Genomic DNA, 57,671 nt, shown 5'->3' on the forward strand with positions numbered 1-57,671 from the left:
ACGTACATTCATGAAGGAAATGCACAAGTGTTAGATCATATTTTAGTAACAAATAATATCGCACCACACACAATTGTAGATCCAGTGCACTTAAACTCAAATATAATGAAAGAGCACGGACGTGTAAGCGACCATGACCCAGTACTTGCTCAAATTGATTTGAAGAAAGCTTCTTAAAGAAAGGAACGCTTAGGTAACTAAGCGTTCTTTGTTTGCATCGTTATAGAATAGTATAAAGAGATGATTCCTTTTTTTGTAATCTAATGATAAAATTGATTGAATATTTAGTTTTTAATAAGGAGGACAACAATGCAGTTACAAATAAATGGAAAGGTAATGAATCAGTTTGCAATTTTTTTTAGTACGATCGTCATGCTTCAGTTTGTAGCTGATATAACAGGACTTACAAGCAATCTAGATATTACGTATAACTTAATACATACAGCAGCTTCTTATATAACATTTAGTTTGGCGGTTATTTTCACTTTAATAGGTGCAAGAAGAGAATTAAGTAAATATGCAATTGTTTCATTATGTTTAGTAATAGCGATTAAAGCGATTTATTTTGTAGCGGTTGTTATTTTATGGGGATTGGCAGGTACACCGTAAGTGAATAGTAAATAAAACCCTAATTTCCAATATAGTAAGGAAATTAGGGTTTTATTATACTTGAAACGCTTTTCTGCACCGCTCTCTTTTTTGCAACCTTCTTCTATATTTTTTTCTATCACGTTTTACTCCTTGTATATACATGATTAAGCTAACGAGGAGGAAGAAGGCACATTGTATTGTCAAAATATATGGTGACATGCCATGCAGCGGCTGCCTTGGATCATATAAATGAATAGGTGCTCCGCCTATTGTAGGGAGTACCGTATTTAGCAGGACGTAAGGAATAGAGGTAGTTGCAAATGGAAATAGAAGCGCCATATAGTCCTTTTGGGACCATGCAGATGCAGCAAGTCCTAAAAGAGCCATCAAACCTGCAAATAAAAAATTAATTCCGATATATACAGCAATGTAAGTGATGGGAGAAGTTTCATATAAGTTTGCGAACATCCCGTTATCATTTATAATGCCTGAACCAGCCGTTGGTACTCCGTCTGGAATGGTTAATTTGCAAAATAATAACGATAAGATGAATGGAAATGTATAAAGAAGTCCGCCGCAAAAAAATGTAACGATATATTTCGTTACTGAATAAGAAAATAAAGAAATTTCTTTACTGACAAACGGTTTAAAACCATCGGACTTATCCGAGTTATAACTTGTACTAAAGGGAAGACTTGCAATAACTGGCATTAATAATAAATAAACATCCATTTCATTTCCACGAAATCCAATCCATTTAATATCCGTCGATATAGGTCCATTCGCAGCGTCTCCTAAATAACGAATTACATAATAATAATGATAAATACAAATAAGAACAAATCCACTAAACATAATAATTAAAGAAACACGATTACAAAAAGCTTGCTTTATATTTAAACGAAGCGCACGCATCATGACTGAAAAAGCCTCCACTATTTTGATAAACTTGTCTATTTTCTATATTACTATTAATTGTAAAGATTTTCTTGTTTTTTTATTTGATTATTTGAAAAAGAGGAATTTTGTTGTTGTGAAGTAAGGTTTAGCTGAAATTAATTTTTCTAAAATATGGTTGACAATTAAGTATTACATTTGTAATCTTAATTATAGATTACAAATGTAATACTTAGGAGTGAAACATACGATGACAAATCAATTACCTAAAATATCTGAAGCGGAATTAGAAATTATGAAAGTACTTTGGTCGAGTTCTCCGCAAACAGCGAATGAAATTATAGAAGAACTGGAAGATGCAATGGACTGGAAACCGAAAACAATCCGCACATTAATTAATCGATTAGTACAAAAGGAAGCCGTTTCTTACCATCAAGATAAAGGTCGTATGTACGCTTATTATCCGTTAGTATCACAACATAATTATTTGCAAGTGGAAACGAAATCTTTACTAAAACGTTTTTGCGGTGCAGCGTTTAAGCCATTACTTGTTAATTTCTTAAAAGAGGAGAAATTATCTTCAGAAGATATTAATGAATTAAAACGCATTTTAGATGAGAAGACAGAGGAGAATAAGAGGAAGGATCGATAAAAATGATAAACACGCTTATAAATGTATACCTTCCTCATTTTTTTGATTGGCTTATAGAAACGTCACTTATGGCTAGCATATTAGTCGGATTTATTTTATGTATAAAAGTTCTATTTAGAAATAAATTAACCCCCCGGTGGCAATATATGCTGTGGATCGTATTAATGATAAGACTCCTTTTACCGTGGTCGCCAGATAGCTCTTATAGCATTTACTCATTACTTTCTTATAGTTCTAGCGTATCGGAAGTTATTCCAAAAAATATGCCGGCTACTGAGAATATAGTAAACATAGAAAGCGACCGTAAAGTGGAATTGGAATCAAATTCTAAAATGGTGACAAAAACTAGCGAACCGGAAGTAAAAGTCAGTTCGGAAAAACAGACTACATTTTCTTTATACCAACTTGCTTTGTATGTTTGGCTAGCTGGGGTAATCGTATTAGCAGTCATAACGTTTCTTACAAATAGACGTTTATATTCGTACATAAAGAAACAACCGGATATTACGGATGAACAGGTCGCTACAGTGTTTAATCGCTGTAAGCAATCTATGAAAATGAAGAAGGCAGTTTCGTTACGTCTAGCGGGAAAGATTGCAAGTCCAACGGTTTTTAGTTTCTTTCGCCCGAAAGTATTACTATCAAAAAAACATATGAAAGTATTAAATGAACAACAATTACAATATGTCTTTTACCATGAGTTAGCTCATATTAAGAGAAACGATGTAGCTGTAAATTGGATTATGTACAGTTTAATCCTATTAAATTGGTTCAATCCGATTCTTTGGTACGCCTATTTTTGTATGCGAGAAGATCAAGAATTAGCCTGTGATGCATATGCACTTACTTTTATAGATAAAGAGGAACAAATTGCATACGGTCATACAATTATTACCCTTCTACAACACTATTCCTATCAAGTACCAAGCCTAGCAAATTTAAGTAGAAATAAACGAACGCTAAAAAGGAGAATCGTTATGATTAAAAAGTTTCAAAAGAAATCGTATCGTCTTTCTTTACTTGGGATTATTGCTATAGTTGCTATAGCATCCCTTTCTTTATTCAACGCACGTACAACGGAAGGAAAAGAAAAGCAAGAGGATAAAGTAGAGCAGTCAAAGGATGCTTTCCAAAATGCTGTAGATACATTATTTGGTACAGAGGAAAAGGCGAGAAAAGAGTGGGGAATGTCAAACTGGCAATATGAAAACCGAACAGCCTTTTTATATCATGCTGAAAAAGCTTTAACAAAGGAAGAGTTTGAGAATTATGTGCAGTTATATAAAGAGGTATTACAGATCGAGAAAAAAGGATTAGTTAGATTAAACTTACCCGAAAATTTCCAAGGGGATATAAAAGAGGTGAAAGAAGAGCGCTTAAGTACAGAAAATCGTGAAAAATTAAAAGAAATTCGTAATAAAACAACTCCTTATGAGGATAAGGTAGGGAAGTATTTAACATATACAGTTGAAGAAGTGCAGCAACATGTTGATTTCCAAATTAAGAGGCCAACTTATACAATTAAAGGATATACCCAAAAAGACGAAAGGGTGAATTATTATCTTAAGATAAAGCCGGAATTCACTATTGAATTAGAATATACGAACGGAAAAGGAAATTATACAATTTCTCAATCGCAAGTTTTTGGGGAAAGCAAAGACCCATTTAGCCACCAGTTTGTAGTGCCTGAAAATATAGAACAGTACGAACTAGAAGGGAATCAAATATTCTACGCTACTCATCACTCGGATAGTAATTTACAAGGTATGAAGATGATTGTTCCAGCAAAAGGGAAAAATAGTGCATACCAAATCGTTATTATTAATCATAGTTTAGAGAACCCAGGAGAAGCAGTATTCGATAAGAATGTAAATAAAGAAGAACTAGAGAAAATTATGCTTTCTATGTTGAAATAGCAAAAAGGTGTTCTTAAGATGTATATCTCTAGAACATCTTTTCCTTTTCTCTTTTCTTCTGATAAACTATGGAAAGTATGATATAACTTGACTGAAATTTTTTTATACTGGAAATAATAAAAAGAGAACTTGTATAGAATGTAAGCGTGTGGTAATATCAAAGATGTACTGATTGACTATATTATCCAATTGGTCATTTTTGGAGGTGACAATGTGGCGATAGATCGAAAACGTTCTATTATTGAAGCTGCAACAAAGTCTTTTTCAGCGTTCGGTTATAAAGCAACAACGATGGATCAAGTAGCGAAGTTAGCGAATGTAGGAAAAGGAACGATTTATACTTTTTTCAAAAATAAAGAAGAGCTATTTGGTGAAATTATTTCTAATTTAATTACAGAAATGAAGCAAGTTGCAGAAAGTGCAATTCGTTCAGATGTTTCATTTTTTGAAAATGTACATAGAGCATTATATAGCATCTTGGAATTTAGAAAAGAACATCAGCTCATGATTAAATTAATTCAAGAAGAGCGCGATATGGGAACGAAAGAAGTACAAGAAGTTATGCAGCAAGTTGATGTGGAAATCGTTTCTGTTATTCAATCGTATTTAAAGATTGCGATTGAAAAAGGTGAAATTAGCAAATGTGATCCAGAAATTACAGCATTTATTATGCTGCGTCTATATGTATCGCTTATTTTTGATTGGGAAAAAAATCACGAACCGCTAGAAAAAGAAAAAATTGCAGAGTTATTTGAACTTTATTTATTAAAAGGATTGTCAAACTAAGATAATCCTTTTAATTTTATAAAAAATGACCAAATGAACAATGTGGTCATATATTTAAGTTAAGGGGGGATATAGAAAAATTATAATCATAATAAGAAAAAGTTGCATAGTAATAAATTCAGGGATAAGGCATATGTATGAACAAGTATAGCCTTTTTGTTTGGGTAAAAATGACTATATGAACATTTTGGTCATTTTATAAAAAGGGGGAGAAATTATGAAAGGGAATCAGTTACTTCGGAAAGAGTTTACGGAAATTATAAAAAGTAAAAAAATATTAATTCCAATTATTGCGGTCTTATTCGTACCGATTTTATATGCAGGGATGTTTTTGTGGGCCTTTTGGGATCCGTATAAACAGTTAGATGACCTACCAGTTGCAGTAGTCAATTTAGATAAAGGCGCAGTATTTGATGGGAAACCAATTGAGGTCGGAAAAGGGCTCGTTGATAATTTAAAAGATAATAAAAGTTTTAAATGGGAGTTCGTAAGTGAAAAAGAAGCGAAGAAAGGAATGGAAGGTAGAAAGTATTACATGTTAGTGCGCATTCCAGATGACTTCTCAAGTAACGCTACAACGTTACTAAAAGACAATCCAAAGCCATTAAACTTAGAGTACATTCCAAATGAAAGTTTAAACTTCTTATCTTCACAAATTGGAGGAACAGCCATTGAAAAGATTAAAACTGAAGTATCAAGCACGTTAACGAAAACATATGCAGAGAAAATGTTCGATTCTATTAAAGACGTCTCAAAAGGATTAGCAGATGGGGCGGAAGGGGCAAGTAAACTACACGACGGATCAAGTGAGTTGCATGATGGTTCAAGTAAAGTGACGGATGGCCTTCATACACTTCAAGGGAAGTCTGGGGAGATACAGACAGGTGTAGGGAAACTATTTGATGGATCTGGGAAAGTAACAGCAGGTTTAAATACGTTAAATAGCAAAACCGGTGAAATGCAAATAGGTATTGGAAAATTAGTAGACGGATCAGGAAAAGTAACGAACGGTTTAAATACGTTAAATAGTAAAACAAGTGAGATGCAAGCAGGTATCGGAAAATTAGTAGATGGATCAGGAAAAGTAACAGACGGTTTAAATACGTTAAATAGCAAAACGGGTGAAATGCAAAAAGGAATTGGTGAATTGCATGATGGATCTGAGAAAGTGACCGGTGGTTTGAACAAATTAGTAAGTAAATCCGGTGAATTAAAAACAGGAACAACGGATCTATCAAATGGTATGGAACAACTGGTTGGGGGACAAAACCAATTAGAGGTAGCTTCTCAAAAAATTGAAAAGGGTTTGCAAGATTTAAATAGTAAAGTGAAAAGTTCTGCTGCAGGTTTAGAGGAAATACAGTCGAAAGGCCCTTCTATATTGAATACAGTAAATGAGAAAATAGATGGAGCTGGGGCGAATGTAAATCAGTTAAATGAACTTACACAATCAACAGCAGGAGATGCCAAAAATGCAGCACAAGAGGTAGCGAATTTACAAAAGCAAATTGAAAGTTTACCGAAAGAATATCAAGAGCAGTTACAACCATTCATAACAAGTGCTGTAAAAAGTACAGCGACAGTTCAGCAAAAAGCTGCCGGAGTAGCAGGTGGAACAAATAAATTAAATGAAGAAGTAAAACAATTAAAAAGCGAAATAAATCAAAAAACAGGTGATGGACAAAGCAAACTGCCGAATGCAGCGGAATTACAATCCTTAACTGCTGGTATTGAGCAATTATCCAGTGCACAAAAAGGATTTGTTGAAAAATTCCAAGGGTTTGGTGCGAAGTTAAATACTGCTAAAGAAGGCGCAAATAAATTTAAAAACGAGTCTGGTCAATTAATAGATGCGATAAATCAATTAGCAGATGGCTCTGGTCAAGTAACAACAGGCTTAGACACATTATCTGCAGGAGCAAATCAAATGGCAGGTGGTGTCAATCAATTAGCAGATGGATCAAGCCAAGTAACAGGCGGCCTAGGTCAATTATCTGCAGGAGCAAACCAAATGGCAGGTGGAGTAAATCAATTAGCAGATGGATCAAACCAAGTAACAGGCGGTTTAGGTACATTATCTGTAGGAGCAAATCAAATGGCAGGTGGAGTAAATCAATTAGCAGATGGCTCCGGTCAAGTAACAACAGGCTTAGGCACATTATCAAATGGCTCAACCCAGCTAATCGACGGAGTAAATAAACTAGCAGACGGATCAGGAAAAGTAACTGATGGACTAGTGAAAGTAAACGATGGTTCAAGTGAACTTGCTGAGAAACTTGGCGAAGGGGCAGAGAAAACTGGTGAAGTGAAAGGAACAGATAAAACGTATGATATGTTTGCAAGTCCTGTAAAAGTGAAGACGGAGAAAATGGCGGAAGTTCCTAACTATGGAACTGGATTTACGCCGTATTTCCTATCACTCGGTTTATTCGTTGGGGCATTACTATTATCAATCGTATATCCATTACGTGATACAGTAGGAGTTCCAAAATCAGGATTTAGTTGGTTTATTAGTAAGTTCGGTGTTTTACTATCAGTTGGTATTATTCAAGCGATAGTAGCAGATGTTATATTACTGTTCGGATTGGGTGTAGAAGTACAAAGCATTCCATACTTCATACTCTTTAGTATCATTACAAGTTTAGCATTTATCGCATTAATTCAATGTTTAGTAACAGCATTCGGTGATGCAGGCCGTTTTATTGCCATTATCACATTAATTATGCAGCTTACAACGAGTGCCGGAACATTCCCGCTAGAATTGATTCCGAAGTTTTTACAACCATTCAATGCTTGGTTACCGATGACATACTCTGTATCAGGATTGAAAGCAGTCGTATCAAGCGGAGACTTTGACTTCATGTGGCAAAACGTAGGGGTGCTCATGATTTTCATTGTTGTATTATCACTTGGAACAATTGCATCCTTAACTTTGATGCACAAACGACAATTTAAAAATGTTGCTGAAAATCAATCGGTTGAAGCGTAGATAAAAGCACCTTTTTGGTGCTTTTTTATTTTAATAGAGGGCACATCTTTTCCTTAGTTCATCTATAAATCTTTCTAAAAGCTATAGAAACGAAAGAAAAGGAATTACAACAATTTACAGAGAAACATAGGGTAGAGGAGTTGATATGATGAAAGGCAATCTTACTTATTATTTTATCGTAAATCCGCTAATAATCTTTCTTGTTTATGCCCTTTCACCTATATTGTTTGATAAAGAAGTATATACAAGTATGAAAGATGCATTTGGAATACTTACGTTCTATTATGTGTTAATGGGTGGATATTACTTTATTGATATTTTAAGTGAAAAGATAAAGAAAAAAAGTGAGGGAGGATAACAAAATGACTGAAAGTGAAATGAAATTTAGGGATACGACCATTCGTAACTTTTTTGATAAAGAGGACCGTCTAAAATCGATTCCAGGTCAAAAGAAGAAAAAACTAGTATTGTTAGAGCATTTAATCAGCAAATTAAATCCAGAAAATCAGTATACGGAAAAAGAAATGAATACATTCATAAAACAATATTACGATGATTTTTGTACGATTAGACGTGAGTTTATTGTGCACGGGTTTATGGATCGAGAGGATAATATGTACCGTATAAACGGGAGAGAAGTTTGGACGAAGTGGGAGGAGTTAAAATAATGAATCAGCGAGGGGAACCCCGCTGATTATAAGCCTGTGCTAGTCTTGCTGTTTCTTTGTAGTAAGTCTATGAACGCTTCAACATTCGAACTTGTAATGTATCCAAGCGTTATATGTTCATCTTCATAGTAAAATATTATTTTTTTGTCAAAGATTCTTCTCTTCGTTTCTATGGATAGAATTTTTTCATAATCAAATTCGGCAATGAATGTGTTTTTATATTGGCTAAAAAAGAGAAGTCTTTGATTAGTAGCAAGTAACATGCCAGGATACGGGACTTTATGCGTAATCATATAGCCAGTAAGTGAACATTTTAAAGTAGATAAAATTTTTTCTTCTTTATGTAATAGTTGTTTTGCAGCTGTTAAGATTGGATTCATTGTATACATTCCTTTTATTTTGATATATGAATATTGTATCAAGAGTAAAAAGATTCTCAATATGTAATATTGCATATTGGCCGTTTTATAGTTGTAATATTATTTTTAAAAAGAAAAAGTACGAGGTGATTCAATGATACGGTTAGTAAAAGAGACTGATGCAGAAGCAATTATGAATATTAGAAAAGAAATTATATTATCGGAAACTACTACAAAATTTTTCATAGTATCCCCAAAGAAGTTACCGAATGATATGAATGCAGAAAGAGAAAAGATACGGAAAAGTAATGAGAAAGGTAATCTTTATATCGTGTATGAAGTAGATGGGAAGGTAGTTGGCTTTTTAATTTTCAACCGATATGAACTAGAACGGTTACAACACGCAGGCACAATGGGAATGGGGATTAAAGAGGCGTATTGTAATCAAGGCATAGGCACGAAATTAATTGAATTTCTTATTAGTTGGGCGAAAGGGCAGAAAGGTTTAGAGAAAATTTGTTTAGGTGTAGTTTCTGTTAATGATAGGGCAATTAAAGTGTACAAACGTATGGGCTTTGTAGAAGAAGGCAGACAACGAAAGCAAATTAAATATGAAGATGGATCATATGGAGATGACGTATTGATGGGGTTTTATATTGAATAAAGGATATATGGTATTAAGAAAAGGAATGTACATAACGTAAACTTCTAAAAGCAGTATAAATTCCCCTGCATTAACAGACTTTTACCTATGTATAATATTAATATAGTAAAATCATAACAACCGATATTGCAGTTTCCAATAATATACTATATAATCAATTTAAGAAAACGTTTTCATGCAAAGGGGGAGAATTTCGTGTCGACTATAGAGGACGTGGCGAAATTAGCGGGGTTATCAAGGACAACGGTTTCTAGGGTGATTAATAATCATCCATATGTTTCAGATGAGAAGAAAAAAAGGGTTCAATTAGCAATGAAGCATTTAGGCTTCGTTCCTAATTCTGCGGCGAGAAGGCTTCGTAAACAAAAAACAGAAACAATTGCGGTGCTCGTTCCAAGGATTACAAATCCTTTCTTCAGTAGATTTATCGAAGCAATCGAGATTGCTGCTTCTGAACATAAATATAAACTGATTATTTGTCAAACAAGATATTTACCGGAAAAAGAGATGGAGTATTTACAATTATTATCTACGAAGCAAGTAGATGGGATTATTCTATGTTCACTAGAAAATCCGTGGGAAGATGTAGAGCCATACTTACAGCACGGTCCAATCGTGTTGTGTAATGAATATATTGAGGAAGCAAATATTCCAACAGTGAAGTTTGATCATGCGCAAGGAGCATACATAGCTGCGAAGCATGTGTTAGATCAAGGATATCGTAATCTTATTTTTTGCCGTGGTAACGAAACCAAAGTCGTTAGCCAGCAGCGAAAAATGGGCTTTTTACGTGCAATAACTGAGAAGAGCCGCCAAGTAGAAGCGATTGACTTTCTTGAAAACGCTTTCTCTTGGGAGGATGGAAAACGAATATTCCATGAAGTATTAAAGGACAAAAAAAATCCTACCGCGATTTTGGCAGGAGGCGATGAGGTAGCAGCTGGAATTATCTCAGAGGCGAAACGCCATAACTGGAGCATTCCAGATGATCTCGCTGTTATCGGTTTTGATAATCAAATATTATCGCAGATTACAGAACCAGGTATTACGACAATTGAACAGCCAATTGATGAAATGGCCCGAAAAGTTGTCGACCTAATGATGGATAAAATCCATACGAAAAATTATCGAAAAAAAGAATTGTATGAGTTTGAACTGGAGCTCTTGGTGAAAGGTTCAACGATGAAGGATAAGATGTTATTAGCCTAGTAGACTATGTCTGCTAGGTTTTTTTATGTTCACAAACTACTATTCTTCGTGAACGCAATCGTCACATTTGTTATGGTATGCTTCGTGTTGCTCATCAATTTCTTTCCCACAGTGCGCACAAGTTTTCGTCGGTAAATTTCTGAAAAACTCCATTGGTTGATCGATCATGTCAATCCCTCCATTTCCATTTCTTACTATCATTGTATTAGTACAAAAAATAAAAGTCAACAACTGTTTTATAACAAAATTGAAAATTAATGAAAAAGTTTAGGAAATGGATTATAGTTAACAATGTAGGATGTAAGTAAAACATGCATTCCTACTCGGTTTTAGAAAGGATGGATACATATGAAAATGACTGTTGTCGGCTTTTGGGGCGGCTTTCCAGAAGCGGGAGAAGCAACGTCGGGGTATTTGTTTGAACACGATGGTTTTCGTTTACTTGTAGACTGTGGTAGTGGTGTACTAGCACAGCTTCAAAAATATATAACACCATCTGATATAGATGCAGTTGTACTATCGCACTATCATCACGATCATGTTGCAGATATTGGGGTATTGCAATATGCGAGATTAATTACGAGCGCGACAACAAGGCAACTACCAGAACTACCAATATACGGTCATGCGTTTGATGAGAATGGTTTCCATTCTTTAACACATGAACCGCATACGAAAGGAATCGCGTACAATCCAGAAGAAACACTTCAAATTGGACCGTTCTCGATTTCATTCTTAAAAACTGTTCATCCTGTTACATGCTTTGCGATGCGCATTACAGCAGGTAGTGATATCGTAGTATACAGCGCTGATTCCAGTTATATTCCTGAGTTTATTCCATTCACGAAAGATGCTGATCTTTTCATTTGTGAGTGTAATATGTATGCACATCAAGAGGCTGCAAAAGCAGGGCATATGAATAGTACAGAAGTAGCAAGTATTGCAAAAGATGCGAATGTAAAAGAACTTTTATTAACGCACTTACCGCATACAGGCAACCCATCTGATTTAGTAACAGAAGCAAAACAAATTTTCAGTGGTCACATTACGCTAGCGCATAGTGGCTACGTATGGAACTCATGAGGTGATACGATGTTATTTATTGATAATAAAGGAATTACTGATCCTAGAATAAACTTAGCAATTGAAGAATATTGTGTGAAAAATTTAGATATTAACGAAACATATTTACTGTTTTACATTAATGAGCCTTCGATTATCATTGGTAAAAACCAAAACACAGTAGAAGAAATTAATGCAGATTACGTAAAAGAAAAAGGTATTCATGTCGTTCGTCGTCTATCAGGCGGAGGCGCAGTATATCATGATTTAGGAAACTTAAACTTCAGTTTTATTACGAAAGATGATGGAGACAGTTTCAGCAACTTCAAAAAATTTACAGAGCCTGTAACGAAAGCGCTTAGTAAATTAGGCGTAAATGCAGAACTAAGTGGTCGTAACGACATTTTAGCTGAAGGTAGAAAAATTTCAGGTAACGCACAGTTCGCAACGAAAGGTCGTATGTTCAGCCACGGTACGTTACTATTTGACTCTGAAATCGATCACGTCGTATCAGCGTTAAAAGTAAAAATGGATAAGATTCAATCAAAAGGAATAAAGTCAATCCGTAGCCGCGTTGCGAACATTACAGAGTTCCTAAACGAAGAAATGACGACAGAGGAGTTTAGACAACTTCTTCTAGAAACAATTTTCGAAGGAGAAACAGAAATCCCAACGTATGAATTAACAGAAAATGATTGGAAAGAGATCCACAAACTTTCTGAAGAACGTTACCAAAATTGGGATTGGAACTACGGAAAATCACCGAAGTTCAACTTACAACATTCACACCGCTTCCCAGTTGGACAAGTTGATGTTCGTCTTGAAGTGAAAAAAGGAACAGTAACAGAATGTAAAATTTACGGCGACTTCTTCGGTTCACTAGATGTTCATGATATCGAAGAGCGTCTAACAGGCGTTCAGTTCGATAAAGATGCATTCACTGCAGCTTTAGAAGGCGTAGATATCGCACGCTACTTCGGTAACATTACAACAGAAGATTTCTTACATTTATTCTTCTAAAAATGAGGGAGGCTGCCATAAAGGCAGCCTCTTTCTTTTTGTAGTTTTGTCGATATAATTCCATTTACCACAAAATGTATACTTACAGGACATCTGCCTCTTATAAAGGAATATATATATGAAAAGGAGGCGAATCGAAATGAAAAGAGTAATGTACGTTATATTATTGCTCAGCTTCGTCGTCGGAATGACAGCGTGTAGCAGTGGATCGCCCTCAAGTCGTACAATTTTGTCTATCGGAAAACCAGCGGAGGATAATGTTATATATTTTACGCATACAGATAACAAACGAAAGATACATGATATACAAGACATGTTTCAAAATAAGAAGTGGAAAAGAAATGAAACATTCAGCACTGTTAATAAGACACCAGATGTCGTTTTTTCAATAGATGAAGACAATACAGGGTTACCGACGTTATATGTTACAGTTTATTTTCATGAAGATGGAGCGGACGCTCTTAACTTGCACGGCGAGCATACGACGTTAAATAAAGAGGAACTTAATAAACTTAGAGAAAAGATGAATGCATATTATCCTAAAATGATTTCTGGTCTAGTTTCATAAATTACTTACAAATAAAATCCCCTTATTTTTCCAAAGTAAACTAAGAGAAGGTGGTCTGTCTATATGCAGTTAATAGAATATCACTTGCTACTTTAATTTTCTTTTAATATAATTAATTTAGAATTTTTAAATATTCTAAATTTTATAAAGGTGGGGTTTTTGTGAATCTCGTTCAATCTTTGGCTGAAACGGCAAAAAAGAAGGGGGATAAACCGGCTTATATATTTATGGATCAGTCGGTCTCATATGACCAATTAAACAAAATGGTCACAAGGTTTTCTAGCAATTTAGCAGAAATGGGCATTGGAAAAGGGGACAATGTCGCATTAGTTGTTGGGAACTCACCACATTTTTTGGTCGGTTTATACGGAACAATGAAAGCCGGAGCAACTGTTATTCCAGTTAATCCAATTTATACAGCAGACGAAATGCATTATATTTTACAAAATGGAGATGTAAAAACAATCATCGTACTCGACGTCCTTCTACCTGTTATACAATCTCTTACAACAAGACTTCCTTCATTAGAAAACATCATCATATGCGAAACCTCATCAGATTTTAACCATACAGAAACCGAAAAAATGAAAACGTTTACTAGTTTTGTGGGGACTGGAGATACAACTTACGAAGGTCCTGAACTAGATGAAGAAGATGTAGCGGTTATCCTATACACTTCGGGCACAACTGGAAAACCGAAAGGCGCTATGCTTACACATAAAAATTTATATAGTAATGCGAGCGATGTGGCTTCGTATTTACAATATACGGCTGATGACCGTGTTGTTGCGGCACTGCCTATGTTCCATGTATTCTGTTTAACAGTGGCGGTCAATGCACCGATTGTGAACGGGGCAACGATTTTAATGTTACCGAAATTTAGTCCGAAAGAAGTATTCCGTATTTGTCGTACGTATGAACCAACGATCTTTGCTGGCGTACCGACGATGTACAATTATTTATATTTATTTGAAGAAGCAAGCGCAGAAGATGTGAAGACGCTTCGTCTTTGTATTTCCGGTGGTGCATCGATGCCTGTTGCTCTTCTGCAAAACTTTGAAAAACGTTTTAACGTTATTGTTTCAGAAGGATACGGTTTATCAGAAGCATCACCAGTTACTTGTTTCAACCCGCTAGATCGTCCTCGTAAACCAGGATCAATTGGCACAAATATTTGGCATGTAGAAAATAAAATTGTAAATGAACTTGGGGAAGAAGTACCTGTCGGCGCAGTCGGCGAATTAATCGTTCGCGGACCTAACGTTATGAAAGGATACTATAATGCACCAGAAGATACAGCTGCGACATTGAAAGACGGCTGGCTATATACAGGTGACTTAGCGAAAATGGATGAAGAAGGTTACTTCTATATCGTTGATCGTAAAAAAGATATCGTCCTAGTTGGCGGTTATAACGTATATCCTCGTGAAGTAGAAGAAGTATTATATACGCACCAATCAGTAGCTGAAGTTGTTGTAATCGGTGTTCCTGATGAAAACTTAGGAGAAGCTGTGCGAGCGTACGTCGTTTTGAAGCAAGCAAACGTAACAGAAGAAGAACTAATGCATTACTGTACGTTACATTTAGCGAAATATAAAGTGCCAAAAAGCATTGAGTTTTTAATAGAATTACCGAAGAATACGACGGGTAAATTGTTAAGAAGAGCATTGAGAGAGAAAGCGATGCAAGTGTAAAAATGAGGCAACCATCTTTGGAGGTGGTTGCCTCATTTTTTTTTGTATTGATTAAGCGGTGGTGCCATATATTTACACCTTCATATGACCAACAAGGAGGGGATATACATAGAACAGAAGGAATTAACGCGTGCAATATCTTATTTATGACATTATGGATGAAATGAACTCTGAAAGTGATAAGAACGGTAATTTTAATCCAAATGGAGTAATGAACCGTGAATCAATGGCTACGGTGTTAGTAAATGCATATAAATTAGAATGGAATGAAAATAGTAAGTTACCAAAAGAATTTGCTGATTTGAAAAATCATTGGGCTCGAAGTATGCCAATATTTTAGTTTAGCAAGAAAATTCAAATTCCAAGTTGACACATATGAATTACAGAATTAAAATGAAAAGAAATCGAATACAATACATTAGAAGCTAATCAGATAAACTGAAGGCGCACAATGTTCACATTTGTGAATATATTGTGTGCCTTTTTCTATTGTATAAACTAAGGGGGCTTAACGATGAAAAAGTGGGGTAAGACAGCGTTTATGAAAAGTACAGGTGTTTTATTATCAGCAGTTGTACTTTTATCAGGGTGTGGTTCGGCAACATCCACTAGTAATTCTGAAGAAAGTGGAGATAAAAAAACAGTTGAGCTTTTAAATGTTTCTTATGATCCAACGAGGGAGTTATATCAAGATTTCAATAAAGATTTTGCGAAGTATTGGAAAGAGAAGCATGGGCAAACAGTAAATGTAAAACAATCACACGGGGGATCTGGAAGTCAAGCGCGCTCTGTTATTGATGGCTTAGAAGCAGACGTTGTTACACTAGCACTTGCTTATGATATTGATGCCATTAGCAAGAAAAAACAACTAGCAGAAGATTGGCAGAAGCGACTTGCGAATAATTCCACTCCATACACGTCAACAATTGTATTTCTTGTTCGAAAAGGAAACCCGAAAGGAATTAAAGACTGGGATGATTTAACGAAAAAAGGTGTGTCTGTCATTACACCAAATCCAAAAACATCAGGCGGAGCACGTTGGAACTATTTAGCGGCGTGGGGATACGCATTGAAAAAATATAATAATAGTGAAGATAAGGCGAAAGAGTTTGTTAGCCAAATTTATAAAAACGTAGAAGTATTAGATTCAGGAGCGCGCGGAGCAACGACAACATTTGTTGAAAAAGGAATTGGTGACGTATTAATCGCATGGGAAAATGAAGCGTTATTATCTCAAAAAGAGCTTGGAAAAGATAAATTTGAAATTGTAACCCCTTCTATTAGTGTACTTGCAGAACCACCAGTAGCGGTTGTAGATAAAGTCGTTGATAAAAAAGGAACGAAAAAAGTAGCAGAAGGGTATCTTGAATATTTGTACTCAGAAAAAGGACAGGAAATTGCGGCGAAAAACTTTTATCGTCCGCGTAATGAAAAAGTAGCAGAAAAATATGCATCCCAATTTCCGAAAGTTCAATTATTTACAGTAGATGAACTATTTGGTGGCTGGAAAAAAGCACAAGAAAAACACTTTAATGACGGCGGCGTATTCGATAAAATTTATCAAAAATAATGCGTACTACTAAAGGGGGATGAGGTGAAAGAGGATGAGGAAGAAGCGTGTTTTACCAGGGTTTGGATTATCGCTTGGATTTACAATGTTGTACATGAGCTTATTCGTACTTATACCACTTTCTATCGTATTTATTCAAACTTCACAGTTAGGTTGGAAGAAGTTCGCTGGGGTTATAACGAACGAGCGTGTGTTGCATTCCTATCAAGTTAGTTTTACAACTTCATTTGCAGCTGCTATTGTAAATGCCATTTTCGGTTTATTAATAGCTTGGGTGCTCGTACGCTACAAGTTTCCAGGGAAACGACTATTAGATGGACTCATTGATTTACCGTTTGCACTTCCGACAGCTGTAGCTGGTATTACACTTACAACGCTTTATGCGGAAAATGGATGGATTGGGAAAATATTTAGTCTGTTTCATATAAAAGTAGCTTTTACACCACTCGGAATTATCGTTGCGCTTACTTTTATCGGTTTACCATTTGTCGTTCGAATGGTGCAACCAGTGCTGCAAAATATTGATAAAGAAGTAGAAGAGGCGGCTTCGAGTTTAGGTGCATCCCGCTTGCAAATATTTGTGAAAATCATTTTACCAGAAATCTTTCCCGCTCTTCTTGCCGGTTTTTCACTCGCATTTGCAAGAGCATTAGGAGAATACGGATCTGTCGTTTTCATCGCAGGTAATATGCCGATGAAAACAGAAATTGCACCACTGATGATTATGACGAAACTAGAACAATATGATTATGCGGGGGCAACAGCTGTAGCGACCGTGATGCTTATTATTTCTCTCCTTTTCCTTCTTCTTATTAATATGATTCAAAGCTGGAGTAGAAGGCATGAACTAAAAAGTGAATAGGAGGAGAGAAAATGGAACCAACAGTATTAGAAAAGAAAATAGTAAAAAGCGTATCAGCTAAAAAAGAATCTAAGCTTGTACCAGGCATATTAATTACGATTACAGTTTTATTTTTATCTCTCTTTCTATTACTGCCACTCATAACTATTTTTCTAAAAGCCTTTGAAAGAGGGATGGATGTATACATTGCCGCTATTACAGATCAAGAAGCATTTTCAGCAATTAGATTAACGCTTCTCGTTGCGTTAATCGTTGTGCCGCTTAATACGATATTTGGGGTAGCGGCCGCATGGCTTATTACAAAGTTTCAGTTTAAAGGAAAACAAGTATTACTCTCTCTTATTGAACTGCCGTTTGCTGTGTCACCAGTTATCGCAGGATTAGTATTCGTTTTACTTTTCACACCGAGGGGTGCTCTTGGCGAATGGTTACTTGAACATGGAGTGAAACTCATTTTCTCTGTACCAGGCATTATTATCGCAACAATCTTTGTAACCTTCCCGTTCGTTGCACGTGAATTAATTCCCATTATGCAGGCGCAAGGGAAAAGTGAAGAAGAGGCAGCTTTATCACTTGGCGCAAGTGGCTGGAAAATGTTTTGGCGCGTTACGCTTCCAAATATAAAATGGGGTCTTTTATACGGCATGATTCTATGTAATGCCCGTGCTATCGGTGAGTTTGGAGCCGTTTCTGTCGTATCGGGTCACGTGCGCGGTATTACGAACACGATGCCGCTCCATATTGAAATTTTGTACAATGAATATCAATTTTCAGCAGCATTTGCAGTAGCGACGTTAATGTCATTAATTGCAGTGTTTACACTCATTATAAAAAACTGGATTGAATGGCGAATGGAAAAACGCCAATAAGAGGGGGATTACGGTGAGTATTCAAATTCAAGGTGTATCAAAGCAATATGGTACATTTCAAGCACTAACAGACATTCATTTGGATATTCCAAAAGGTGAACTTGTTGCCTTATTAGGCCCGTCAGGTTCTGGGAAAACGACGTTATTACGCATTATTGCAGGATTAGAAGAAGCGGATGGAGGCTCTGTTTCATTTGATGGGGAAGATCTAACAGACATTCACGTGAAAAACAGGCAAGTCGGTTTCGTCTTTCAGCACTATGCGCTCTTTAAACATATGAATGTATTTGAGAATGTCGCTTTCGGTTTAAAAGTAAGAAAGAAAAGCTTAAGACCGTCAGCAGAAGCGATAGAAGAAAAGGTAACAGAATTATTAAAGCTCGTAAAAATGGATGGCTTTGCTAAACGTTATCCAGCGCAATTATCTGGTGGACAACGTCAACGTATTGCACTAGCCCGGGCACTTGCAGTCGAACCGAAAATTTTATTACTCGATGAACCGTTCGGTGCACTCGATGCAAAGGTGAGAAAAGAATTACGAAGATGGCTCCGGAAATTACATGACGAATTTCAAATTACGAGCGTATTCGTAACGCATGATCAGGAGGAAGCATTAGACGTTGCAGACCGCATCGTTGTAATGAATGAAGGCTGCATTGAACAAATGGGAACACCGGAAGAAGTATATGAAAACCCAGCAAGTCCGTTTGTATATGACTTTTTAGGAAATGTAAATTTATTTCACGGCCGCGTTCATAAAGGAAAGCTAAATGTAGGATCAATCGAACTAGAAGCACCAGAGCATAAGCACGTTTCCAACGTAGACGGAATAGCCTACGTAAGGCCGCATGACTTATCAATCTCTCGTACGAAACAAAGCATAGATGCAATCCCGGCAAAAGTATCTTATTCTCACGCAGTCGGAAATGTCGTATATGTAGAATTAAAACGAGACGGAACAGATGAATATTTAGAAGCAGAAATTACGAAAGAACAGTTCAAGCAGCTGAACATTCAAGCGGGTGATTTCGTATACGTACAGCCGAAAGAAGTGAAAGTGTTTATTCCGGAGGATTTTGTAATTTAAGAGTGTTCACTCTTAAATTACAAAATCTATTAATAAGAAAAGGTCTCCTAAAAGATATTTTAGGAGACCTTTTCTTTGTTTATCGTAATAACTTTTTCTCATATGAAATGTAGTCGGAAGTTTGTATATATAATAGCGGAGCGTGTTCAAACAACTATTTGATACGAGTAGTAATGAAGATATTCTTCCTACGTTCTTACATAAAATTTTTAATTTTGGATATTTGTATCATATGTTTCTGCGACAAACATAAAGTCTACATGCTCTTTATCAATAAAAATACTTGTTTTAGATGGAAGACCTGTTATGGTAGAAACAATATCAACCTCAACAAGGTCAAATCCTACACGATAAGGATCTTCAATACCAATTCCACCAGTTAGAAAATGCAATCCATCCCCAAATGACTTAAATACAAATACATTTTCTTTCAAACTTTTATTATCCATTTCAATCCATTCTTCGTTAATATAAATCTTAAATGTTATGCACTTTGGAACACACTCGATGTGATGTATCCCTTTATAACTATTAAGCGAAAACATATAGGTATGAGTTTCTTTAAAGTTAATATTTATCCCGTATTTAAAAGCAAAAGTTTTATATACCATCTCATAAAACAATGGCATTACAATATCATCCCATGCGTCATAGGCAAAAGCATGAATTGGTATTAGATGAGGATATAAACTTACAATCGCTTTTTGAAAATTAAGTAAGATGGTTGTATCTGTAATTTCTTTTAAAGAATCATCTATTTCATGATCATAATCTTTCGAAATTCTGTTATCAATCATATGACAAACTCCTTACATAGTCTTATATATACTACGTTTTTCCGCATCATCAGTTACGTTCCTTTTTCAACTAAATTGCAAGTTTAACTGATGATTCCAAAAAAGCCCTTGTCTTATTTTATCAATCATTAAATGGGGTGGGATACTACAAGCATTAATGAGAAAAGAAATCGTCTTTTCTTTTTTATGATAGATATATTTATCTTTAATCTTAAATTATATAACAGAATTAATTATCTGAAATGATATTTTAAAAATTGTTATTAAATTGTCGTATTTTGTGCACGAAATCTTCAAAACTTTAAAACTGTATTTACTTTACTCTTTAGTTTATATAAATTGTGATATGTAACATTATATATGTTAAAAATATTTCAGTGAGGTGAGTTTATGGAAGGTAAGAAACAAAGGAAGTGGTATCAGTATTTAATACAACTTATCGTAGTTGCATTAATTGTTACTTCTATACCACTGAATGGGTTGGCAGAAACGGCACCACCGTTTACACCATCTCCAAATTCAGAACAAAGTCCAGAAGTGGAAAAGAAAGAGGAGCAGGAATTACCAGCTCCACATCCAGATCAATTAAAGAAGGATAAGGCTAAAGCACAGGCGAGTCCGACTGAGATTGTAGAAGAAAGAACGGAAACCGAAAAGGTTTTTGATAACAATGATGGTACTTTTACAAAGAGGGTATATACGGAACCGATTCATGCAGAGAAAGATGGAAAGCTAGAAGAGGTTTCACCGAAATTAGTAGAAGCACCAAATGAAAAAATTGTAACGGAAAATACAACATTAGAACCAGAGTTCGAGAAAGCGACACAAGATGGAAAGTACGTTCAATTTAAAGTAAAAGATCATACGATTCAGTATAAACTAATAAGTGCAAATGGTGAAAAAGGTGAAATGAAGCCATCACCAGTCACTGCAACACATGAAAATAATACAGTATGGTATAAAGGGGTCTTCCCAAATATTGATTTAAAGAGTACGACATTCAATGAAAATGTAAAAGAAGATTTTGTATTACGTGAGTATACAGGACACCACATTTTTACATTTGCATTAGAAACAGATTTAACACCTAGCTTACAGGAAGATGGTTCAATCGACTTCCAAGATGAGAAAAAAGAAAAAGTATTCACATTGCCGAAACCATATATGAATGATTCCAATGTGGATCAACAATCAGGTGAGGCTGTAACGTCAGATGCGGTTCGCTACAATATTGAGAAGAAAGATGAAAAAACATATACATTAACTGTTACTGCAGACCCGCAGTGGTTACAAGCACCAGAGCGAAAATATCCGGTATATGTAGATCCTTCGGTTCAGTTGAAGGATTTTGATAATGCATATGCTTCAAGTGCGTATCCAACTGTCAATTATTCAGGAGGAAAGCTTTGGGATGCTGGTCAAAATGCTTATACGTTAAAAGTAGGATATTATGATGGATCATCTGGGACAAACTTTGCATTTATTAAACCAGACGTTTCGAGTTTTAAAGGTGCAAATATTGAAAGTGCAACATTCAATGTACATACCATTTGGCATTATTATGCGAATCAACCAAATGGTGTTTGGTTAGATGAAGTAACGAGTGCCTGGAATGAAGGCAGTTTAAATTGGAATAATAAACCTGGTTCAAATAATATTGCACATGCTGATGTAACAAGAGGACAATTGGCGAAGTTTAATGTAACTAACACAGTAAAAGCATGGGTAGAAGGCGCGAGACAAAACAATGGCTTTAAGCTACATGCAAATGGTAATGGTCAAAACCATTGGAAGAAATTCATTGCAGCTGAAAATGGAACGAATGCACCATTCTTGGAAGTGAAATATTCCTACGCAAAACCAAATAAGCCAAGAGTACAAGCTTACTCAAATGGGAGTGGGAGTGGTTCAGGTCACTTCAATGTACAATGGGACGCAGTTCCAGGAGCAACAGGTTATAAAGTTGCCATTTTTAATGGATATGACTATGAATATATTCCTGTTGGGAATGTGACAAGCTGGACGACGAAAGATAAAAAAATATTCCCGACGCCAGAAGAAATTGCACAAGGGCGTTACTGGATACATGATGATGGAAAAGGTGCAGAAGCGCCTACTAACCCAGGACAAATATATAAAAATGCTTACGAGTCAGGAGGTCCGTACGGGGATTATAGCGGAAGAAGTAGCTACTGGATTCGTATTGTAGCAGAGTATCCGTTTGGCGATAGTCCACTTTCAGATGAAATAGTTCCATTTATTCCATTAGAACAAGTGAAAAAGCCAGACGGATCGGCCTACATTAATGCGACAGATAAGGAAACAGGATATGTCACATTAAAATGGGATGCAGTTCCAGCGGCTGCAGGCTATAAAGTTTGGATTTATAACGGAAAAGATTACGAAGCGTTCGACGTAGGAAATAAAACAAATTGGACAACGCAAAATGAGAAAATTTGGCCAACGAAAGATGAAATTGCAAAAGGCCAATATTTACTTCATCATGATAAAAAAGGTGCAGAATTAGCAGTTGATCCATCACCTGTGTATAAGAATTCTGGCGGAATTTATGCTGGCTTTAAAAATTATTGGTTCCGTGTAACAGCGTATAGTAAAGCCGGACATGCTGAAAGTGAAATTTCGCATGAATTTGTACCTAAATTCTCCCAAGACTTTGGATTTATGGGAATGTTTGATTACTGGGCATCTATTCCAGTTTTAAACGGACAAGTAAATGCATTTAATGGGAACTTCTTAATGAAAGAAACGGATATGACTTTATCTGGTCGTGGCCCAGATGCATCCTTAGTCAGAACTTATAATAGTCAATTAGGGCATATAGGTTTGTTTGGTAAAGGGTGGTACAGTAGTTTAGAAGAAAAAATTTGGCCAGATGCAGAGGGGAACTTACTGCTACATACTGCAAATGGTGCAGATATTACCTTTACTAAAACTGGTGAAAATACGTACCAAGCACCAACTGGTGTATATTTAGAAATTAAGAAAGTATCAGGTGGTTATGAAGTAAAAGATAAAGATCAAACAGTTACTTTCTATCATCATACAGATTTAAGAGGAATCGGGTATGTAAAAGATAAATACGGAAATACGACAACTTATGAATATGATGATGAATTCCGTTTATCAAAAATAAAGAACGCTTCTGGTAAAGAATTAGTTGTACAATATGATGGAAATAATAAAAAAGCAGCAAAAGTAATCGGTCCAGATAGCAAGACGATTACTTTTAAATATGATGGAGATTTACTTGTTTCTTCTACAACTCCAGAAGGAAAAGTATATAAATACGGATATGATAATGGTTTGCTAACATCTATTTATGACCCGCAACATACAGATGCAAAACCATATAAAACATCGTATGCATACGAGAATAATAGATTAGTAAAAGTAACGGACCCATTAGGGAAAGCTACAACATTAGCATATAATACAGATGCGAAAGAAGTTACGTTAACGAATCCTAAAGGACGTAAGACTGTTTATACGTATAACGATGCTGGAAATCCAGTCAAAACAGTTGAAGATTCTGGACGTCTAAATTTAACAACGACGTATGAATATAATGCAAATAACCTAGTAAAAACAACAACTCCTAAAAATCAAACAGAAACAGCGACCTATGATGGTAATGGGAATGTAACTTCTGTTACTGATGAAATGGGAACAGAAAAGTTTGAGTACAATAAAGACAACGGGCTTATAAAAGCGACAGATAACGAAGATCGTAAAACAACAGTTGCTTATAAAGCAGCAAATACAGAAGTATCTGAAACTGACCAAGCTGCACACACGTCGTCCGTCACCTTCCATGATAAACATGGAAACCCAATTGAAACAAGTAAAGAACTAGGAACAGGAGAAAACCTGATTCAAAATCCAAGCTTTGAAATGAATGGTACGGAAAAATGGGTACCAGTAAATGCGAATAATTCTGGATCTATTATAAAAGATGCAACACCGGCACCAGGTGGTCTGGGCGGAGAATCATCACTTAAAATTTCAACAAAAGCAACGAATAATGATTGGGGCTATATTGCTGCAATTCAAGAAGTAACGTTAGAACCAAATACAACGTATACGTTAAGTGGTATGATAAAAACGGATTTAGCCAATGGTGCTGGTTTCTTCAATGTACAGTTATTAAATGAAAACGGTGCTGGTATAGATGGTGGATGGCATGATACTCGTCACAATAAAGTTCAAGGAACGAGGGAATGGGTTAACCGTCAAGTTACTTTTAAAACAACAGAACAAACGAGAAAAGTAAAAATCTATTTACAAGTAGAAAATGGCGGTTCTGCTACGAGTGGTTCTGTCTGGTTTGATAAGATTCAACTAGAAAAAGGTGAAGTTTCTTCTAGCTTTAACCCAATTGAAAATAGTAGTTTAGAAAATATGGCGGGAAATGGCTGTATGCCAGGTTGGATTCGAGGAGATGGAACAAGCTGTGATCCGAAAGATGTTTCTCAGCAAGAGAGCTTTACGGGACATTCATCTATTGTATTAGAGCGTAGCCAATATGGTGGTTCAGATGTAGGATATGGCAAGCATATCACTATAAATCAGAAAAAAGCAGAACTAATTACGCTAACAGGAATGTCTAAATCAGTAAATGTAGAAAATACTGCACCAGATAAACTCTCTCGAGATTACTCTATTTGGGCAGATGTACATTATCAAGATGGTAGTGGGGAAAATTTCCAAGCGAAATTCCCAAGTGGGACAAATGATTGGAATCGTAGTGCGGTTGTAATCCCTGCCACTAAACCAATTAAACGTATGGAAGTTTATCTGCTCTTTAGAAGAGAGAATAAAGGAAAAGTTTGGTTTGATGATATACGCCTATTAGAAGGAAATGCTCTTATAAAAAATGAGTACGACAACGATGGAAATGTTGTTGCTATGTATGATGAAGAAGGACAGAAAAATACATTCACATACGATGCATCAGGAAATAAAAAGAGTGAAACCGATGAAAAAGGAAATACAAAATTATATGATTACAACAAAGATAATCTATTAACAAAGGTTACATTAAAAAATGGTACCTCTGTAAATTATCGTTATGATCATAATGAAAATACAACAGAGAAATCTGTCATGTTTGGCGGGAAAACGCAAACACACAAATATGAATATGATGTAGATAATAAAAATACAGTGTATATCGATGCGTTAAACCGTCGTATTGAAAATACGTATGATGAAAATGCAAATAATATTAAAACAAAAATGCCAAATGGCTCTATTTTAGAATCTGTTTATGATACTGCAGATCGCGTCATTGGTGAAAAGCGAAATGGAAAAGATTCATTTACATTCGAACGTGATCAAAATGGACAAGTTACGAAAGTGAAAGATCTTGTCAACGGCGTAGAACGCACGAAAACATACGACAAGGCTGACCGCGTTATAAGCGCAACAGATAGCCGAGGCGGAAAAGTTGACTGGACATATCATGACAAAGCAAATAGTAAGACAGAAAAGTTAAAAGAACAAACGATTACGCAAGGTGGATACACAAATAAAGTATCGTATGACTACAACACGTTAGATCAAAATATTCGTGTGACAGATGGGTCTCAAACGTATCGATTTGATTATGATGATCAAGGAAATGTTCGTACGTACACAGCTGGTAATGGTTCAGGTTCTACTTTTAACTATGACCATGCGAATAAAATTAAAGATTTAGTAGTAGGCACATCAAATAGTATTCTACTTTCGGAGCGATATGAATATGACCAAGCAGGTAACCGAACGAAGATTAAGTATGAAGGTGCGGGCGGAAAAGTAACAGAAACAAACTTTGTATACGACCCGATTAACCAATTATTAAATGAAGCATTACCAAACGGAACAAGTAAATCTTACACATACGATGGATTTGGAAACCGCACAAGTGTGAAAGTTGTAGAGAATGGAAAAGAAACAAAATCTATAGCGGCAACATTTAATGAAGGAAATCAGCTTGTAAAATTCGGAAACGAATCGTTAACGTATGATGTAAATGGAAATCGTACATCTGATGGAAAGTACAAGTATACATGGAACGAAGATAATCAGATTGTAGCTATCACAAAACAAGGTGAGAGCAATGCATTCGTAACGTATAAGTATGATGAGGATAATCGTCGTATTGAAAAGAATGTCAATGGTCAAGTAACACGCTACTTCTATGATGGAGATAGTATTAACCCATTGTATGAGACGGACGGTAGTGGAAAGGTACTTCGCCAATATGTGTATTCCGTAAATGGTTTACGCATGGCTATGAAATCGCAAGGGCAAACATTATACTATCACTATAATCCTCGTGGTGACGTAGTTGCGATGACAGATCAAAATAGAGAAGTTGTCGCAACGTATGAATATGATTCGTGGGGGAACGTATTAAAGAGTGAAGTAAAAGGTATCGCAGCAGAAAATCCATTTGGATATGCGGGATACATGTATGATAAAGAAATTGGTATGTATTATCTGATTGCGCGTTACTATAATCCGGAGCATGGTGTGTTCTTATCGATAGATCCAGATCCAGGTGATGAAGATGATCCAGTCACACAAAATGGTTATACGTATGCGGATAATAATCCGATGATGATGACGGATTCGGATGGTCACTCACCAACGCTATTAATTAATGCTGGTTTTGCGATTTACGATGGATATGGAGCGTATAAATCAGGCGCTAATTGGAAACGGATTGGAATAGCAAGCGCTAAAGGTTTTGTAGGTGGAGGACGAATTGGCGCTGCGAAAAGAGCACTGAAAGGTGCGAACTATCTGATTCGACCTGGTAAATACGCAAAAGGTTCGATTCCAGCATTTAAAGGGAAGTCACGTAATTTTTCAGCTAATACTCGAAAGGTAATTAATGAGTTAGGTAATAAAAATGGTTGTCATAGTTGTGGAGTAAAAAGACCAGGTACAAAAAGTGGGAATTGGATTCCGGATCATTTACCTGCCAACTCTCTTGCGAAAAAAAGAGTAAAACAAAGATTGTACCCGCAATGTTTGAAGTGTTCTAGAAAGCAAGGCGGTAGACTTTCTGCTATAGCTAAAAAGAAAAAAGCATTTAATAGGAGAAACAATTAGATATGAAACAAGAAATTGATAGAGTTAAAGAGATTCAAAAAATGATGCAGTAATATAATTAAATTGAAAATTATGTAATAAGTTAATATGTATAAAGTGGCTGTGTTATTAAAAGGAGAGGATTAATGTTCTCTCCTTTTAATTGATTATAGTTATTAAAATTAGTGGAGGTGCTTGATGAAAAAATTGATAGTAATATGTTCTTTTTTTGTCCTCTGTGTAGGTATATTGCATTACCTGTCAAAAGATGGTGAAAAAAGCAGAGGCTATTATAATGAACAAATTTCTTTTGAACAATTAAAGGAGGATTTAAAGAGGGAAGAAGAACGAGTAGTTTATTTTTATAAAGATGATTGTCAATATTGTAAAAGACTAACACCTACCGTTGTGCCGTTAGCAAAAGAAGGTGCCATCGCTTTGAATGTGCTAAACGCTGGGAAGTATATAGAAGCTTGGGATGAATTTAATCTTGAAGGAGTACCTGCAATTATTCATTTTAGAGAAGGGAAAGAAGTTTCAAGAATTGTAGGAGTAGAAGAAAAAGATGTGTATAAAAATTGGTTCCTAGAAATAAAAAAAGAGCATTCTTAATCTATATTCTGTGCCCTTTTCTAGAAGTCGATCAAAAAAACTTAAAGATTTATCGATATCTGATTTTAGCTACGTATTAGATTTGAAAATGAAAAAATTAGAAACTTACAATCTTTACAATTGGAAGTTAATCTTTATAAAGGTATAGAAGTTTTTGCGGTATTCGATATTTAGAGTTGATAGATATTATAAATAATTTGAAAGAACTAAATTGTTTTTCTTTTGTAGGTAGTACTGTTGTCGATGGAGATTTAAATTTTTGTGAAGGAATAGAATATGTGAGCTTTACAGATAAGAAACATTATTCACATAAAAAGTTATCTTTTAACAAGGTATAATGAAAGGGGAAAAAAATGAAATTCCCAAAAGATGAAGATGGACAAGTATTAAATATGTTATACAAGCAAGGGATAGATTTTAATAAAAAACATATAGTAGATTTTTTTATTGTAATTCCTGATCAAGGTAATGGAGAAAAAATAATTGGCAGACTACAAGAGCTGGGCTTAAATTGTGAATTAGATTATAATGAAGAATTTGAAGATTGGACATGTACTTGTTCTAAAGAAATGTTCTTAATTTATGAGGATATTGTAGAGATGCAAAAGGAATTGAGTACCCTAAGTGATGCGTTTGGTGGATATACAGATGGTTGGGGGACTTTTGTCTAATAATGAGTTTGTTTATGATAATATGCTAAATTAGACTGGGTAAAGAAATATTTGTGGAAAGAAGAGCTATTATTTGCTCTTCTTTCTTTATGTATAAATGGATTTTGGGTAGTGGAATCAGAAAGACAAACGTCTACCACTACAACCCTCGTGGTGATGACGTCGCAATGACAGATCAAAATAGAGAAGTTGTAGCAACGTATGAATATGATGCATGGGGTAACGTATTAAAGAGCGACGCAAAAGGTATCGCAGCAGACAATCCATTTGGATATGCGGGATACATGTATGATAAAGAGATTGGCATGTATTATCTAATTGCGCGTTATTATAATCCAGATCATGGTGTGTTCTTATCGGTGGATCCAGATCCGGGTGATGAAGACGATCCGGTTACAATGAATGGGTATACTTATGCGGATAATAATCCGGTTATGATGACGGATCCAGATGGTAAGTGGGCATGGTTAGTACCGGTTGCAATTGCAGGTGGAATGATAGCAGCTAGGTATGGTGCGAAATATGCAATCCGTGCTGGTGTTAAATATGGTAAACAGGCAGGGAAGTGGGTAGGCAACAAGGTAAAGGCAGCTTATAATAATTATAAACACTCTAGGGCTGTGAACAAAGAATTAAAAAATATAGGGAAGCAAACTAATAAAGTACAGCATATTTTAGCTCCAAAGCACAATTGGAATAAAGTTACAAAAAAACCAGGTGATTTTAAATCTGTTTCTAAAGTTATGGGGAAGGTAATGAGGAAAGGAAAGGAAAGGAAACTCCATATAAAAAATCAAGTTATCAAAGAACTATGAAGGTGAAAGGACAACAAGTAACGGTTACGTATGCTAAAAAGAACGGGAAGATATATATATCAAATGGGTGGGTAAAATAATGAATGATTTGTTAAAAGATGCAATTTATCGAGGAGACATTGGAAATGCGATAGCATATGCAAATAAAATAAGTATTGAGGAATTAGAGGATTTATTAATAGAATGGTCTTTTAATGAACCCAATATTATTATATACACTTTCTTGACTAGTTATTTAGAGAGTCGAAATGATGCCAGATTACATTCACTAGCATCAGATATTTTATGTCATCCACTATGTCATTTAGAGGGGGCATACCTAGCTGCTTTTTATCATGCAAAGAAGTGTATCGAATTGGAGCCTAATAATATGCAATATAGGGAGTTTTTATTGTTTTTTGCTAGTGTTCCAGATGATGTTTTTGAAGAAAAATCAGCTATGAATTGGGCAAAGGATATATTAAAAGATGACCCAAACAATGAGGTAGCTAAAAATTATATTGAAGAAAATTTATGAACAATGGATAGTAAATTCGTTATTTGAATTGTAAATATATGATGTAGAAGAAGTGAAAGAGGAAAAATAAACAGAGAAGTAATTGAAAGAGAGAAGAGCTAAATTAGCCTCTTCTCTCTTTGTGTATACATTAATTTTTATTGATTATAAAATCATAAGAAGAAACGCTATACTATCATTACAACCTTCGTGGTGATGTAGTTACGATGACGAATCAAAACAAAGAAGTTGTAGCAACGTACGAATATGATTCGTGGGGTAACGTATTAAAGAGCGAAGTAAAAGGTATCGCAGCAGATAATCCGTTTGGATATGCGGGATACATGTATGATAAAGAAATTGGCATGTATTAATTGATTGCGCGTTATTATAATCCAGATCATGGTGTGTTCTTATCGGTGGATCCTGATCCAGGTGATGAAGATGATCCTGTGACACAAAATGGATATACGTATGTAGATAATAATCCAGTAATGTTAATCGATCCAGATGGTAATATACCTGTTGCTCCACTTGTAGTAGCTGGAGCGAGAATGGCTGCCCCTCATGTAGCTCGCTATGCAGCTAAAAAATTAGGTAAAAAAGGTGGACACTATGTATATAGATATGCTAGAGGTCGAGGTTTTGAAAAGAAAGTATTAAAAGAGCTTGGATTAGCGAAAAATACTAAAAAGGTAATGGGCCGGATTCCTGATAGTTTATCTAAAGGGAGAATTACAGAAATTAAAGATGTCCGAAAGATATCATATTCCAAGCAGTTTAAACAATATGCGAAGTCAGGTAAGCGGATTGATTTGATAGTTTCTAAACATTCTAAAGTTTCCAAGCCGTTAATAAATGCGATTAACAAATCTGGTGGGAAAATAAAAGTACGCTATGGAAAAAATAAATATTATACTTATAGATAATATTTATAAATTTAAAAAATGGAGGTTTTTATGTCTATACAATTAGATATTTATACGAAGGAAGATATTTCTTCGCATGAATATGCAAAATTTTTCTTTGAAGCAATCGAAAAAATGGGATTGAAATTTACAAAAATGGCACAATATGAACCAATTAATAAAGTATTTACAATTGAACAGGCTTTGAAGATGTGGATGCATGAAGAACCAGGTTGCTATGATTTTGAGTTAGATGAGATGATGGGTACAGCCGGTGGAATGCTTGGGAGAGGAAATGGCTTTTGGTTTAATGTAGCGTGGTGGAAAGATTCTAGGGGAAAGAGTATCAATTATTTAACTATATCGTTCACAAAGAAAATTTTTACTAAATACCAAAAAGAAATACTAAGTTTTTTTGAAGGAGCATTGGTTGAATTTAATGCCATATACGGATATATCAGTGATGAAAAAATGGTAGATAGACAACATATAACAGGAACAATAAAGAATAGAATACCCGGAATATTTGAATATAATTATTTCGGGAAATCATTTGCTGATTTTATAGGGAAGGATAAGCTTCAATCTCTTCCATGGTCTAATTCTTTTCCGCTAAACGAAGGACTACTAACAGTTTTAAATGATAAGAAGGAAGAAGAATTTTTACTGTTAGAACAGCGAACGAAGGAGCTCATTGGATTGAACCTTTTTAATGGGAAATCAAGTGATTATCCAGATGTTTTGAAGGGATAGAAAAAGATTCATGTCTTTTTGAGAACTATTTTTAGAAAGAAGAGCTTATATAAGCTCTTCTTTCTTTGTATATATTAAGGTAGCTTAGTGGTAAAAACATATATGGTGTGTGGGATAATCTTATTAAAAAGTGATGCAAAAAGAATCATGATAGACAAACTTTGTATATGACCCGATTAACCAATTATTAAATGAAGCACTACCAAACGGAACAAGTAAATCTTACACATATGATGGATTTGGAAACCGTACAAGTGTGAAAGTTGTAGAGAATGGAAAAGAAACAAAATCTATAGCGGCAACATTCAATGATGGAAATCAGCTTGTCAAATTCGGAAATGAATCATTAACATATGATGCGAATGGCAATCGTACATCTGATGGAAAGTACAAGTATACATGGAATGAAGATGACCAACTTGTAGCGATCACAAAACAAGGTGAGAGCAATGCATTCGCAACATACAAATATGATGATGATGATCGTCGTATTGAAAAGAATATAGATGGAAAAGTAACACGTTACTTCTATGATGGAGATAGTATCAACCCATTATATGAGACGGATGGTAGTGGAAAGGTACTCCGCCAATATGTATATTCCGTAAATGGTTTACGCATGGCTATGAAATCGCAAGGACAAACGTTATACTACCACTACAACCCTCGTGGTGATGTCATTGCGATGACAGATCAAAATAGAGAAGTTGTAGCAACGTATGAATATGATTCGTGGGGTAACGTATTAAAGAGCGACACAAAAGGTATCGCAGCAGATAATCCATTTGGATATGCGGGATACATGTATGATAAAGAGATTGGTATGTATTATCTGATTGCGAGATACTATAATCCAGACCATGGTGTGTTCTTATCGGTGGATCCTGATCCGGGCGATGAAGGTGATCCGGTTACGATGAATGGGTATACTTATGCGGATAATAATCCGGCGATGATGACGGATCCAGATGGGCATGCTGCTTGGTTAGTTGTTAATGCTGGTTTTGCGCTTTATGATGGATATGGGGCATATAAATCAAGAAAAGGCGCAAAGGGAATTGCTAAAGCGTCTGCCAAAGGTGCAATTGGTGGTGGTAAACTTAAAGTTGCAGGTAAAGTGGCAAAAACAGCTGCTATTTATCTAAGGACAAATAAAGCAACAGGAAAACAATATGTTGGTAGAGCGAAGAATATGCAAAGGTATGAAAAGCGCCAAAAAGAACATGCAAAGAAAAATAATGCCAAATATGATTTTCAGATTTTACTTAGAACGAAACCAGGGCGACAAGCAAGAAGATATGAACAAAAAATGATTAATAAATTCGGCGGCCCGCAAAAATATGGTGGGAAACTGGAAAATGCACGTCATGAAATCGCTAAGAAAAAATGGAAACAATACTATGTTTAATTAGTGAAGGAGTGAATAAATGCAATCAGTATTATTTAATAAATTAAATTACACGTTACAGGTCGGAAAAATTCGTATGTTTATACCGGATTTTAGTTCAAAAGAATATATCCTTTTTGAGGATTTAGCCGGGCTTTTAGATTTAGAGACAAATTATGATGCAATGGTTTTCATACGAAATCAAGTTAAAGAAGCGGGAATAAAAGGTAAAGTCCGTTTTGATTCAGAGAGCGATTGTGTAGAGATATATTCAACAAATGGAAAGACAATGTTACAAGTGGCGATTTTGGTGAATAAGCTTATAGACGAAGAATTTACATTTGAGAATAAAAGAGAGTATGAACAATTCATTGAATCTTGGAAACGACCTAAAAAACAAAAATGGAAAGTTGGGGATGTATTTTCTATCTCTTTACCAAATGAAACATATTTTTTCGGACAAATTGTTGAATTGATGGAAGACGTGTTTCCTCTATGTGTTATATTCGATTTACATTTGAAAACGGTACCTACTAAAGAGGAGATCGATAATGCTAACATTTTAACAGCTTTGATGCTTAATGGAATGGTATTTGACGATTATACTCTTAAGGTTATTTTTGATATGGAAATAATGGGAGAAATAAATGAAAACACTAGGAGAAATCCAGTTCGAAATGTGACTTGGTCTACGTCTCATTTAATAGATTTCTGCATGGAATACAAGTTAGAAAAGAAACAAAAGTTTGTAGAAGAGATATCCGCTAATAGAAATTTTATAATTGAGTATAACTGAGGATAGCAACTTTTATCCGTACTATAAAGCGATTTAAGGGAGATTTATAAATGACAGAAAAAATTCATGAAAGACAAGAAAGAGAAAATCAGGATATAGAAACATTAGCAGCTTTGGAGGATGCAGGATCTAATTTAACGAAAGTGCACTATCTAGAACATTACTTTTTAGTAGATACAATAGAGATTGCAGAGAAAATTGCAGATGTGCTACATGAAAAAGGTTATGATATTTATGAACCATCTGAACAACTTTCAGAAGATGGGTTACGTTACTATGTATTTATAGTGGGGAAAAATTGTATACCAACAAAAGAAAATGTTTGGGAAGAAACAAAACATATGGCTGAGTTAGCGGTTTTGTATAGTGGAACATGTACTAGTTATGATGGCTGGGAAACACAAGTAATAGAATAAGTTCGGTGGTAAGTTTTGAAAAAAGCATAAACAGAACAATGTTTAGATAATAGCTAGTAATTGTTGAAGTTCATTGTACATTGAAAAGGCGGAGTCTCTTGGAAGGCTTCGTCTTTGTTTATATAAGATATAAATTAGTCTTATTATTCTACCAATACGGTGCACGTGGCGATGTAGTAGCGATAACAGATCAAAATGGACAAGTGGTAGCAAACTGTGAATATGATGCTTGGGGAAATGTCCTAAAGGGCGACGCAAAAGGAATAGCAGCAGACAATCCATTTGGATATGCGGGATACATGTATGATAAAGAAATTGGCATGTATTAATTGATTGCGAGGTACTATAATCCAGACCATGGTGTGTTCTTATCGGTGGATCCGGATGGGCATTGTGCATATCGTCCTTGGGGGACGACACAATTGTGGGTTTATGATGACAGAACAGCTTATGCAAACTCTAGGGGAGTAAAAGCGGGAATAAAGGGTTGGGCAGAGAGCTATAGTTTTAATTTTATGGGTGGAGGGAATTTTGTTAGTAAATTGGGATCGTTTATAACGGGAGCATCTAAAGGGTGGAAACAATCTAAAACAAAATGTAAGGTAAAGGCGTCCCAAGTAAAAGTTGGAAATCGAAAAGCGATGCAAAGTGTGCTGAAAAGTGCAGGTAAACAAGCAATAAAGGCTGCTATAGTAAGAGGTAGTAATAAAGCTGTAGGAGTATCATCTAAGGTGATTTTAAATGCTGTTAAAACTGGGAAAGGAGAAGATAAGGTTGTTTAAATTAAATAAAGAGATGCAGATTTTATTGAAACAGACATTAGAATCACAAAATAAACATTTACTATGGTTAAATGTTTATGAAGACTTAAGTATGATAGAAACTGAAAAAATAAATAAATTGAGAGATATTATAGTAGATGAATTAATGGAAAAAGGTTTTGATGAACGAGACAATATAAACGATTTGGGAAGAGCATTAGAAGAGCTAATTGATATCTTAGGAAATTTAATACCTTAGAAAATGTTAAGCTGTATGGCAACGTTTTTAGCAGATGGAAAGTTCCGTTAATTACAGAATGAAAGATTATATAATTTTTAACAATGCGCTTAATACGAGCGTAGCTATGATTAGAGAGTTTTGCATGTGTAGAATAACTCCAAAAATATAAGGATATATTCTGAGGGCGTATGATTATATAGTATATTTATTGATTCGAATCTTTAAAAGGAGAGGAAACATGGAGAAAATAATAGGGATTATTCTGATTATAGGTGGTATGATTCCATTAATTTATGCAATGATACAAATCTATCGGCAATGGAAAGAAAAAGGACCTTCTTTTGCCCTTAAATCAATAATTTTCCTAGCCGTAAGTATTTTGCTAGATACTGCAACAACTATTATATTGTGTATAGTAACAGTATTCATTGGTATTTGTTTAATTATCTACACATAATAAGTTCAAGAAGGCTAACTTATCGATTGTTACTAATTGGAGGGATTGGATGAACTTCATTTTACATGGATCTAAACATACAGTTTTGGCTTCCGTTTTTGACTCATTTGAAGGTAGGGAAAAAGAGTTTAATTGGCTTATAACAGACATGGAGATTGTCGCACATCAGGAAGAGAAACTTATCCGAGATTATCCTAAAATGTCGTATCCAATAGTTTGGATAGCAGGTGAAAATCTTTCAAATCTCGTAAAGAAATATAATCCTCAATTTATTTGGGGCGTACTATCTGCGTTTGATAAGTCTATAAACATTGATATTCATAATTTGCTTGTAGAGCCCTATGCAAATGGAAACGAAGGGCTCTGGGTACCAAGTCCAAATATTCAGCACCCTCAAGCAAAACTTGAAATTGTTTGTTGGGATTCGTATGTAACGCTTTTTTTAAGTAAAGATGAGGACATCGATGATAAATTTCAAGACTATTTCAAGTCTGTTAAAAAATTGGATTTTTAAATAGGTCGTCCTTGAGTAATAAAATGAATGTATGAATAATAATCTCTTTGATGATTATTGGAATATTAGCTAGTATTTTTGAAAAAGTAGCTTGTAAAATTTCGGAGTGAATTGTTAACTTTTGATGCGATAGGAAATCGCAAATAAATTTATGAAGGAGAATTTAGAGTTGGTAGAGTTTTTTGGATATTTATTAATTTTGGTTTTAAATATGCTAGTAGCATCTATCGTATTTTTACAAGAGTACTGCATAGGTAGTATAAGACTGTCTCATTATAGGAGAATCTTTGCTACGGTCATGGCTATACGTTCATTGGTGAGTATATGGATCATTTACCCTATGACAGCTACTCTGTTAGGGACGCTAAATATTTTAGTGATTCAATCAATTATATTACTTTTCCTTTGGGGGCTTATGCAGTGTGTAAAGAAGTACAGAGGAAAGTGGTATATTACAATGATTGCACTTATTGTTTATGGTCTTAGCTGTTATTTTCATATTATGTATGCGAAAACTGTATAGATAATGAGAGGGTATTTGTAGACCTAGTTACATGATAGTAAGAATCTTTAATGAAAATTATAATAAAATGATGTCAAAAGGGAGACTAAAAGTGCTTATAGAATTTTTAGAATTCATTTCTATCTTGGCTTTAGTAGTTGTATTAACATTAACTGTTATGTTGCAAGATATATTTTTTATAAATATAAATAAACAATATACTGAAACACGTATTGGGGCGATTATTTTTTGTATTCGGATGTTGTTCGGGACATGGGTAGTATTTGTTACAGAAACTACTATAATTGCTGTCTCAAAAGTGACTGCAATTCAATTAATTATTTTACTTCTTTTTTGGGCATGCTCGAAGTATGTACAAAAAAATCGTGAAAATTGGCTAATTACTATAGTTGCTTTTGTTGTTTATGGTGTTGGTACATACATGTATATTCAGTTTGCTTTTAGAGGCTATTAATATATCATCAGAAAAGTTAGTGGTTAGAAAGATGCATTTATTAAATGTTTGTATGAAGGAAGAGCGAATATAGGCTCTTTTTTCTTTATATATAGGATAGGACATGTATCTAATCCTCGTGGGATAAATCAAAATAGAGAACGGAAGGAATCATATGAACAAAAAAGAATTAAAATTAAAGCTACTGCAAGATCTAGGTGAAGAGTTAAAAGAAGACGGTTATAAGACTAGGATTACACAACAAGACCTGGTGAAAAAATTTGATAAAGGAAAAATCGGTATACATTTAGCCTTTATCAATCACCTAGAAGATTTTGATGTGACGGTGGATGTGGGAATTCGTTTTGATGAATTAGAAAATATGAAAAATCAATGGGCTGACGGTTTAACAATTAGAGAGAAAAAGGAGACCTATACAATTGGAGTTGATTTAGGGAATTTAGTCTATAGAGAGCAAAAAAGGTGGCGTGTTGAAAAGGAAGAAGATATTTTACCTGTTACTATGGATATTTTAAAAGAAGTTAAGGAATACTTCATTCCATATATTGATAAGTATGTAGATATGGAAAATGTATTTGATTTATGTGTAAGAGATGATGATGAGGCTGGATTAATAGGGACAATATTTGATGGGACGCGAGCACAAAATGCTATTGGATTAGCCTTGTTATTAAATAAAGAAGAGATATTAGAACAAATCATTGAGAAAAAGAGAGAGTATTTAAAGACGAGGGATAAATTTGAATTGGAGTTATTTGAAAACTTTCTTTCTAATATGAATCTAGGATAAACAAGGTTAGTTATTCATTTTCGTGATTATAGTGGGGTTAATTGTTTATATCTGGTTTTTCTGGTTGGAAAAACATTAAACTCTAGATTTTCTATTAATCATAAATATTGGTAGCCCCTAGAAGGAAACATTTGACGTTTTTATGATTAGATACAAACTTCGAATGTAACTTATAGGGGTTTTTATTTACAGGTTTTATAATACTGGAAAGCCCATATCGAATTTTAGCCGGTTTGAGATAGTGCCTGCGAGTGATGATGGTGCACTGTAACCTTGAGCAGTAGCGATAGACTTAGCCTTTGGAAGCAAAAACCCCACAGAGTCTAGTCAACTTACCTTTTTAAAAAGTGTATCAAAGAATTATTTATTTGAGCTCAATTATATTATGTGAAATAGGAGTGAGAATCTTGTTCCAAACAATAATTTACGATAAAGCTAAATATCATTATGAAGGAGATTTCCCACAAGAATTACCGATGGAGCAAGCATTTGTACATACTGGAATGTTCTTAGGTTGGATTATTGATAATAATTTATTTAGTGATGAATTTTTAGAAGAGACCGAAGAGGAAATTAATAAATTTAAGCTTAGAAAAATGACTGGGACTCAAGTTTATATGTTCTGGGATGGGGTTTTAAGCGATGACATGTTAAATGATGAAGGGAATCAATTTGCAATAGATTATTTTGATTTTGAAAAAGGTTTATATTTAGATGATTATGATGATGTATTTTTAGAGTGTGATACATTATATCAAGTGCAAGATACTTGGGAAAATTACTTTAAATTAAAAGAAGTGATCGATATTAGGTATACAGAATGGAAAAAACTTAAAAATAACGGGTAAAGAGGACTTTAAGTAATGGAATATTTTTTGTTCCAAATGAAGGTTTATTATATGCTATAGAAAAGGGGAGAAATAATGAAATTCCCAAAAGATGAAGATGGACAAGTATTAAATATGTTATATAAACAAGGTGTAGATTTTAATAAAAAACACATAGTAGATTTCTTTATTGCAATTCCTGATCAAGGTAATGGAGAAAAAATAATTGGCAGAGTACAAGCACTGGGCTTAAATTGTGAGTTAGATTATAATGAAGAATTTGAAGATTGGACATGTACTTGTTCTAAAGAAATGTTCTTAATTTATGAGGATATCGTAGAGATGCAAAAGGAATTGAATAAACTGGGTGAAGAGTTTGGTGGATATACAGATGGTTGGGGTGCATTTGTGTAATATTGAATTTATTTATCGTGATAAAATAAATTGGACTGAGTAAAGAAACTATTTATGGAAACAAGAGCTTATATAAGCTCTTGTTTCTTTGTATATATTAAGATAGCTTAGTGGTAGAAACGTATATGATATGTGGGGGGCGGGCTGCCTGTAAAAGCCCAATTGGTAAGGGCTGATTAAAGTTTCACTTTATATAGGTTTTGAGAGAGTAAGATATATTGTTTGTAGCGGAAATCTTGAAGGAAGGGAGCGTGTGATAATTGGCAATGACGGATGAACAATTCGAGAATTATCTTGTTATGTGTTATGACAAATTAGAAAATAAACAGCAAAAATTCATTTCAGATTATAATATCTATAACTTTGATGAGTATTGGTATGATCAAGATCGATGTATATTACAGTTTAAAAAAAATGGTCAAGTGCTACTTGAATTTAGTGTTGTTTTTATAGGGTCTTGGTCTGGAAAGCGTAACAGTTGGATGTGGTCTTGGGCTAATGAGAATGTGGCTGATTATGCAAGAAGTAAGTCTAACTGTTTGAAAGATTTACAAAAGATTACAGGAAGTGAGGTTTTTATAAATCCACTTTTTGAATGCGATCAAGAAATGGCGTATGAGCTAGCAGCCTTTTCTATTGAATATTTAGATGCAGAAGGAATGTATATGGCACCAGGTGAGAGAAGTGATGTATTTATGGCTGTTATGTCACCGCGTGCATTGTGAGTAGAGGATATTAAAAATATAGATAAGGTAGAATGAAAAAGGAGTACAGTTTAATAAATTAATAAAAGGTATCATAGGTCCCTGATGCCATGGTGATAAATTTAAAGGAGTGAATTATATTGCTTGAAGTAAAGTTTTACGATTGGAAAAAAAAACGTCCTAAAAAACATTATTTGCTTGTACATGAAATTAGGATTTTTGAGTTGATTTTCGCAAAGAAAGTTAGCGAGTTTGAGATGGGATTAAAAGAAATTGAGAAAGTTACTGTTTATTGTTTAGCTAAGGAGCACACTGATGTTTCATATAAAGTGAATAGGGCATCGGGTGAAATTAGTATACTGGTTCCTTATGATTTTATGAATTTCTTAACACTGGAATCAGTTGAAGAGAAATACAAAGAGTTTTGCAAATTAGTACGCCAATATGTTGTCCCTGGACTTGAAGAAAACTCTACTCTTTCATCATCTATTGTTAAAGGGTATATAGAGGAGACTTTAGAAGAGATTGTGAAGCAAAACTATGAAGGGATATTTTTAGTTGGGAAGACACCTAAGAAAAGCCCAAGCCGTAAGAAGATAGCCATATTAAAAGGAATTCATCGTGTTAAAGGTTTCCAGCTACGATGTGAAGTGTATGATGAAAAGGGATTAAAGATTCGAGATCAATTATTGGTGGAAGAGGTAGGGAATGAAATGGTGTATGCAAGATTTTTGGGTACATTAAAATGGGAAAGTGAAAATCTAATAGTAGTTCAATCTAAATCCAGTAGTTGGAAAGAAGAAATCTATCTTTAATAACAAGGTTGTATAGTAGAAGGAGGGTTGTAGAGCATAAATGAATTTTTTTCGGAAAAATAAATTAAGTGACATTCAGAAAAAATACTATGAACATTTTGGAGAGCCTAGTCAGATTCTTGAATATACCTGGGGTGAAAGAGGAGCTAAAAGAGTAGAATTAGATAATACCGCTCTAAAAAAAGGAATGCTATACGTTTTAGAATTCCCGAAAAATGAAGATAGGCCAGTATGGACATATGTGACATTAGGGATGTCAGCTGAATATATGACCAATGGTGCTAAAGGAGAATTAATTTGGTTAAATGCAAATCAAAATGAGGAAATGATTGATTTGCTTGCTGGATTAGCACATTATCCATTTATAGATGAGACCTCGTTTGATTATGGGGATACAATTTCTAATGCGGATGCTGAATCTGATTTTTCAATGAATGTGCTTTTAGTAAGCCCGGCAGTTATTGAGGCAGGAGAGTCTCCAGAGCTAATGGAGTTTTTTGAAGAAAAGGAGCTTGATTTATTTTGGTTATTACCTATTCATCAAGCAGAAAAAGAGTATATGATGGAACAAGGAGATGGAGATATTAGTGCGCTCTTTGACCTTTGGCTGGAAAAAGAGATTGATACAGAAACTTTCTGTGATCCACATCGTTTATCTACGGTTTGATAAAAATATTTTAAATAATAATTGTGAGTAAGCATCAAACTTATTAATATTAAGGAAGTTTGATGCTTATTTTTTATGTTTAGAATAAACGAGAGGTTTTTGATATATATGAAAGATATTGTATGTAAAGAATTAATAAGTCTTAAGTCTATTGTTGAAGCCTATCAATTTAAAAAAATGAGTATAATGTCGAGATAGTACTATGGAAAGAAAGCTGAGTGTATTAGAGTGTTTTAAAACAAATTGGATGAATGGTTGAATTTATTATTAGAAGAAGTGGTGCGTGGTTTAGTGTGATAGAAAGAAAAAGAGAGTCTTCAAGGGATATGTATAAGAGAGTAAAGGAGAGAAAATATGTCTTTTTATAAAGAGGAAATAAAAGGGGATAAATTGATTATAAGTGATGAAAGCATTGATATTTTAATGGATGCTTTTCAAAAGATTGAAAAGATATATAATGAAGGGCCTCACAGATTACCAAATCTAAATGAGTTAGAGATAATGTTAAAAAATGCATTAGAAATGCAGAGTGATAGTTTTTCTTTAGAGGAACAAGAAGTAGTAGATTGTAAGTTTAAATTAAAAAAACGTCGCAAAAAATCATTTAAGCCAGGGATAGTTTTTGCGATAAATCTTAAAAATATTAATAAGTATGGGTACGGAATGTTAGTGAAAGGCCAAAATGTTACGCGGCCATATGATGGGGAAACATATATAGAATATTTTTCTTTATTTACAGATGAAAAAATACGAATAAGCGAGTTTAAAAACTATTACAAGAATCAAAAAGAAGTATTATTTACGGCGTATACTGCCTGGTCTGGTTGGTTAGATGGTGATTGGAAAATTATTGGTGGATTACCAATGGAATTGTTTGATCCGGGGGAGTATAATCTTCCAGATTTTGTGTTTGAGAATAAGGATCAGGGGACTTATTTTGTAAGCCGAGGGAGAGCAGATGGTCCTTTAATCGATTTTGAAATGGTTAGTGAAGAAGAAGGTAAGAAAATTAAAAATCCTTCAGGGATAGCAGGACAATATGTTATAGAAGATTGGTTGGAAGAGAAATATAGCGTTTTATAAAAAAGAATGTTTTTGTGTTGAAGAGATAGCGGATTTTACTTGTATTTGAAAGGAGTAATAATATGGATATGTATGAGCTAGCTACTGGTGGAGATATTGGTAGCGGGACGATTAACATATTTAACTTTGTAATTGACGTTGATAAAGCGTTGAAAACAATTCTAAATGAATTAGAAAATCAGCAGTTGTTAGATGGTGTGAAGATTGCCTATGTAAACGATGAGGGAGATTATGTACAGATTTATCCTAGTGAAGGTGAATTTGATTTACTATAAATCTAGTGAGTAGAGGTGCCGAATGTATGTATCAGGAGTAGGTATTTTTGAAGATAATCTATCTGAAGATATAAAGTTTGATTTCCAAGATTTGATTAGTGAAGGCTATAGCTCAGAAGAAGCTACTGAGATGATGGTGAATACATATATTTCATCTTTACGAAAACATGAGGAAAATATTTTTTGGCTAGCGTTGGCTGCAATTCAATGGGAACTAGGAAGATTGAATCCTCAAGTTAAGGAAAAAGCCATTTGTATTATTGAAAGTAAATCAGATTTAAAACGATGGTGGAGAGAACCGGAATTAAAGAAGAAAAGAGAGCTTGTTTTGGAGAAATTAAAAAAGAATTTAGTTTCACCTTTCCCAAAACCGAAAAAGGTAAAAAGAAGAGTAATTCTAAAAACTGAGCTGGAAATTGGAGATGTAATTACGTATCGGTTATTAAGTGAGCAGCATATTATACTAAAAGTCGTGGGTGTGAATGAGTATGCTGGAAATGCATATCCAGTATTGATGTTATGTGACTGGATTGGACGAAATATTCCTGATAAAGATGAAATTCTCACGATGGGAATGAAAGAAGGATTAAATCAATATTTTCAAAAAGGATTTCAGTACATAGAAGTGTTTCCATTAAAGAAAAAGAGTTATCCAAAAGAACGTATTCGCCTTGTATATAAAAATATAGAGGTACCGTCAAAGGATGCATATCCAATTATGTCTTTAGCATGGGATGAGTTTGATGATGATATTGAAGAATATTATGAATTAAAATAAAAAACGATAAAACATGAAATGAAAAATGCACCTAAATTATTGAGTGCATTTTTTATAATCTTTATATACTTTGCTGCATTAATTCCAAAATGTGCATCACAATATAACATGTGAAATTTTAAAATACCAGTTAATACCCGATTGATTTAACTAATAAAATAATGAGTGGGGGATGAAGCCCCCCCACTCATTAAAGTTTCACTTTATTTTTTCTCTACTAATTTCTTATTCTTCCAATCTAGTGTGAACAATTTATTAAATGTTTTTTGATCAACGTCTTTTACGTTGTTTCCAACCCAGTTTGCAGTTCCGAATGTGTAGCCTGGACGAAGTTGGTAATCGTCGGCGTGTTTTGTATAAGCGACTTGTAAGTTAGATTGATCTGTATTTTTTTCAGAGATAACAACAGCGATCATACCAGGAGAGAAACCGCTATTTGTTAGCGCTGGAAGTTGATCCATCGGTATTAAATTACCTTTTGCATCAGATTCATATAGGTATGTGCGAGAGTACATGAAAAGTTGGTTTCCATATAAAGAATGATAGGAGTCACGTGTATAAATACCCCAGTTTTGATTGTTATATCCGTTAAAGAATACGTTCCACTTTACGTTTTTGTTTGTTTGGTCAATTAAATTCGTTTTATAACTAGTTTGTTTATAGCTTACAGAGTCAGACCAAGTGACTTGACCAGTTGCACCAGCTTCACCGCTAGGGCCATTAGGCGTTACAGAAGCTTTAACAGAGCCACCAAGTTGATAAGATACGCTAGATGTTACAGTCGTTTCTTCTACAGCATTTGTAGGTGCTACGTTAAAGAAACGAGCGCTGTTATCTTGAAGGTTAAATGCAACATCATATTGTGAAGGATAACGTAATGTTGCACTAGCGCCAGAGATTGGGTAGTTATCAATAGGTGCATCACTTATAGTAGGATTTGCTTTTAGAAAACTACCAGTTGTATTAATAACGGCAATCTGTTTATCAGCGCTTGGGTCATCGATAAAAGTTACCTTTAAAGACATTGTCATATTATCAGCTTGGTCATTATTAAATGTATTATAGCTCGTATGTGTTTTTGCATTTTGCCCGATATCTGTTACAACTTGCGATGTTGTTTGAGCATAAGCAGCAGGTGTTGAAAGAGTTACAGCGCTACTAGCAAAAACAGCGGATAATGCTAAATATTTTAAGTATGTTTTAGAACGTTTCATACAATCACTTCCTTTTATCTTTGTCGATATATGTCGTATTACATTTATATCGTAACATGAAAATAAAACGGAATGGATGGTTATGCATAATTGCATAGATGAGTTTTGAAGGATAACGATAATAGCATTTTATCAATCCTTATTAAGGAAATTGATGTGATTTTATTTTATCCCGCTATTTGCTGGGCAGTAAGACCCCCACCTCAAAATGCAGCGAAAGCAAAGAAGTTAGGTGGGGGATGAATAAATCCCCACTGATTAAAGTTTCATTTTATATATTCCTCCTAATCAATTCTCCAACTTGCGTCGCAACAAACGCAACATCACTATCAATTTCATCCAACACGTAAGACTCTAAAATGCCCATTACAGCTGTTCCTAAAAATTTTAAGACGATATGTTTATCGATGTTTTTATTTACTGATGTGTCTGTATTTAATTTTTTCTCTATTTCACCCATGATGAAAGTTAGTAATTTTTTTTGAAATGATAAGGTGCTGTTACTTCTAAATAGTGCCGCAAAAAATGGTTTGTGTTCTTTGAAGTATTCAAACCATATGATTGTTCCTGCTATAAATTCTTTGTTTTGCTTCTCGTAGCATATTTCTTTTAATTGGTCTAAATGATCGTCCACAATTTTATCTAATAAATTGTACTTATCTAGATAGTGTAAGTAAAACGTTTTTCTTCCGATATTTGCTTTTTCGGTAATGTTTTTAACTGTAATTTCATCAAATCCATCTGTAATTAACATTTCTATAAATGCCGATTGAATGGCGTTTTGTGATTTTATAATTCTTCTATCGATTTTCTCCATATCGTGTTCCTCCGTTGTTGATACACATATTTCTTTATGTGTGTATTATCACCCAAATGCGTAAATGTGGTCATTGAAACAAGGTTATACTCATTTTATTATAAATATACATGTGAGTAATAACTCTCACAAGTGTAAAATTAATAATAAGATAAGGGTGGTTTTATATATGGCAGTTACGAAAAGAAATGTCCGTTTTTATGCAAGAGGATTACAAGTTGCAGGTATTTTAAATATTCCTGTAGGTGCTGAGGGAAAGAAACAAAATGCAGCGATTGTTTGTGTGCATCCAGGTAGTAGCTGTAAAGATCAAACGGCAGGATTATATGCAGAGAAGTTAGCAGAACAAGGCTATGTAACGCTTGCGTTTGATGCATCGTATCAAGGTGAAAGTGAAGGTGCACCGAGATATATGGAAGAACCAGCTGCGCGCGTTGAAGATATTCGCTCAGCGGTAGATTATTTGACTACTCTTTCTTATATAGATGAAGAACGTATCGGTGTGTTAGGCGTTTGTGCGGGCGGTGGTTATGCGGTAAATGCCGCAATGACAGAGCGCCGCATTAAAGCAGTTGGCACAGTTGTTGGTGCAAATATTGGCCGATTAAATCGTGAAGCTGATCCAATTGGGGTGTTAGAGGCGATTGGTAAACAACGTACTGCTGAAGCACGCGGAGCAGAGGAACTGATTACAAATTGGATTCCTAAAAATCAGGAAGAGTTAGTAGCAGCGGGTATGACCGATATAGATATTGTAGAAGCAGTTGAGTATTACACAACGCCACGAGGGCAAAGTGTTAACTCTCCAAATAAGCTAAACTTTACGAGCATGGGATCGGTAATTGGTTTTGATGCGTTCCATTTAGCAGATACGTTATTAACGCAGCCGCTGCAAATTATTGTCGGTAGCAAGCAAGGCGCATTCGGTTCTTATAAAGATGGTCATGAGCTGTATGAGAAAGCAGCTTCAGAGAAAAAAGATTTACTTGTTGTGGAAGGTGCGAGTCATTACGATTTATACGACCAACCAGAACCAGTAAGAATTGCAGTTGAAAAATTAACAAGTTTTTATAAAGAGCATTTGTAAAAACAATGTTGATATAAATGGTGCCTATAGTTGTTAGATACAAGTCTAACAACTATAGGTTTTTACTATGATGAGCGAAGTGCTTAATATTTACGTTATAAGTGCATAACAAGTTATAATAAAAGAAATCAATAAGGAGGCTGGCTGTGAAGAATCTTCGTTATCTCAATATATTTACGATATTAATTATATACACACTACTTATGTTTTACATCGGCTGGAACGGATGGGTTTGGCTTCATGCGGTATTTGGCTGGGAATCTTGGGGATATTATGCTTTCATAGTCGCATTTATTTCATATGCGTACATTCTCGTGCAAGTGTTTAAGTTTCTGCCATTTCTGCGAACGATAGGTTCGATTTGGTTTGCGGTCATACAATATGCACTTATGTTGTTGCCATTAGCTAATATTATGGTCTTTCTTTTACAGTTTTCAGTAGAGAAAGAAGAGGCAATTATTTGGACAGGAGCGGCTGTGATAGCTGCATTTATCTTTATCTTTGCGTACGGAGTATTTAATGCGTATAGTCCGGTAGTAAGAAAGTACGAGGTGCACATACCGAAAAAGGTAGAGGGGCGTAAAAGTTTACGCATTGCGATGGCTTCTGATATGCATTTCGGTAAACTGTCTGGCGTTTCACATTTAAAAAGACTTGTTCGTCATGTAAATGAGATGGAACCTGATATTATTTTACTGCCAGGTGATATTATCGATGATCATCCAGGTGTGTTCATTCAAAAGAATATGGGATCGATCATGAAACAAATGAAAGCTCCATTAGGCGTATATGGCGTTTTAGGAAACCATGAATACTACGGCAGAGCAGTTCCAGAGTTTTTACAAGAGATGGATAAGATTGATATTCGTATTCTTTTAGATGAAGTAATTACAATTGAAGATGACTTTTATCTCGTTGGAAGAAGAGATAAAACAGAGCGAGATCGTCAAAGCTTTAAACAATTAATGAGTACGGTAGATAAATCGATGCCTGTTATCGCAATGGATCACCAGCCATTTGAGTTGAAACAAGCAGCAGCGGCAGGTGTAGATTTATTATTATCCGGTCATACGCACCGCGGACAAATGGCGCCCAATCATATTGTAACGAGAAGAATGTACGAGCTAGACTGGGGATACGCACAAAAAGGCGCGTTCCACGCAATTGTTTCTTCTGGATTTGGATTTTGGGGACCCCCGCTTAGACTTGGTAGTAGGTCGGAGATTGTGCAGGTAGAAGTTACGTTTGAATAGGGGTTATGAAATAGAGAGCTGATTGCTCTCTATTTTTTTCAATAAAAACAAATAACAATAAATATTTATGTTGGTGCTAATTTCATAAAAGAGATACGATTATAAGACTCGATTAAAATAAAGGGGGATTGTAAGTGATCATATCAGATGTACTATACGGAGAATTTGAAGTGGATCAAGTAGTAGAAGAATTAATTTCAAGTAAGTCTATGCAAAGACTAAAGGGAATTCATCAAAATGGCGCAAGTTACTTAGTGAACGAGAAATGGAATGTAACGCGCTTTGATCATTCAGTTGGTGTTATGTTATTAGTTAAAAAACTAGGTGGTTCAGTAGAAGAACAGATCGCTAGTTTACTGCATGACGTATCGCATACTGCCTTTTCCCACGTGATTGATTACGTTTTTGATAATGAAGATGAAAGTTATCATGAAGAGATATTTAGTTCTGTTGTGAAAAACTCAGAAATTCCAGCGATCCTTGCGAAGCATGGTTATAACTATGAAGATATTTTATTAGATGATTCGAAGTGGACATTACTGGAAAGGTCAGCGCCCGAATTATGTGCAGATCGAGTGGATTATACGTTACGAGATATGTATACATACGGATATATTTCTTTAGAAGAGGTTCATAGATTTTTAGAGGATATTATCGCAGTAGAGGGGAAAATGGTCCTTCAAAGTATCGAAATGGCAGAGTGGTTTACAGAAACGTATTACAAAGAAGTAATCGATTTCTTTATGAAACCAATGAATATTTACGGAAATGATATGTTAGTGAAAACGTTAAAGTTAGCTCTTCATAAAAAGGTTATTCATGCAGATGATTTCCTTCTTGAAGATGCTGAGCTTATTTCGAAATTGCAGCAATGTAATGATTCAGAAGTCCATGCTTTATTAAGAAAAGTTCATCCCAATGTAAAAGTAAAAGAAGATAGAGACGATTACGATTTGTATCAGAAAAATAAAGTCCGTCTTATTGATCCTCCGTTACTTCGTGAAGGTGAAGTTATTCCAGCATCTGTTGTGTCAGAAAACATAAGACAGATGAGTGATATTGCTTATGAAAAAGCGGTGAGAGGGATGTATGTGAAAGTGATTTCGAATTAAAAAAGAAGTAGCGCATCGTTTTTAGAGCGCTACTTCTTTTTTATTAATGATCAAACCAATTCCAAATCTCAATATCTCCAAGAGTCGCATAACGTACGTGCGGGGAGTTTTGTAATTTTAATAACTCTTTCGATGGGCCAGTAATAACAATTCCGTATACTTTTACACCGTTGTCCTTTACATATTGATAACGTTTATCTAAGTTTAGTTCTTTCTCAGAAAGCGCTGATATTTTGCTTACCGTTTTTTTATGGATAGAAAGGATGCGCATCATTTCGGTTACTTTGTCTTCTTGCGTTTTCTGCCCGTCAGTTTCATTATCGAGGAATCTTACATGTTCTGGAAACCCTATAGCTTCTCCGCCATGTAGGATATAGTCATCTACATTTTTTCTTTCTTGTCCTGTATCTAAAGCGTACCATACAGGAGCTGGAGGGAGTTCTTGTGCCTCGAATGTGCTATATAAAAGCGGTTCTAATTCTTTTAAAGTGTAAGCTTTATCAAAAGAAATTGCTACTTCTGCAACGGTTCCATCATGTACTTTTGCAAGTGTATCCCATACTTTTTTTGATGAATCCTTTAAATAATCACCCTGCTCTGTTTTTGGATGAACAAAGAAGAGTTTTGGTTGATAGAACGGATTCATCCAAGTTCGCTTCGTAACATCTACAGATGATAAGAAGCTTTTTGTTTCTATTGTACCGAGGGGCATTTCTTTTTTACCGACGGTTCGTACTAAATCAAATTGGCTATTCGTACGGAAAAAAGCTTCTACACTTGTTCCGCCTCCCATAACACGGCTATTTGGGATCGTTGCTTCAAGTGCAAGCGAAGGAACCTCTCTAATTTCTTCTAGCCTTTTATCATTATTAGCTTGAAAATAAAAGGCTGATAATACCCCGCCGATTATATAGATAACGATGCAAATTGATAATATAAAACCAAACGTTTGTAAACGATGTTTCCACTTAATTCTCCAAAAAGGAATTTTAAGATTTTTTGGAGGTAACTTTTTCTTAATTGGTTCTGTTTTTGTTAACAGCTCATCTAAGTAAGCTTCACACTCTTCACATGACTCAATATGACTTTCTAACAGTTCTTGTTCATCATGCGTGAGCGTTCCATTTTCATACTTCTTCCATAGTTTTTTAAATTCTGTACAACCCATCCGTATCACTCCTTTATGCTTTTCGTGTCTTTCCGTCCCCTGTGTAATTCAATTTTCACTTTCGCTAATGAGAGACCAGTCATTTCTGCTATTTCCTTATAGGAGAATCCATAGTAATCTCGTAGTAGTAGGACATTTCGTCTTTCGAGCGGAAGAGCGTATAAACTGTCTAACCAACTAGCAATCTCATGTTTTACGAAATATTCATGTTCTGTACTTGGCACGTTTGGTAAATGGAATTCTTCCACTGTAGTTGTTTTATACTTTTTTTCTTTTCGATACCAATCGATAAAGGCATTGTAGGCAATTGTAAATAACCACGGCCTAATTTCTTCTCCTTTATAATAGTCAATATGGACGAGCATTCGGTAAAATGTTTCTTGCATGAGATCTTCCGCATAGTGGGAATCTCCGGTTAGGGAGAGAAGATAGCGAAATAAATCTTGCATATGCTCTGAGTAAATTTCTTCTAATGATTGTTTACGTTTCACTACATTTCCCTCCCTTCATACATAACAACGAAATACATATAAAAAAGTTACAATTTTTTATGGAATTATAGTAAAAAACGTCAAGAATTGGATTGTGTTCTCTTTTATCATAATACATATAAGGCGGGTGAACAGGGATGGAAAGCTATGAAACACAAATTCAAAGGTCAATTGATTATATTGAGGAAGATGTAATGGAAAAACAAACGCTGCGTAATTTAGCGCGGGTTGCAGGTTTTTCTGAGTCTCATTTTCATCGTGTATTTCAGGCGTTAGTAGGTGATACGGTAATGGAGTATGTTCGAAAGAGGAGGTTAGCCCGGGCAGCTTATCAACTTTCTCATACGGCTGAAAAAGTTATTGATATCGCGTTTGAACATGGCTTTCAATCTCACGAAACGTTCACGAGAGCCTTTAAAAAATTATTTCAAATGACACCGAGTGAATATCGAAAACAAGAAATCGAAACACCGATGTATTACAGAGTGAATGTAAAGCAAAGAAAATTAAATCCGTATTTAGGGGGCATACAAATGGAATATCGTATTGTAAATAAACCAGAATTTTTAGTGGCGGGTTATGAACTGAAGACGACAAGTAAAGAAGGGAAAAACCATCAAGACATTCCAGCATTTTGGCAAGAATATTTACAAAAAGATCTTGGGACAACAATTCCGAATCGTAAAGATACGAGCCAATGGGTAGAGCTTGGATTATGTACTGATTTTAATTTAGAAACAGGGGACTTCACTTACATTATCGGAATGGAAGTTACAGACTTTGAAAATGTACCAAATGAAATTGCGAAGCGTACTTTCCCGGCAGCAACATATGCAGTATTTACAACGCCGAAAGTTCCTCATGAAGAAATGGTATCGTCTATTCACCAAACTTGGAATGCAGTATTCTCAGAATGGTTCCCGCATTCAGGATATGAACATTGCGGTGTTACGGAGTTTGAACTGTACGATGAGCGTTGCCACGAAGATAAGAGTGAGTTTGCACAAGTAGAGCTTTGGATACCGGTGAAGAAAAAATAATAGGGTAAGAGCGAATCATTGGGAGATGGTTCGCTTTTTTTATAAGTGGATTGTTAAATTTGTATTGTTTTATCTGTAATACATATGAAAATGGTAAAATAAAATAGCAATTAAATATTGCGGGTGGAAGGTTATGCCCTTTCTTCATTTTGTGAAGAAAGGAGGTGTAATCGTATGGAATTTCTTTTGCAAATTTTGTAGGAAATTACAAAAACTATAGCTAGAGAAGGTATAGTTTTTGGATTTAAGAAATTAACGGCAAAAAAGCGCAAAAAGAAGACCACCCGTCTGCCTGCGAAGCGTGGGAAGTCTTCTAAGCGCAAATAAGCTTTAGTTGCAACCTTCCACCTTGCGGTAATTAGTTGCAGTGACGGGGTGTTGGAAGCACCTCGTCTACTTCATTTTATGCAAAACTTAGTTAGTTTATACTTCTATTTATAGTATAACAGTTTAGAAATGTATTTGTTAATAGTTTTATTTTTACTTTGTATAGTAGGGAAGCATGTTAGTATTGTCGGTTTTTGTCGGTAAGTCGATATATCTAGAAAATCGCTGATATAATTCGAGTTGCGCCGATATAATTTCATATACCGATAAAACACCTCAAAAAAACGATCCACATAATTTCAATTACTGTAAAATCACCCCAGAAAAGAAAAAAGACGCCACATAGCGTCTTTCCTACGAACGAAACGGAAATACAAGAATAATCGTCGTTCCTTTTCCGAGTGCACTATCAACGGAAATTGTTCCGTTATGAGCATGAACGAGCTGTTTTGTAATGGCTAGGCCAAGTCCAGTTCCGATGTTGCTTTCTTCTGTGTTTGTTCCGCGGTAATATCGTTCAAATAGAAGTTCTTTCGTTTTTTCATCCATTCCTTTTCCGTCATCTGAAATGGAGAGTGTAAAGGAATTAGCGTTTTGTGATAATTTTACGATGACAGTAGTTGTTTCGTTATTATGTTTTACAGCATTTACTAGTAAGTTTTCGATAATACGCTGGAACCATTTTTCTTCAATGAAATATTGAATTTTATTTGAGCTCGGTACGAATTCAATATTTTGATTTTGGAGTGTTGGATTGTTAATAAATTGCAATAACACTTTTTGAACGAACTGATTGATTTCAACGTTTACGTGTTGGGCAGGAAGGCTGTTATTTTTTAATTGATACGTTAAGCTTAAATCATCAATTAATGTCGTCATATATTGAGATTTCTCTTTCATAACACTACCAAATTGCTGAATATCACGATCAGTCCAGTTATATTGATTCGATTCGAGTAATAATGCGTAGCCATATATAGAGCTAAGCGGTGTTTTTAAGTCGTGTGTTAGACCGGTAATCCATTCTTCTCGTGTTTGCTGGAGGACTTGCCTCATCGCATCATTTTTTTTGAGTGTAATAGAAAGGTGTTCTAGTGAACTTGTTACATCTCTAAACAAACGGAATGACCATTTTTCTTTACCAGATCGCCGGAACCTGACGGGTTTTCCTTTTTTACTAATAGGTTCTTCATACTTTCCACCAGCGATATTTTTAAGCCAGCGCATCGCATGTAATAACGGTTTCCCGAATTTATTACCGTACCAAATAGAAAGAATGACTAAATAAACAAATACGATAAGAAGGATTAATCCGCATCCGATGAGAAACTTCTTAGTAAATACATCTTCAATTTCGTCACCTGGATAGTAGTGCTCATTTTTTGCAGTTACAACGAGAAGGTTGCCACTATTTGCATCGTAAAAGCTAGACGTATTTTCTTTATGATTCCACGGTTCTTTTTCATTAAGGGCGATTTGTATTGCTGAAAATGTTTTTTTCTTTCCAGCTGGATAGGCAAAAACCTCTTCGCCATTTTGATTAAATATTTGAAGTGCTGCTTTTTCTTTAGACAGTAACTGTTTTTCTTGATCTGTTAATGTGAACGAATCCATCGTTAAAGAGGAGTGATCCTTTTGAATTGCTGTCAGTAACGCATTGCTTTTTAACATACCACCATAAATAACAAGTACTTTCTTTTCTTCTAATTCAATTTCCCAATATGTAAATTTATAATTACTTTCGATATGATGTTGTATATATGCGACTAAAGATGTCTTCGTATAAGCATTCGGAACATCATTTGGTGTATTAAAGTGGTAGAGGATTTTTCCGTTTTCATCTACAACTTGGAGCCAATCATTTTTCTCCTTTATTAAATCTTGCACTTCAGATTGTAACGAAATATGCCCATCTTCTGAAGAGATGTATCTTGAAATTGTAAAACTATCAGAATCTGGAATGTTAGGTTCGTATAAAGTACTAGTAAGAAGAAAAATTAAATAAGTAAAAGCAGCAACTACAGCGATAAGTAATGTAACTAAAACAAAAACGTGTTGCATGATAAATTGAATAATAAGTCGTTTATTAAAATTCATATCGTCACCCTACTTTGTAACGAACTTATAACCAAGCCCGCGAACGGTTTTTATATATTCTGGTTTACTTGGATCATGTTCAATTTTTTCACGTAGTTTTCGAATGTGGACCATAACAGTGTTGTCATCGCCATTATAGGCAGGTGCTCCCCAAACTTTTTCGTATATTTCCTCTTTCGAAAATACGTAGTTCGGATTCTCGCAAAAGAAGAGTAGTAGTTGAAAGAGTTGAGCGGAGCATTCGACAATGTGCCCATCTACTGTTAGTTCTGCAGAGTGCTGATCAATTTCAAATCTTCCAAATGAAATCGAGTGTGATTTTTGTTCGTGTGGTACGGTTTGTTTCATATGTCTCCGAAGCTGTGCTTTCATGCGTGCTACTACTTCTAATGGATTAAATGGTTTCGTAATATAATCATCTGCACCGTATGAAAATCCGGATATTTTATCTAAATCAGATGCTTTTGCTGATAGGAAGAAAATTGGACAATCTGTTTGTTGGCGAATGATTGGACAAATATCAAAACCAGATTGTCCAGGAAGCATTACATCTAAAATAATTAAATCGTAATTGTTTTGCTTAGTTAGAGATAAAGCCATTTCAGCTGATGTTGCAGTTGTAATATGAGAAAAGCCTTCTTTTTCAAGAATGGTAGTTAGTAATTGTAAAATTGCTGTTTCATCATCAACGAGTAAAATATTTGCTTGGTACATAAACATCCCTCCTAATTTTCTCGAATATCATATCATCATTTTGTAACTTATGGAATTTTTAAGGAAATTTTAAGGTTTTCTTTCGCAAAAAATTAAGAATCAAATGATATGATAAAAGTAACATAGGGGAGGAGATGAGTGTGAACCCGTTTCAAGTGATGCGAGCTAGATATTTTTTAATTGTATTTGCACTATTAATTTTAATAGCGAGAAGTAGTGGCGATTTGCTAACAAGTATATTTCATATACAAAATTCTTCTTTTATAAATATCCTTATATTCTATATCCTTCCGATGGTATGGATTTCTTATGAGTATAGAAAGCACCACATTTCATTTTCATTATTTGTTAATAAAAATGAAACATTTAACTTGGTACAAGTTTTATACATTACGGTTATGTTATGCATGTTTAGTTACGGGTATCTTATTTTGTATATGTATAGTTTTGCATGGATTACACCGGACTTTATTATGAACGCCCTGCATGAACCAATTGTAGATAGTACTGGGGGATATGTATCTCAAGTCATTAGGGTCGTATTCATCGCACCAATTATTGGGGAATTTGTTTTTCGCGGATTTTTACTTCAACGTTTTGCAACAAAATGGGGAACGAGCATAGCGACCATCGTTGTAGCAATATTGTTTGCGTTGTTACATGTTGATTTCCTCGGTGCAGCCATATTCAGCATCGTATTGTCAATCGTATATATTCGTACGAAAAGTTTACTCATGCCAATTGCAATACATATGTTAAACAATGCATTTGTAATAGGTGCGTCTTTTCTAATAAGTAGAGAAAAAATTATGAGTTTTGCCGATTTCTCAAATTATACGACATTCTTTCCTGGACTTATTATTTTTATAACAGGATTAAACTTAGTACTTATCTTTTTATTTGTTAATCGTAAATATTGGAGTAAAGAAGTGCCAGTTATATATGCAGAGCAGGAAAAGAGCTTTTCAGATGTAGTCGGGAGTAAATGAGATGAAGAAGACGGTTGAAAAAATATTAAAAGACATTATAGATGTTACGTCTATTACAGATATGTGTGATAAAACATTTTGTAATCGGCTTCAACCTGTAGTAGATACGATTGTGTTTCCAGAGTAGTACTTATTTTCTAGTACTCATTTAAAAGAAAATATTATTTCTCTTCTTATTGTGTTCGGGGTTTTACTAATATTTGGTCTAATTGTAGAAGAAATGATGAAGCGCATCTTCAGAAAGAATGAAGAGAAGTATATGTGGATTCATAAAGTATTCGAGAAAGTAATGGTGGCTTTCCTTTTGTTTTATGGTATAAAAACAATCATTTACTTTATAGCTTTGAAACATCATTAATTCGAAATTTGAAAGGGATGTATAAAATTATATGAATGAAACGATATCATCAAATAAGTTTTTTTATTTGATTTTACTTAGTCTAGTGTTAATAACGACAGTGAATGTTATTTTGCGCTGGGAGGAAGCTTATTTTTTCATGTATTTAGCGCTCCATTTGTTGGGGATTTTATGTATAAGTGGTGGAGTCGTTACTGAAAAAAAGAATGAAGAAAGCGTTAACTATATGTGTGTGATTGGTCTTGTTTTACTTTTAGCTGTACAGGGTATTATGAAATATAGTTCTTTCTCTTTACAAGATTTTAGTTTATTAATAGATGTACTTCCTTAAAGAGGCTTTTTATGTTATCTAAAAAGCAAGTAGGGTACGTGCTGGTTTGTAAGTGCGATTCTTATTCTGGATTATGAACCGAAGAAAGTGTTTAAAGGTAGGTAAAACTCTTCTTATGTAGAAGAGTTTTTTTATGTAAATAAAAAGATCCAGAGCAATTCACATAATAAGCTTGTTCTAATTTAGCGTGTACGAACTTACAATAATAATAGACAGGCAGCATAGAGGAGGGAATAGCGTGAGGAAGGTTATCGGTTGGTCGCTTTTTTTGTACGTTGGATTTGCGTTACTTATATATTGGTATTTATTTGGATGGAATCATGAACTTATTCCGGACATGTATAAGGGAACGAGTGCAGATCCAGAAACGTTTATGAGTACGAGAGAGCTTACGCTAAGCCAAGATTATTCGCGCGTGAAAAATTTACTATATTTTTTAGCGACGCCTCTTGAATGGATTATTTTATTATTTGTACTTGTGCTAGGTATTTCAAGAAAGTTTGAGAAATGGTCGAAGGAAACGACTAAAATAAGTGTTTTGCAAGTTGCGATTTATTTCTTTTATTTATCATTATTGACAACAGTGCTTGCCTTACCGATGCAATGGATTGGCCGGAAAGTGTCCGTTGATTACGGCATTTCAACGCAAAGTACACAAAGCTGGATAAAAGATCATGTTATCGGTTTTTGGGAAAGCTATGCGACTATGTTAATCGTAGTTACCGTTCTATTATGGCTTATCCGTAAATTTCCGAAGAGATGGTGGCTCGCAGGATGGGCACTCTCTGTTCCATTTACAATCTTTTTAACATTCATACAGCCTGTCGTTATTGATCCGCTGTATAACGACTTCTCGACGCTGAAAAATAAAGAATTAGAAACGAAAATTTTAGCGATAGCAGACAAAGCGGACATTCCTGCTAAACACGTATATGAAGTAAATATGTCAGAAAAAACGAATGCATTAAATGCTTACGTAACAGGAATTGGCCCTAACGCCCGTATTGTAATGTGGGATACAACGCTTAAGCAGTTAAAAGATAAAGAGATTTTATTTATCATGGCCCATGAAATGGGGCATTATGTTATGAAGCATATATATTTTGGCGTTGCAAGTTATGTATTGCTATCGTTTATAGGTATGTTTTTAATTAG

58 protein-coding genes and 7 pseudogenes (2 of these 65 cut by a window edge) are annotated in these 57,671 nt (G+C 34.8%); 54 read left to right on the forward strand and 11 right to left on the reverse strand.

What is annotated here, in order from left to right; translation table 11 throughout:
- Positions 1-177 carry the 3' end of a DUF6359 domain-containing protein gene (locus tag ACUL40_RS25375; RefSeq protein ID WP_445422702.1) on the forward strand. 2,190 nt of this gene lie to the left of the window's left edge, so only the last 177 of its 2,367 coding nucleotides appear in the window; the start codon falls outside the window, past its left edge; the stop codon is at positions 175-177.
- A 132-nt stretch (positions 178-309) separates the two neighbouring features.
- Positions 310-609, forward strand: a complete 300-nt coding sequence (locus ACUL40_RS25380; RefSeq protein ID WP_001176848.1) for a hypothetical protein — start codon at positions 310-312, stop codon at positions 607-609.
- Positions 610-663: 54 nt separating this feature from the next.
- On the opposite strand, the gene ACUL40_RS25385 is transcribed toward ACUL40_RS25380, so the two are convergent.
- Positions 664-1,509, reverse strand: coding sequence for a membrane protein (locus tag ACUL40_RS25385; protein ID WP_000984146.1), 846 nt, complete (start codon positions 1,507-1,509; stop codon positions 664-666).
- A gap of 229 nt (positions 1,510-1,738) precedes the next feature.
- On the opposite strand from ACUL40_RS25385, the gene ACUL40_RS25390 reads away from it, so the two are divergent.
- The 6 genes from ACUL40_RS25390 (at position 1,739) to ACUL40_RS25415 (ending at position 8,499) form a co-directional block, all read left to right on the forward strand.
- Entirely contained in the window at positions 1,739-2,140 is a 402-nt protein-coding gene (locus tag ACUL40_RS25390; protein ID WP_000184510.1) for a BlaI/MecI/CopY family transcriptional regulator, read from the forward strand.
- A gap of 2 nt (positions 2,141-2,142) precedes the next feature.
- Positions 2,143-4,056 (forward strand): M56 family metallopeptidase, encoded by a 1,914-nt coding sequence (locus ACUL40_RS25395; RefSeq protein ID WP_445422701.1) that lies wholly within the window; start codon positions 2,143-2,145, stop codon positions 4,054-4,056.
- Between the two features lie 213 nt (positions 4,057-4,269).
- Complete coding sequence (locus ACUL40_RS25400; protein WP_000963381.1) at positions 4,270-4,842, forward strand: TetR/AcrR family transcriptional regulator; 573 nt, start codon at positions 4,270-4,272, stop codon at positions 4,840-4,842.
- A gap of 217 nt (positions 4,843-5,059) precedes the next feature.
- On the forward strand, positions 5,060-7,831 hold the full coding sequence (locus ACUL40_RS25405) for a YhgE/Pip family protein (protein ID WP_445422700.1): 2,772 nt from the start codon (positions 5,060-5,062) through the stop codon (positions 7,829-7,831).
- Between the two features lie 145 nt (positions 7,832-7,976).
- Positions 7,977-8,189 carry a hypothetical protein gene (locus tag ACUL40_RS25410; protein ID WP_025921759.1) on the forward strand — a complete coding sequence of 71 codons (213 nt, stop codon included), beginning with the start codon at positions 7,977-7,979 and terminating at the stop codon, positions 8,187-8,189.
- Between the two features lie 4 nt (positions 8,190-8,193).
- The gene (locus ACUL40_RS25415; protein ID WP_000140296.1) at positions 8,194-8,499 is read left to right on the forward strand and encodes a DUF2087 domain-containing protein; all 306 of its coding nucleotides are present in this window, start codon (positions 8,194-8,196) and stop codon (positions 8,497-8,499) included.
- A gap of 26 nt (positions 8,500-8,525) precedes the next feature.
- Here the strand turns inward: ACUL40_RS25415 and ACUL40_RS25420 are convergent, their stop codons facing one another.
- Positions 8,526-8,879 carry a PH domain-containing protein gene (locus ACUL40_RS25420; protein ID WP_001068218.1) on the reverse strand — a complete coding sequence of 118 codons (354 nt, stop codon included), beginning with the start codon at positions 8,877-8,879 and terminating at the stop codon, positions 8,526-8,528.
- Between the two features lie 133 nt (positions 8,880-9,012).
- On the opposite strand from ACUL40_RS25420, the gene ACUL40_RS25425 reads away from it, so the two are divergent.
- Both ACUL40_RS25425 and ACUL40_RS25430 read left to right on the forward strand, forming a co-directional pair.
- Entirely contained in the window at positions 9,013-9,522 is a 510-nt protein-coding gene (locus ACUL40_RS25425; protein WP_000620467.1) for a GNAT family N-acetyltransferase, read from the forward strand.
- 195 nt (positions 9,523-9,717) lie between these two features.
- Positions 9,718-10,731 (forward strand): LacI family DNA-binding transcriptional regulator, encoded by a 1,014-nt coding sequence (locus ACUL40_RS25430; RefSeq protein WP_000103715.1) that lies wholly within the window; start codon positions 9,718-9,720, stop codon positions 10,729-10,731.
- 39 nt (positions 10,732-10,770) lie between these two features.
- Here the strand turns inward: ACUL40_RS25430 and yhfH are convergent, their stop codons facing one another.
- Positions 10,771-10,899 (reverse strand): protein YhfH, encoded by a 129-nt coding sequence (gene yhfH / locus ACUL40_RS25435; protein WP_000567010.1) that lies wholly within the window; start codon positions 10,897-10,899, stop codon positions 10,771-10,773.
- A 180-nt stretch (positions 10,900-11,079) separates the two neighbouring features.
- Between yhfH and ACUL40_RS25440 the strand changes: the two genes are divergently transcribed.
- From ACUL40_RS25440 to ACUL40_RS25480, 9 genes are all read left to right on the forward strand, one after another.
- Complete coding sequence (locus ACUL40_RS25440; protein ID WP_074047904.1) at positions 11,080-11,814, forward strand: MBL fold metallo-hydrolase; 735 nt, start codon at positions 11,080-11,082, stop codon at positions 11,812-11,814.
- Between the two features lie 9 nt (positions 11,815-11,823).
- Complete coding sequence (locus ACUL40_RS25445) at positions 11,824-12,813, forward strand: lipoate--protein ligase (protein ID WP_000897277.1); 990 nt, start codon at positions 11,824-11,826, stop codon at positions 12,811-12,813.
- Between the two features lie 139 nt (positions 12,814-12,952).
- Entirely contained in the window at positions 12,953-13,381 is a 429-nt protein-coding gene (locus ACUL40_RS25450) for a hypothetical protein (RefSeq protein ID WP_445422699.1), read from the forward strand.
- Between the two features lie 161 nt (positions 13,382-13,542).
- A complete protein-coding gene (locus ACUL40_RS25455) occupies positions 13,543-15,075 on the forward strand; it encodes a fatty acid--CoA ligase family protein (protein ID WP_445422698.1) in 1,533 nt (510 codons plus the stop codon).
- Between the two features lie 163 nt (positions 15,076-15,238).
- On the forward strand, positions 15,239-15,415 hold the full coding sequence (locus ACUL40_RS25460; protein ID WP_006916062.1) for a hypothetical protein: 177 nt from the start codon (positions 15,239-15,241) through the stop codon (positions 15,413-15,415).
- Between the two features lie 174 nt (positions 15,416-15,589).
- Positions 15,590-16,645: a sulfate ABC transporter substrate-binding protein gene (locus ACUL40_RS25465; RefSeq protein WP_445422697.1), complete on the forward strand. Its 1,056-nt coding sequence runs from the start codon at positions 15,590-15,592 to the stop codon at positions 16,643-16,645.
- 34 nt (positions 16,646-16,679) lie between these two features.
- On the forward strand, positions 16,680-17,507 hold the full coding sequence (cysT, locus tag ACUL40_RS25470; protein ID WP_001227879.1) for a sulfate ABC transporter permease subunit CysT: 828 nt from the start codon (positions 16,680-16,682) through the stop codon (positions 17,505-17,507).
- Positions 17,508-17,518: 11 nt separating this feature from the next.
- Entirely contained in the window at positions 17,519-18,376 is an 858-nt protein-coding gene (gene cysW / locus ACUL40_RS25475) for a sulfate ABC transporter permease subunit CysW (protein ID WP_086396717.1), read from the forward strand.
- A 13-nt stretch (positions 18,377-18,389) separates the two neighbouring features.
- The gene (locus tag ACUL40_RS25480) at positions 18,390-19,463 is read left to right on the forward strand and encodes a sulfate/molybdate ABC transporter ATP-binding protein (RefSeq protein ID WP_086396718.1); all 1,074 of its coding nucleotides are present in this window, start codon (positions 18,390-18,392) and stop codon (positions 19,461-19,463) included.
- A 209-nt stretch (positions 19,464-19,672) separates the two neighbouring features.
- Here the strand turns inward: ACUL40_RS25480 and ACUL40_RS25485 are convergent, their stop codons facing one another.
- Positions 19,673-20,260, reverse strand: coding sequence for a hypothetical protein (locus ACUL40_RS25485; RefSeq protein WP_086404525.1), 588 nt, complete (start codon positions 20,258-20,260; stop codon positions 19,673-19,675).
- 390 nt (positions 20,261-20,650) lie between these two features.
- Here ACUL40_RS25485 and ACUL40_RS25490 point away from each other — a divergent pair, with 390 nt between their 5' ends.
- The 11 genes and pseudogenes from ACUL40_RS25490 to ACUL40_RS25540 all read left to right on the forward strand — a co-directional run bounded on the left by ACUL40_RS25490 (position 20,651) and on the right by ACUL40_RS25540 (position 34,215).
- Positions 20,651-27,382, forward strand: a complete 6,732-nt coding sequence (locus ACUL40_RS25490) for a DNRLRE domain-containing protein (RefSeq protein WP_445422696.1) — start codon at positions 20,651-20,653, stop codon at positions 27,380-27,382.
- A gap of 177 nt (positions 27,383-27,559) precedes the next feature.
- Complete coding sequence (locus ACUL40_RS25495; RefSeq protein ID WP_063220295.1) at positions 27,560-27,973, forward strand: thioredoxin family protein; 414 nt, start codon at positions 27,560-27,562, stop codon at positions 27,971-27,973.
- A gap of 353 nt (positions 27,974-28,326) precedes the next feature.
- Complete coding sequence (locus ACUL40_RS25500) at positions 28,327-28,644, forward strand: ribonuclease E inhibitor RraB (protein ID WP_016117397.1); 318 nt, start codon at positions 28,327-28,329, stop codon at positions 28,642-28,644.
- Positions 28,645-28,766: 122 nt separating this feature from the next.
- Positions 28,767-29,459 (forward strand): annotated as a pseudogene (locus ACUL40_RS25505) (RHS repeat-associated core domain-containing protein); the annotation flags it as partial.
- Entirely contained in the window at positions 29,456-29,539 is an 84-nt protein-coding gene (locus ACUL40_RS25510; RefSeq protein WP_232300961.1) for a polymorphic toxin type 35 domain-containing protein, read from the forward strand. The pseudogene ACUL40_RS25505 and the gene ACUL40_RS25510, both read left to right, overlap by 4 nt.
- Complete coding sequence (locus ACUL40_RS25515; protein WP_000998883.1) at positions 29,539-29,976, forward strand: hypothetical protein; 438 nt, start codon at positions 29,539-29,541, stop codon at positions 29,974-29,976. The genes ACUL40_RS25510 and ACUL40_RS25515 overlap by 1 nt, the downstream gene beginning before the upstream one ends.
- Positions 29,977-30,137: 161 nt before the next feature.
- Positions 30,138-30,884: pseudogene (locus tag ACUL40_RS25520) on the forward strand (RHS repeat-associated core domain-containing protein); the annotation flags it as partial.
- Positions 30,885-30,914: 30 nt separating this feature from the next.
- Positions 30,915-31,616, forward strand: a complete 702-nt coding sequence (locus tag ACUL40_RS25525) for a hypothetical protein (RefSeq protein ID WP_065381921.1) — start codon at positions 30,915-30,917, stop codon at positions 31,614-31,616.
- A gap of 154 nt (positions 31,617-31,770) precedes the next feature.
- Positions 31,771-33,024: pseudogene (locus ACUL40_RS25530) on the forward strand (RHS repeat domain-containing protein); the annotation flags it as partial.
- Positions 33,025-33,043: 19 nt separating this feature from the next.
- On the forward strand, positions 33,044-33,799 hold the full coding sequence (locus tag ACUL40_RS25535) for an Imm26 family immunity protein (protein WP_001192248.1): 756 nt from the start codon (positions 33,044-33,046) through the stop codon (positions 33,797-33,799).
- A 50-nt stretch (positions 33,800-33,849) separates the two neighbouring features.
- Entirely contained in the window at positions 33,850-34,215 is a 366-nt protein-coding gene (locus ACUL40_RS25540) for a ribonuclease E inhibitor RraB (protein ID WP_445422695.1), read from the forward strand.
- A 42-nt stretch (positions 34,216-34,257) separates the two neighbouring features.
- On the opposite strand, the pseudogene ACUL40_RS25545 reads toward ACUL40_RS25540, so the two are convergent.
- Positions 34,258-34,350: pseudogene (locus tag ACUL40_RS25545) on the reverse strand (IS6 family transposase); the annotation flags it as partial.
- On the opposite strand from ACUL40_RS25545, the pseudogene ACUL40_RS25550 reads away from it, so the two are divergent.
- The 16 genes and pseudogenes from ACUL40_RS25550 to ACUL40_RS25625 form a co-directional block, all read left to right on the forward strand.
- Positions 34,338-34,541, forward strand: a pseudogene (locus ACUL40_RS25550) (hypothetical protein); the annotation flags it as partial. The pseudogenes ACUL40_RS25545 and ACUL40_RS25550 sit on opposite strands and share 13 nt — an antisense overlap.
- Before the next feature lie 3 nt (positions 34,542-34,544).
- A complete protein-coding gene (locus ACUL40_RS25555) occupies positions 34,545-34,997 on the forward strand; it encodes a hypothetical protein (RefSeq protein WP_227077996.1) in 453 nt (150 codons plus the stop codon).
- A complete protein-coding gene (locus ACUL40_RS25560) occupies positions 34,990-35,235 on the forward strand; it encodes a hypothetical protein (protein ID WP_000475564.1) in 246 nt (81 codons plus the stop codon). Before ACUL40_RS25555 ends, ACUL40_RS25560 begins: the two co-directional genes overlap by 8 nt.
- Before the next feature lie 220 nt (positions 35,236-35,455).
- Positions 35,456-35,674 (forward strand): hypothetical protein, encoded by a 219-nt coding sequence (locus tag ACUL40_RS25565; RefSeq protein WP_000411162.1) that lies wholly within the window; start codon positions 35,456-35,458, stop codon positions 35,672-35,674.
- 49 nt (positions 35,675-35,723) lie between these two features.
- On the forward strand, positions 35,724-36,188 hold the full coding sequence (locus tag ACUL40_RS25570; RefSeq protein ID WP_074048004.1) for a hypothetical protein: 465 nt from the start codon (positions 35,724-35,726) through the stop codon (positions 36,186-36,188).
- 169 nt (positions 36,189-36,357) lie between these two features.
- Entirely contained in the window at positions 36,358-36,711 is a 354-nt protein-coding gene (locus ACUL40_RS25575; RefSeq protein ID WP_175565067.1) for a hypothetical protein, read from the forward strand.
- 91 nt (positions 36,712-36,802) lie between these two features.
- Complete coding sequence (locus ACUL40_RS25580) at positions 36,803-37,165, forward strand: hypothetical protein (RefSeq protein WP_139245452.1); 363 nt, start codon at positions 36,803-36,805, stop codon at positions 37,163-37,165.
- A gap of 154 nt (positions 37,166-37,319) precedes the next feature.
- Positions 37,320-37,955: a hypothetical protein gene (locus ACUL40_RS25585; protein WP_229174510.1), complete on the forward strand. Its 636-nt coding sequence runs from the start codon at positions 37,320-37,322 to the stop codon at positions 37,953-37,955.
- Between the two features lie 407 nt (positions 37,956-38,362).
- A complete protein-coding gene (locus ACUL40_RS25590; protein WP_000487868.1) occupies positions 38,363-38,803 on the forward strand; it encodes a DUF7832 domain-containing protein in 441 nt (146 codons plus the stop codon).
- A 75-nt stretch (positions 38,804-38,878) separates the two neighbouring features.
- Positions 38,879-39,196, forward strand: coding sequence for a ribonuclease E inhibitor RraB (locus ACUL40_RS25595; RefSeq protein WP_065211717.1), 318 nt, complete (start codon positions 38,879-38,881; stop codon positions 39,194-39,196).
- A gap of 260 nt (positions 39,197-39,456) precedes the next feature.
- Positions 39,457-39,921, forward strand: coding sequence for a DUF6882 domain-containing protein (locus ACUL40_RS25600; protein WP_065211716.1), 465 nt, complete (start codon positions 39,457-39,459; stop codon positions 39,919-39,921).
- Between the two features lie 119 nt (positions 39,922-40,040).
- A complete protein-coding gene (locus tag ACUL40_RS25605) occupies positions 40,041-40,715 on the forward strand; it encodes a hypothetical protein (RefSeq protein WP_000895165.1) in 675 nt (224 codons plus the stop codon).
- A 40-nt stretch (positions 40,716-40,755) separates the two neighbouring features.
- Positions 40,756-41,382 carry a suppressor of fused domain protein gene (locus ACUL40_RS25610; protein WP_001008993.1) on the forward strand — a complete coding sequence of 209 codons (627 nt, stop codon included), beginning with the start codon at positions 40,756-40,758 and terminating at the stop codon, positions 41,380-41,382.
- Positions 41,383-41,736: 354 nt separating this feature from the next.
- The gene (locus ACUL40_RS25615; protein ID WP_065211715.1) at positions 41,737-42,465 is read left to right on the forward strand and encodes an Imm26 family immunity protein; all 729 of its coding nucleotides are present in this window, start codon (positions 41,737-41,739) and stop codon (positions 42,463-42,465) included.
- 86 nt (positions 42,466-42,551) lie between these two features.
- Positions 42,552-42,740 (forward strand): annotated as a pseudogene (locus ACUL40_RS25620) (hypothetical protein); the annotation flags it as partial.
- A gap of 22 nt (positions 42,741-42,762) precedes the next feature.
- The gene (locus ACUL40_RS25625) at positions 42,763-43,518 is read left to right on the forward strand and encodes a hypothetical protein (protein ID WP_074047567.1); all 756 of its coding nucleotides are present in this window, start codon (positions 42,763-42,765) and stop codon (positions 43,516-43,518) included.
- Between the two features lie 203 nt (positions 43,519-43,721).
- Here ACUL40_RS25625 and cytK2 read toward each other — a convergent pair whose 3' ends face one another.
- On the reverse strand, positions 43,722-44,732 hold the full coding sequence (gene cytK2, locus ACUL40_RS25630; protein WP_074047566.1) for a beta-channel forming cytolysin CytK2: 1,011 nt from the start codon (positions 44,730-44,732) through the stop codon (positions 43,722-43,724).
- A gap of 271 nt (positions 44,733-45,003) precedes the next feature.
- The gene (locus tag ACUL40_RS25635; protein WP_445422694.1) at positions 45,004-45,549 is read right to left on the reverse strand and encodes a TetR/AcrR family transcriptional regulator; all 546 of its coding nucleotides are present in this window, start codon (positions 45,547-45,549) and stop codon (positions 45,004-45,006) included.
- Between the two features lie 169 nt (positions 45,550-45,718).
- On the opposite strand from ACUL40_RS25635, the gene ACUL40_RS25640 reads away from it, so the two are divergent.
- The 3 genes from ACUL40_RS25640 to ACUL40_RS25650 all read left to right on the forward strand — a co-directional run bounded on the left by ACUL40_RS25640 (position 45,719) and on the right by ACUL40_RS25650 (position 49,001).
- The gene (locus tag ACUL40_RS25640; protein ID WP_000301566.1) at positions 45,719-46,636 is read left to right on the forward strand and encodes an alpha/beta hydrolase; all 918 of its coding nucleotides are present in this window, start codon (positions 45,719-45,721) and stop codon (positions 46,634-46,636) included.
- 146 nt (positions 46,637-46,782) lie between these two features.
- On the forward strand, positions 46,783-47,889 hold the full coding sequence (locus ACUL40_RS25645; RefSeq protein WP_063220280.1) for a metallophosphoesterase: 1,107 nt from the start codon (positions 46,783-46,785) through the stop codon (positions 47,887-47,889).
- Between the two features lie 134 nt (positions 47,890-48,023).
- The gene (locus ACUL40_RS25650) at positions 48,024-49,001 is read left to right on the forward strand and encodes an HD domain-containing protein (RefSeq protein ID WP_000587075.1); all 978 of its coding nucleotides are present in this window, start codon (positions 48,024-48,026) and stop codon (positions 48,999-49,001) included.
- Between the two features lie 43 nt (positions 49,002-49,044).
- Here the strand turns inward: ACUL40_RS25650 and ACUL40_RS25655 are convergent, their stop codons facing one another.
- Positions 49,045-50,169 carry an anti-sigma factor gene (locus ACUL40_RS25655; protein ID WP_445422693.1) on the reverse strand — a complete coding sequence of 375 codons (1,125 nt, stop codon included), beginning with the start codon at positions 50,167-50,169 and terminating at the stop codon, positions 49,045-49,047.
- A 5-nt stretch (positions 50,170-50,174) separates the two neighbouring features.
- On the reverse strand, positions 50,175-50,660 hold the full coding sequence (locus ACUL40_RS25660; RefSeq protein ID WP_000824008.1) for an RNA polymerase sigma factor: 486 nt from the start codon (positions 50,658-50,660) through the stop codon (positions 50,175-50,177).
- A gap of 137 nt (positions 50,661-50,797) precedes the next feature.
- Here ACUL40_RS25660 and ACUL40_RS25665 point away from each other — a divergent pair, with 137 nt between their 5' ends.
- Positions 50,798-51,700, forward strand: coding sequence for an AraC family transcriptional regulator (locus ACUL40_RS25665; RefSeq protein ID WP_445422692.1), 903 nt, complete (start codon positions 50,798-50,800; stop codon positions 51,698-51,700).
- A gap of 681 nt (positions 51,701-52,381) precedes the next feature.
- Here the strand turns inward: ACUL40_RS25665 and ACUL40_RS25670 are convergent.
- Positions 52,382-54,124, reverse strand: coding sequence for a sensor histidine kinase (locus tag ACUL40_RS25670; RefSeq protein ID WP_001010450.1), 1,743 nt, complete (start codon positions 54,122-54,124; stop codon positions 52,382-52,384).
- Between the two features lie 9 nt (positions 54,125-54,133).
- Positions 54,134-54,838 carry a response regulator transcription factor gene (locus ACUL40_RS25675; RefSeq protein WP_000283871.1) on the reverse strand — a complete coding sequence of 235 codons (705 nt, stop codon included), beginning with the start codon at positions 54,836-54,838 and terminating at the stop codon, positions 54,134-54,136.
- A 140-nt stretch (positions 54,839-54,978) separates the two neighbouring features.
- Here ACUL40_RS25675 and ACUL40_RS25680 point away from each other — a divergent pair, with 140 nt between their 5' ends.
- The 4 genes and pseudogenes from ACUL40_RS25680 to ACUL40_RS25695 form a co-directional block, all read left to right on the forward strand.
- Complete coding sequence (locus tag ACUL40_RS25680) at positions 54,979-55,827, forward strand: CPBP family intramembrane glutamic endopeptidase (RefSeq protein ID WP_001067985.1); 849 nt, start codon at positions 54,979-54,981, stop codon at positions 55,825-55,827.
- A gap of 1 nt (position 55,828) precedes the next feature.
- Positions 55,829-56,185, forward strand: a pseudogene (locus tag ACUL40_RS25685) (hypothetical protein).
- Positions 56,186-56,216: 31 nt separating this feature from the next.
- On the forward strand, positions 56,217-56,516 hold the full coding sequence (locus ACUL40_RS25690; protein ID WP_001006050.1) for a DUF2101 family protein: 300 nt from the start codon (positions 56,217-56,219) through the stop codon (positions 56,514-56,516).
- A 238-nt stretch (positions 56,517-56,754) separates the two neighbouring features.
- Positions 56,755-57,671, forward strand: the 5' portion of a protein-coding gene (locus tag ACUL40_RS25695) for a M48 family metallopeptidase (protein ID WP_001233329.1). It continues 352 nt past the right edge of the window; only the first 917 of its 1,269 coding nucleotides appear in the window; the start codon lies at positions 56,755-56,757; its stop codon lies off the right edge, out of view.

The sequence above is a fragment of the Bacillus sp. KNSH39 genome (assembly GCF_052656585.1).

What these genes read in the sequence shown, in the direction of transcription:
- ACUL40_RS25380 (WP_001176848.1), top strand. Translation starts at nt 310, where the DNA reads ATGCAGTTACAAATAAATGGAAAGGTAATGAATCAGTTTGCAATTTTT.
- ACUL40_RS25385 (WP_000984146.1), bottom strand. Translation starts at nt 1,509, where the DNA reads ATGATGCGTGCGCTTCGTTTAAATATAAAGCAAGCTTTTTGTAATCGT.
- ACUL40_RS25390 (WP_000184510.1), top strand. Translation starts at nt 1,739, where the DNA reads ATGACAAATCAATTACCTAAAATATCTGAAGCGGAATTAGAAATTATG.
- ACUL40_RS25395 (WP_445422701.1), top strand. Translation starts at nt 2,143, where the DNA reads ATGATAAACACGCTTATAAATGTATACCTTCCTCATTTTTTTGATTGG.
- ACUL40_RS25405 (WP_445422700.1), top strand. Translation starts at nt 5,060, where the DNA reads ATGAAAGGGAATCAGTTACTTCGGAAAGAGTTTACGGAAATTATAAAA.
- ACUL40_RS25410 (WP_025921759.1), top strand. Translation starts at nt 7,977, where the DNA reads ATGATGAAAGGCAATCTTACTTATTATTTTATCGTAAATCCGCTAATA.
- ACUL40_RS25415 (WP_000140296.1), top strand. Translation starts at nt 8,194, where the DNA reads ATGACTGAAAGTGAAATGAAATTTAGGGATACGACCATTCGTAACTTT.
- ACUL40_RS25420 (WP_001068218.1), bottom strand. Translation starts at nt 8,879, where the DNA reads ATGAATCCAATCTTAACAGCTGCAAAACAACTATTACATAAAGAAGAA.
- ACUL40_RS25425 (WP_000620467.1), top strand. Translation starts at nt 9,013, where the DNA reads ATGATACGGTTAGTAAAAGAGACTGATGCAGAAGCAATTATGAATATT.
- yhfH (WP_000567010.1), bottom strand. Translation starts at nt 10,899, where the DNA reads ATGATCGATCAACCAATGGAGTTTTTCAGAAATTTACCGACGAAAACT.
- ACUL40_RS25440 (WP_074047904.1), top strand. Translation starts at nt 11,080, where the DNA reads ATGAAAATGACTGTTGTCGGCTTTTGGGGCGGCTTTCCAGAAGCGGGA.
- ACUL40_RS25445 (WP_000897277.1), top strand. Translation starts at nt 11,824, where the DNA reads ATGTTATTTATTGATAATAAAGGAATTACTGATCCTAGAATAAACTTA.
- ACUL40_RS25450 (WP_445422699.1), top strand. Translation starts at nt 12,953, where the DNA reads ATGAAAAGAGTAATGTACGTTATATTATTGCTCAGCTTCGTCGTCGGA.
- ACUL40_RS25460 (WP_006916062.1), top strand. Translation starts at nt 15,239, where the DNA reads ATGAACTCTGAAAGTGATAAGAACGGTAATTTTAATCCAAATGGAGTA.
- ACUL40_RS25465 (WP_445422697.1), top strand. Translation starts at nt 15,590, where the DNA reads ATGAAAAAGTGGGGTAAGACAGCGTTTATGAAAAGTACAGGTGTTTTA.
- cysT (WP_001227879.1), top strand. Translation starts at nt 16,680, where the DNA reads ATGAGGAAGAAGCGTGTTTTACCAGGGTTTGGATTATCGCTTGGATTT.
- cysW (WP_086396717.1), top strand. Translation starts at nt 17,519, where the DNA reads ATGGAACCAACAGTATTAGAAAAGAAAATAGTAAAAAGCGTATCAGCT.
- ACUL40_RS25485 (WP_086404525.1), bottom strand. Translation starts at nt 20,260, where the DNA reads ATGATTGATAACAGAATTTCGAAAGATTATGATCATGAAATAGATGAT.
- ACUL40_RS25490 (WP_445422696.1), top strand. Translation starts at nt 20,651, where the DNA reads ATGGAAGGTAAGAAACAAAGGAAGTGGTATCAGTATTTAATACAACTT.
- ACUL40_RS25495 (WP_063220295.1), top strand. Translation starts at nt 27,560, where the DNA reads ATGAAAAAATTGATAGTAATATGTTCTTTTTTTGTCCTCTGTGTAGGT.
- ACUL40_RS25500 (WP_016117397.1), top strand. Translation starts at nt 28,327, where the DNA reads ATGAAATTCCCAAAAGATGAAGATGGACAAGTATTAAATATGTTATAC.
- ACUL40_RS25510 (WP_232300961.1), top strand. Translation starts at nt 29,456, where the DNA reads ATGAAGGTGAAAGGACAACAAGTAACGGTTACGTATGCTAAAAAGAAC.
- ACUL40_RS25515 (WP_000998883.1), top strand. Translation starts at nt 29,539, where the DNA reads ATGAATGATTTGTTAAAAGATGCAATTTATCGAGGAGACATTGGAAAT.
- ACUL40_RS25525 (WP_065381921.1), top strand. Translation starts at nt 30,915, where the DNA reads ATGTCTATACAATTAGATATTTATACGAAGGAAGATATTTCTTCGCAT.
- ACUL40_RS25535 (WP_001192248.1), top strand. Translation starts at nt 33,044, where the DNA reads ATGCAATCAGTATTATTTAATAAATTAAATTACACGTTACAGGTCGGA.
- ACUL40_RS25540 (WP_445422695.1), top strand. Translation starts at nt 33,850, where the DNA reads ATGACAGAAAAAATTCATGAAAGACAAGAAAGAGAAAATCAGGATATA.
- ACUL40_RS25565 (WP_000411162.1), top strand. Translation starts at nt 35,456, where the DNA reads ATGGAGAAAATAATAGGGATTATTCTGATTATAGGTGGTATGATTCCA.
- ACUL40_RS25570 (WP_074048004.1), top strand. Translation starts at nt 35,724, where the DNA reads ATGAACTTCATTTTACATGGATCTAAACATACAGTTTTGGCTTCCGTT.
- ACUL40_RS25585 (WP_229174510.1), top strand. Translation starts at nt 37,320, where the DNA reads ATGAACAAAAAAGAATTAAAATTAAAGCTACTGCAAGATCTAGGTGAA.
- ACUL40_RS25595 (WP_065211717.1), top strand. Translation starts at nt 38,879, where the DNA reads ATGAAATTCCCAAAAGATGAAGATGGACAAGTATTAAATATGTTATAT.
- ACUL40_RS25610 (WP_001008993.1), top strand. Translation starts at nt 40,756, where the DNA reads ATGAATTTTTTTCGGAAAAATAAATTAAGTGACATTCAGAAAAAATAC.
- ACUL40_RS25615 (WP_065211715.1), top strand. Translation starts at nt 41,737, where the DNA reads ATGTCTTTTTATAAAGAGGAAATAAAAGGGGATAAATTGATTATAAGT.
- ACUL40_RS25625 (WP_074047567.1), top strand. Translation starts at nt 42,763, where the DNA reads ATGTATGTATCAGGAGTAGGTATTTTTGAAGATAATCTATCTGAAGAT.
- cytK2 (WP_074047566.1), bottom strand. Translation starts at nt 44,732, where the DNA reads ATGAAACGTTCTAAAACATACTTAAAATATTTAGCATTATCCGCTGTT.
- ACUL40_RS25635 (WP_445422694.1), bottom strand. Translation starts at nt 45,549, where the DNA reads ATGGAGAAAATCGATAGAAGAATTATAAAATCACAAAACGCCATTCAA.
- ACUL40_RS25640 (WP_000301566.1), top strand. Translation starts at nt 45,719, where the DNA reads ATGGCAGTTACGAAAAGAAATGTCCGTTTTTATGCAAGAGGATTACAA.
- ACUL40_RS25655 (WP_445422693.1), bottom strand. Translation starts at nt 50,169, where the DNA reads ATGGGTTGTACAGAATTTAAAAAACTATGGAAGAAGTATGAAAATGGA.
- ACUL40_RS25665 (WP_445422692.1), top strand. Translation starts at nt 50,798, where the DNA reads ATGGAAAGCTATGAAACACAAATTCAAAGGTCAATTGATTATATTGAG.
- ACUL40_RS25670 (WP_001010450.1), bottom strand. Translation starts at nt 54,124, where the DNA reads ATGAATTTTAATAAACGACTTATTATTCAATTTATCATGCAACACGTT.
- ACUL40_RS25675 (WP_000283871.1), bottom strand. Translation starts at nt 54,838, where the DNA reads ATGTACCAAGCAAATATTTTACTCGTTGATGATGAAACAGCAATTTTA.
- ACUL40_RS25690 (WP_001006050.1), top strand. Translation starts at nt 56,217, where the DNA reads ATGAATGAAACGATATCATCAAATAAGTTTTTTTATTTGATTTTACTT.